This is a genomic window from Halospina denitrificans, from assembly GCF_004364635.1.
GTDB classification, from domain to species: Bacteria; Pseudomonadota; Gammaproteobacteria; order Pseudomonadales; family Oleiphilaceae; genus Halospina; species Halospina denitrificans.
This window is the reverse complement of record NZ_SOAX01000005.1, coordinates 57,672-115,342: the sequence shown is the minus strand read 5'-3', so window position 1 is coordinate 115,342 and position 57,671 is coordinate 57,672. Positions and strand designations below refer to the sequence as shown.

The following is a 57,671-nucleotide window of genomic DNA, read 5'->3' as shown; positions in this document are numbered from 1 at the left end:
GCGAAAGGATATAGTTTCATGGTCGTTCTGGAAACCAGTAAGGGCCGCATTGTGCTGGAAACCGACCCGGATAATGCCCCGATTACCACCGAGAATTTCAAGAGTTACGTGCGCGACGGTTTCTACGATGGACTGATCTTCCATCGGGTCATCAGCAACTTCATGATCCAGACCGGCGGATTCGGGCCGGATATGGAGCCGCACAGGCCCGGCGCCCCGATCCAGAACGAGGCGGACAACGGCCTCAGCAACAAGCGCGGAACCATTGCCATGGCACGCACCATGAACCCGCATACAGCCTCGTCCCAGTTCTTCATCAATGTGAACGATAACGGCTTCCTGGACCACACCGCCAAAACCCAGGACGGCTGGGGTTACTGCGTCTTCGGGCAGGTTGTTGAAGGCATGGACGTTGTGGACAGCATCCGCGAAGTCCCTACCACCGCCCGCGCGGGGCACCGCGACGTTCCGGTGGATGAGATCCTTATCCACGAGGCACGCCTTGTTGATGGCGAAGGTGAATCATGACCACCCGGTTCATCGCGGACCTGCACCTGGAGGAATCCCGACGGGATGTCACCGACGCCTTCCTTGGCTTCCTGGACGGATACGCCCGGAACATTGATGCGCTCTACATACTGGGCGATTTCTTCGAGAACTGGATCGGGGACGACGAGCGAACTCCCTTGCAGGAGGAAGTGGCCGGGGCCCTGAAGCAGGTCCATGCCACAGGTACGCGCCTCTATCTGATGCACGGCAACCGGGATTTTCTCATCGGACAGGATTTCTGCGACCGGATCGGGGCAACCCTGCTGGACGACCCGACCTGTATTGACCTCTACGGCGAGCCCACACTGCTGATGCACGGTGACAGCCTCTGCACGGCGGACACCGAATACATGGAGTTTCGGGCCAAAATGCGTAATCCGGAGTGGCAGCAGGCCTTCCTGAAGCGGTCCTTGGCGGAGCGCCAGATGGTTGCTCGCCAGCTGCGGGAGATCAGTCAGGCCAAGAATCAGGGCAAGGAACAGGCCATCATGGATGTCACGCCGGAGGAAGTGGTCTCGGCCATGGAATCACAGGGCGTTCAGCGACTCATCCATGGCCATACCCACAGGCCTGCAGTCCATCAACTGACGGCCAATGGCCGGCCCGCCACCCGCTATGTGACCGGAGACTGGCACGAGAAGGCCTGGTACATCGAAGCTGCACCTGGCCATGCCCCCGAACTGCTCTCAGTGTCATTCACCGAGTTGGGCGCCCAACCCTGAACCTGAACTCAGTGATCGGGGACGGCCTCACGGGAAGCTCTGGAGCCATGGATGGCGGAAGAGCAGCGTACAGGGACGTATTTACAGCGTTTCCCGTGTGGCCGTCCCCGATCACTGACCCCCTACCCCAACAGGCTAGGTAACAAAACCAGGCACACCGCTGTGAAACCGGAACACCTCATCCGGCCCCTCAATCTGCTCACGCTCAACCCCCAGCAATTCCGATACGCGTTCCTCGACGCGATGACCCGCAGCCTTCTCCGCCAGCCTCAGGTAATCCTCGTAGTGTCGGGCCTCAGACTTCAGCAGCGAGTTATAGAACTCGGCAAGCTCCTCGTCGAGATGGGGCGCAATGGCGGCAAACCGCTCGCAGGAACGCGCCTCGATAATGGCCCCGATGATGAGCGTGTCCACCAGCCGGCCAGGCTCCTCCTTGCGGGCATGGGCGTGCAGTGCCTGGGCGTAACGGGCCGGCGACAGGTAGCCGTAGTCGATGCCACGCTTCTGGAGAATCGACAGAACCTGCTCGAAATGCCGCAACTCCTCCCGCGCCAGGCGCGACATGCGATGCAGCAGATCCGGATCGTCCATATAGCGATACATCAGGCCCAACGCCGTTGAGGCGGCCTTCTTTTCACAATGCGCGTGATCGATCAGGAGTAGATCCTGATTCCGGAGGGCTGCCTCGACCCAGGCCGAGGGCGTGGGGCAAGGCAGGAATTCATGGATATGGGAAAGGTCGATCTGGGGCATCCCCGTGCTCCCTCAAAAAGCGCGAGAATACCCCCGGCTCAGGCGCCAGTGCAACCTAGCCGTTGACCTTCTCAAACTCATCGCTGATCTCTTTTTCCGGCTCGCCGGTCGCCAGCGACACACCCGCAATGGCGATAATGGCAAACAGGAAGCCTGGGACGATCTCGTACATATCGAACAGACCGCCCTCCAGCATATTCCAGACCACGACGGTAACGCCGCCCACGATTATCCCGGCAAGAGCACCTCCGCGGTTCATGCGGGGCCAGTACAGTGACATGAGAATCACTGGTCCGAACGCGGCGCCGAAGCCGGCCCAGGCATAGGACACAAGATCCAGGACCATGCTGTCGTCATCCAACGCAATCACACAGGCAAGCACGGCAATAACGATCACCCCTGCGCGGCCAATACGCACCAGCTCAACGGAATCCGCGTCCGGGCGGAAAAAGCCCTTATAGAAGTCCTCCGCCAGGGCCGAAGACGAGACCAGAAGCTGGGAGTCAGCCGTACTCATGACAGCCGCAAGGATTGCCGCCAGCAGAACGCCAGCAATAACCGGATGGAAAAGGGCATCCACCAGCATCATGAAGGCCCGCTCGCCGTCTTCGAGCCCCTCGCCCTCAAAAAAGGCAATGGAAGCGAAGCCAACGAAGAGCGCGCCCAGCAGGGTCAGCGCGGACCAGGACACGGCAACACGACGCGCGTAGGGCACCCGATCCTGGCTGCTGATCGCCATGAAGCGCGCCAGAACGTGAGGCTGGCCGAAATAACCCAGCCCCCACGCCAGCAGCGAGACAATGGCGATGAAGCCAAGCGCTTCACCCTCAGCGTTGGTGAAGAAGCCCAGCATGCCCGAACCTTCATCCAGCATTGACGCCTTCATGCCACTCCAGCCACCAACTTCACCACTATTGATGGCGAGCACTGGCACGAGCATCAACGCAAGCAGCATCATCAGCCCCTGGATAACATCCGTCCAGGATACGGCCAGAAAGCCGCCAAACAGTGTGTAGGAGACGATGGCAATAGTGCCGACAACAACCGCCCACTCGTACGGCATGGAAAAGACGGTCTCGAACAGCTTGCCGCCAGCTACAAGCCCGGAACTGGTATAGAACAGGAAGAAAAGCAGTATGAAGAACGCTGCGATGACACGGAGGATCCGCGTTTCGTCCCGGAATCGATTCTCCAGGAAAGACGGGATCGTCAGCGAATCCTTGGCCGCGGCGCTGTAATTCCGCAGACGCCGTGCAACCAGCAGCCAGTTGGCCCAGGTGCCGATCAGAAGACCAACGGCAATCCAGGTTGCCTGCAGACCCGCCGCATAGGCAAAACCCGGGAGGCCCATCAGCAGCCAACCGCTCATATCGGACGCACCGGCGCTCAGAGCCGAGGGGATCGGCCCCAGGTTACGCCCACCCAGAATATAGTCCGACAGATTCTGGGTGCGCAGATAGGCCACCAGGCCAAGGCCCAGCATGACCAGCAGATAGATAATAAAAGTGACGATAACGACACCTGTGTTTTCAACCATGGTTCGGCTCCATCGGGTTTCCCCGTTTGTTGTTGTTCAGCCTATTTCCTCGACACCCAGTGACAGGAGCGTGGCATTGCCTCCCGCCGCCGTAGTGTTATTGCTCCTGACGCGCTCCGTCGCGAAGCGCGGCAGGTAGTTCGGCCCACCAGCCTTGGGGCCGGTCCCGGACAGTCCGCGACCGCCGAAGGGCTGGACGCCCACAACGGCGCCGACCTGATTACGGTTGATATAGGTGTTGCCGACCTTGACGCGGCGTTCAATGTACGCCGCCGTGGACTCGCTTCGGCTGTGAATGCCCAGGGTCAGCCCATAGCCGGCGCCATTGATTTCATCAATCACTTTATCCAGATCCTGAGCGTCATACCGCACAACGTGCAGGATCGGCCCGAAATACTCCTGGTCCAGCGACTCGATGCTGGTGATCTCATAGGCGACCGGGGGCACAAAGAAGCCCCTCTCACAGCTATCCGCCAGCGGCGCCTCTCCCACAATGCGGTGAGACGCCCTGAGTTCCTCCACATGCCCCATCAGGACGCGGTAGGAGTCGCGGTCAATCACCGGCCCGACGTCCGTCTCAAGCTTTTCCGGATCACCCAGCCTGAGGTCCCGCATCGCTCCGGCGAGGGTTTCCTCAATGGCATCCGCAACATCGTCCTGGACATAGAGCACCCTCAGCGCGGAACAGCGCTGACCGGCACTGCCAAAGGCGGACATGATCACATCCTTGACCACCTGTTCCGGCAGCGCGCTGCTGTCGACGATCATCGCGTTCTGGCCCCCGGTTTCCGCGATCAACGGAATGATGGGACCTTTCCTCGCGGCCAAGGTCTGGCTGATGATGTGGGCAACGGTTGTGGAACCGGTGAAAGTAACCCCGGCGAGCCTCGGGTCCGAAAGCACCTGCTTGCCGATGCCCGCCCCCTCTCCTGGTATCAGCTGGATGACACCGGGCGGGAAACCGGCCTCCAGCATCAGCTCCGTCGCCCGATAGGCAATGAGTGATGCCTGCTCGGCGGGCTTGGCAAGCACCGTATTGCCGGCAGCCAATGCCGCCATGATCTGGCCGGTAAAAATCGCCAGCGGGAAGTTCCAGGGGCTGATGCACAGGAACACACCCCGCCCTTCCAGGTAATACTCGTTGGATTCCCCTGTTGGCCCCGGCATCTCCATGGGCTCGGCAAACTGGCGACGTGCCTGCATGGCGTAATAGCGACAGAAATCCACCGCTTCGCGCACCTCTGCGATACCATCAAGCAGCGATTTACCAGCTTCCCGGCTGCACAGGGCGATCAGTTCGTGCTCGTTCGCTTCCATGCGGTCGGCGTAGGCTTCCAGACAACGGGCCCGTTGTTCAGCCGGTGTCTGATTCCAGCCCTCGAATGACTCATGAGCCGTCTTCAACGCCTTTTCAACCAGATCCGGCCGGCTCCAGCTCATGATGCCCGCTTTGCGGGACTGGTCATGGGGGCAGGTCACGGTCGTACGGGCATCGGACTTGCACCGCTCACCATTAACGATGGGCGTGGCCTGCCATTCATGGGATGACCACTTGCGGAGACCTTCCATGAATGGATTGAGTTCGGAGAGAACCGCCAGGTTATGCCCCCGGGAGTTGCGCCGCTCCTCCCCGTAGATACCGGACGGGCGCGGAATGCGCAGATCCGGGAACTGCTCGTGTGAGCGCAGCGCATCGGCGGGATGACCTACAAGGTCCTCGATGGGCGTCTCCGCATCCACGAGTCGATGGACGAAGGAGGAGTTGGCGCCATTTTCCAGCAGCCGTCGAACCAGGTAAGGGAGCAGGTCCTTGTGAGCACCAACCGGTGCATAGATGCGGACCGGAATCTTGGGGACTTCCTGCATGACAACCGCATAGAGCGCGTCACCCATGCCATGAAGGCGCTGGAATTCGTAGTCGGCGCCGTTTTCCTCGGCCATGTTCAGGATGGAGGCGACCGTGTGCGCATTGTGGCTGGCGAACTGCGGGAAGATATGGCCCTGGGCGTACTCACTGAGCAGGAAACGCGCGCAGGCCAGAAAACAGACATCCGTCCCTTCCTTGCGCGTATAGACCGGGTAGCTTTCCACGCCCAGCACCTGCGCGTGCTTGACTTCGGTATCCCAATACGCGCCCTTGACCAGACGAACCGGGATGCGATCGCCCTGCTTGCGCGCCAGGGCCGCAATCCAGCACAGCACCGGCAACGCCGGCTTCGAGTAGGCCTGTACCGCCAGGCCGAATTCCCCCCAGCCCCGACAGGCATCCGATTCATAGACCGTCCGGAACACCTCCAGGGACAGTTCCAGGCGGTCCATCTCCTCGGCATCCACCGTCAAGGGAACGCCCTTTTCGCGGGCAAAACGGACCAGTCTGAGAAGCCGCGTGGTAAGTTCCTTGTGCACCCGGTCCTGCTGTGCACGCTCATACCGTGGGTGCAGCGCTGACAGCTTGATGGACACCGATGGCATGGACTGCTCGCCGCGGGGATAGCTGTCGCTGCCCACAGACTCGATGGCGCTCCAGTAATCATTGAAATAACGCGACGAATCGGAGTCATTCAGCGCCGCCTCACCCAGCATATCAAACGAATAGGTATAACCTTGGTTCCGGTACTGGCGCCCTTCGTGAAGCGCTTCATCAATATCCCGGCCAAGCACGAACTGACGACCCATGATGGCCATGGCCTGATACATGGCCTTTCGGATCACAGGCTCGCCGCAGCGATTCACCAGTTTGTGCCAGATCGACTTGGGATGGCCGTCAAGCCCCGGGTCCATGCGTACAACACGGCCGGTAAGGAGCATGCCCCAGGTTGAGGCGTTAACCATCACCGATTCGCTGCGACCAAGGTGCTTGTTCCAGTCCGCATCCCCCATCTTGTCCCGGATGAGGGCATCGGCGGTATGCGCGTCGGGGATGCGGATGAGCGCCTCGGCCAGACACATGAGCAGGATGCCCTCCTCGGTGTCCAGGCTGTACTCCTGGAGCAGCGCGTCCACCATGTGAACGGAGTCGTCCTGCTCGCGCACCTTGCGGATCAATCCAGTGGCCCGGTCCGCGATGGCCTGGCGTTCGCGATCACTGGGCTCCGAGATGGCGAGAAGGGACTCGAGATAGGCCGATTCATCTGTGTAGTGGTTCTCGACGATTCCCTGCCAGAGGTAATCCAGATCGTCGCGGGGGAACGACGGGTCGAGCACCCGACTGGCTTCATACATAAAGAAGGACCTCCACTCAATGACGGGCGTCACGGATTGAGATTTACTTACCCGATCAGGTCATTAAAGCAGAGGATTAACAGAAGTGCACGGGAATCAAACGTTATGTTACCAACGGTCAATCAATGAAGCCGTTTCCCGGTATAGGGCCTGCTCAACCACCTCCAGTGGCTGGGCGGCATCAATCCGGCGGTAGGCCTCCGGAAGGGTCTGTGCCCGCTCCCGGTAGACAGCGCGTACACGCTCAAAAAATCGTTCCCGCTCGGTCTCGAAGCGATCCTTACCGCCGGCGCGGTCAGATATCCGCTCCATGCCTTTTGCCACCGGCGCATCCAGCCAGAAGATTCGATCCGGCCTCAGATCCCCCTGAACCAATTGCTCCAGGGTTGCTACTAGCTCCGCGTCAAGGTTGCGTCCGCCGCCCTGGTAGGCGTAGGTGGCATCAGTGAAGCGGTCACACAGCACCCATTGCCCACCGTCGAGGCTGGGGCGGATCAGGCGGGCCAGGTGCTGGGCCCGGGCCGCGAACATCAGGAGCAATTCAGTGGTCGGGTCCACTGCCTCCTCGCGGGAAGCAAGAAGCAGGGCTCTGATTTCCTCCGCCAATGGGGTTCCACCGGGCTCTCGGGTAACCCGGTGGTCAATGCCACGATTCGTCAGATACTCCGACACAAGACGGATCGCGGTGGATTTGCCAACGCCCTCGGTGCCCTCAAAGGTGATAAAGAGTCCCCGACCACCGTCATTCATCCGTACCGTCCTCGCTTGCATCCGGAGCAGGGGCTGGGAAGGAGCGATAGTCCTCGCCACGATTAAGCTGAAAACGCCGGACCGCCTTGTTATGTTCTTCCAGGGTCCGCGAAAAATAATGGGACCCGTCACCACGGGCTACGAAATACAGGGCCTCCCCCTCCGCAGGATTAACCGCGGCCTGAATCGCGGCTTCACCCGGCATGCCGATGGGCGTCGGCGGTAGGCCATCAATCCTGTAGGTATTGTGCGAAGTGTTTTCACGCAGGTCGGAGCTGCCAATCCGCCCGTCATAGCTCTCGCCCATCCCATAGATGACGGTGGGATCCGTCTGCAGCCGCATTCCGCGCTCAAGCCGGCGCACGAAGACGCCGGCGACCCGGGGCTTCTCTTTCGACAATGGCGTCTCGAGCTCAATGATCGAGGCAAGAATGAGCGCCTCATAGGCCGAGTCGAAGGGGAGATCATCGGCCCGCGATGCCCAGGCGCGCGACAGCACGGACGTCATCCGCTCATGGGCCTGTCGCAGAACATCAAGGTCGGTGTCGCCCTTTTGATACTCATAGCTTGCCGGGAAGAACCAACCCTCGGGATGCATATCCTCTTTACCCAGTTTCTCCATGACCGCCCTGGGTGGCACCTCGTCCAGGACCTGGCCCAGATGCTCCTGCTCCTTCAGCCGTTCGCGGATACGGGAAAACGTCCACCCCTCCGGCAGGCGCACCGACCAGGTATGCGTCTCACCACGGACAATTCGGCGGACCAGGTCAAGCGCCGACATGCCGGGCTCGAGCTGGTAATAGCCGGACTGGATGCCGGTCAATTCCGGTTCAAGCCGCCCCCTGATTCGCATCCATAAAGCATCCTCAACGAAACCCCGCCGCTCGAGCTCCCTTGCCAGGCCAATAAAAGACGTACCGCGCTGAAGTTCGATGAACGCTGGTTCCGACAGAACTATCGGTTCTTCGAGAGCGGAGAGCTTCTCATAAAGGAAAACGCCGGCGGCCGTGACGCCAAGGATTAGCGCCACGAATGCAACCGCAACCAGGTATCTGAAACGCATCAGGCAAGCCCCAACCAATTGATAACACTCTCTTGTAGCCGCGCGGCGTCATCGGTGACCGGAAGTGGATGATCATCCAGCACTGTGGCGTTGACCAGGCCCATGACACTGTTGCCAAGCATAAGCCCATTCTTCTGGATTATAGCGCGCGTGAGATCCCCCTCCACCAACCGCAGGCCCAATTCAGGAAGGGGCACGCCCAGCCAGCGGCGCAGTGTTCCGTGCACAGCAACACGCTCAGCCGGTGGTGTCACCAGCGTGTCCCCCATCAGAACAAAGATATTGCTCCGGGTTCCCTCCAAAGGATAGCCATTGGAATCGTTCATGAGTCCTTCGAAGTCATCGCTGGCAAGCTCCATACTGGCGAGCACCTGATCCAGCCTGTCCAGCGTTTTCAGGCCCTGGCGTTCAACCCGGGGCTGAACGCACTGCCGGCAACCGCGAACCCGAATCGGTTCGCCCGGAAGGGGGGATTGTGGCAGAGGCGCTGTCGCCGTAATAACCCGGGCGCGGGGCGCCGGCGGCATACGGTACCCTCTACCGCCGGACCCTGCCGTAACCGTCAGCTTCAGGAACCGGCCCGCTCCCGGCGCATCAAGCAGGCCCCGCTGACTAGCAGCGGCCCGCCATTGCGCGAAGCCGTCACTATGGAAGGGAATTCCCAACGCATGGCAGCCATGGAGCAGACGCTCACGATGGTATTGTTCCAGCAACAGACCTTCCGGCTCCAGGCGCATGGTTTCAAAAACACCCTGACCATAGGCAAGCCCCCGATCGTCTGGCGGGACAGAATCACCGTTATCAGCCCAGACCCACTCAATACCCCGGGTCATTACGGCTCCGGGCGTCGCAGGATCAGGGTCCCGTTGGTTCCCCCGAAACCAAACGAATTCGAGAGCGCCACGTTGACAACCGAGTGCCTGGCTTTGTGCGGTACAAAATCCAGGTCACAGCCGTCATCGGGGTCATCAAGGTTGATCGTCGGAGGCAGCAGGCCATCCCGAATGGCCAGCGCACAGTAGATGGCCTCGACCGCGCCCGCGGCGCCGAGAAGGTGACCGGTCATTGACTTGGTACTGCTGACCGACAGGTTCCGGGCGTGGCTACCGAAGACACTCTTGACCGCGGCCACTTCCGCCACATCCCCCACCGTCGTGCTGGTGCCGTGGGCGTTGACGTAGTCCACCTGCTCCGGCTCCATCCCGGCATCACGCAGGGCATTACTCATGGCCTTGGCCGCGCCACGCCCGTCCTCCGGCGGGGAGGTTATATGATGGGCATCGTCACTCATCCCGAAACCCGCCACTTCCGCGAGGATTGTGGCACCCCGGGCCCGTGCATGCTCAAGCTCCTCAAGCACAACGGCGCCGGCACCGTCACTCAGCACAAAGCCATCCCGCCCCCGATCCCAGGGACGGCTGGCCTTTTCCGGCTCCTCATTGCGGGTTGAAAGGGCACGCGCCGAGGCGAACGCAGCCAGGCCTGTCGGCGTTGTCGCCATCTCGGCGCCGCCGGCGATCATCACATCCGCATCGCCATAGGCGATGGTGCGTGCCGCATACCCAATGTTATGGGTCCCGGTGGTACAGGCCGTGGTAATCGCGATATTGGGGCCGCAGAAGCCATACTGGATGGCGAGATTTCCGGCGACCATATTGATCACGGATCCGGGAACAAAAAACGGAGACACGCGACGAGGCCCGTGATCCCTAAGGGCATGGAAGTTCTTCTCGATATACTCCAGACCGCCGATGCCCGAGCCAATGGCGCAACCCACACGGTCGGGATCCGGTCCATCCCCGATCATGAGGCCACTCGTTTCAATGGCCTCGTAAGCGGCAATAAGTCCGTACTGGATAAAGGCATCCATCTTGCGGATGTCTTTGGGAGGGAGGTAATCACTGACCTCCAGGTTGCGTATCGCACCGCCAATCCGGGTTGAGTATCCCTCAGTATTGAACCGCTCGATCGGCCCGATACCGCTTTCTCCGGCGGCAATCGCCTTCCAGTTATCGGCGACCGTATTGCCAAGTGGCGACACGGCCCCGCATCCCGTCAAAACCACACGCCTTGCGGCCATAGAGGAACCTCTTCAACACAGTGCCCAGGGCGGGCTATCCATTAAAAAAGCCGCCCTGTTCCGGGGCGGCTTTTGGCCTGGTGTCTGAACAGGGCGCGTTTCAGGTGTGCGACTCAATATAGTCGACCGCGTCCTTCACCGTTGTGAGCTTTTCGGCCTCTTCGTCGGGAATCTCAGTTTCGAATTCCTCTTCCAACGCCATGACCAGCTCAACCGTATCCAGGGAATCGGCCCCAAGGTCTTCCACAAAGGAAGAGGTGCTCTGGACTTCGGATTCCTTCACACCAAGCTGCTCACAAACGATCTTCTTAACGCGCTCTTCAATTGTACTCATAATGTCCTCTTTTTTTCTTCACCAAGCTGTGCTGGCGTGCCAGTTTAGTTGAATCCCCCCCGGCAGACAAGCGAACCAGAGCGGGGGTATTCCGATGTTTATACCGCGCCTACAACACGCACTATAAACCGTTTAATTCATATACATGCCGCCATTGACATTAATGGTTTCACCATTGATGTAACCTGCTGCGCCGGAAGCCAGAAAGACCGCCAGTTCAGCAACTTCCGAAGCCTCTCCCAGCCGCCCGGCGGGGATCGCGGACAGCATGGCTTCACGCTGCTTGTCGTCAAGGGCCCGGGTCATATCCGTCTCGATGAACCCGGGAGCGATCGCATTGACGGTTATGCCGCGACTGGCCACTTCCCGGGCAAGTGAGCGTGTCAGACCTTCAACACCGGCCTTGCTCGCCGCATAGTTCACCTGTCCGGGGTTTCCCATGGAGGCAACCACGGAACTGATATTGATGATACGCCCCCAACGCGCCTTCATCATACCTTTCAATACGGCCTGACTCGTACGATAGGCCGCTGACAGATTCGTGCTGATCACATCCTCCCAGTCATCCGTCTTCATCCGCATGACCAGGCCATCACGGGTAATGCCCGCGTTGTTTACCAGCACGGAAGGCGCCCCATAGGCCTGGGTGACCTGGCTGATTCCCGCAGAGACACTCTCCGGGTCGCCAACGTTCATTACAATACCGTCACCATTCCAGCCTTCCTTGCCCAGTTCGTGGGAAATACCGGAGGCCCCCGATTCCGATGTGGCCGTGCCGATCACCGTGGCTCCAGCACGGCCAAAACCTTCCAGTATGGCCTTACCGATGCCACGGCTGGCACCCGTAACCAGTACCACCTGCCCCTGAAGCATCCTCATCTCCTGTTGTTGTTCGTGACCCTGCCGTTTAACGGCAGCCCTCCAGAGCTGATTCCATCTGAGCCGGTGTCTCGGTAGGGAAACAGCCAAGATTCCGATCGATACGGCGCGCCAATCCCGACAGAACCTTACCGGGGCCCGACTCTGCCATCGCCGTTACTCCCTGCTCCGCCATATAGCGTACGGAGTCAGTCCAGCGCACCGGGGAGATAAGCTGCCAATACAGGTTCTCCCGGATCATATTCGCATCGGTAACGGCCGCAGCAGACACATTCTGCACGACCGGGATTGCCGCGTCACTAACACTGCAACCCGCAAGCGCCCCGGCCATGCGATCCGCGGCTGGCTGCATCAGGGCACAGTGCGAGGGAACGCTGACATCCAGCGGCATCACCCGCTTGGCACCGGCCTCGCGGCAGGCATCAGCCACCTTATCAACCGCGGCACGTCCGCCGGCGATAACAACCTGTCCAGGGGCATTGAAGTTCACGGCCTCAACCACTCCGTCAGCAACATGATCCTGGCAGATTGCAATAATCCGCTCATCATCAAGCCCGAGAATCGCCGCCATGCGCCCGTCCCCGGAGGGCACCGCACCCAGCATTGCCTCGCCGCGCACACGCACGAGCTCGACGGCATCCGCAAAACCAATTGAACCCGCGGCCACAAGCGCACTGTATTCACCCAGGCTGTGCCCGGCGAGAAACCCTGGCTCCGGGCCTCCAAGCTCATTCCAGACCCGCCACAGCGCTACACTACTGGCGAGAAGCGCGGGCTGGGTTATGTCCGTGCGGTTAAGACTTTCCTGGGGTCCTTCCTGGCAGACCTTCCAGAGGTTATAACCAAGAACCTCTGAGGCCTCATCAAAGGTTTTACCCACAATTGACCACTGTTCCGCTGCCTCGGAAAGCATTCCAACGGACTGTGATCCCTGCCCCGGAAATACAACAGCTATTGGCATTGATGCACCCTGTCTGGTTAAAAGTCGATCTGTTCCAGTGACTCACTGAGTCGCTTCGGTATGCCCTGCTCCACTTCACTGCAGGCCTGATGGATGGCGGCATTCAGCCCCGTTGTATCCGCGTTACCGTGACTCTTGATGACCACGCCCCGCAGGCCAATAAAACTGGCCCCGTTGTGCAGGGCGGGATCCATACGGCGCCCGAGCCGCTTGAGTAACGGCGCGGCAAGAAGCCCGATAAGCCGTCCATACCAACCGCGTGTGAAGGATAGCCGGATCAGGTCGCGGAGCAACTCCGCAACACCCTCGCCGGTTTTCAGGGCAATGTTACCAACGAATCCATCGCACACGACCACATCCGCCACACCACGGAAAAGGTCATCTCCTTCAATATAGCCGATATAGTGAACAGTACTCTGTGAAGCGAGCATGTGCGATGCAAGACGCACCTGCTCATTGCCCTTCACGTCTTCTGCGCCCACATTCAGGAGGGCAACCCGGGGGTTCTCGATACCCTCAATGGCACGCGCCATCAGTGAACCCATCACCGCATACTGGAACAGGTTCTCCGCGCCAGCATCGACATTGGCACCAAGGTCGAGAACATAGGTCGGTGTGGTGAAGGAGGGGACCCGCTTGATGATCGCGGGCCTGTCTATACCGGGGTAGGTGCGCAGGATACTGCGCCCCATGGCCATGAGAGCCCCCGTGTTGCCAGCACTGACACAGCCATCCGCGCGGCCCTCCGCAACCATGCGAAGCGCCGCAGCCATTGACGAGGACTGTTTATGGCGCAGTGCGTGAGACGGCCTCTCATCCATGGTAACCACCTGAGACGCATCGATTACTTCGATGCGTTCATGGTCACGCATTAAAAAGGCCTCGAGAATTGCTTTGCTCCCCAGCAGCACAATCCTCAAGGCCCTGTTTTCGGATACTGCGGATTCCGCGGCCCTGACCACCGGCTCACAGCCCCGGTCGCCGCTCATGGCGTCAACCGCGATGATGATGTCAGGGCCCGGCAATGGAACCTCAGTCTTCCGGGGTTTCAATCACCTTCTTACCCCGGTAGAAACCATCCGGAGAGATATGGTGACGGCGATGAACTTCACCGGTTGTCGGATCCATGGAAAGCGCCGGCTTGCGCAGGCTATCGTGGGACCGACGCATGCCCCGACGGGAACGGGTTTTGCGATTCTTCTGAACAGCCATACTGGTTACTCCTGGAGTCTTGTCTGCTATCTGATTCTATTGATCCGGCTCCTGGCCCCTGGACCCCGAGCTCCCGAGTCCGGCCAGTGCCTCCTGAAAAGGATTTTCCCTTTTCTTGCGCGCCTGCTCAAAATCCGCATCCGCGCTCTTGTTTATCCGCTCGAGTGTTGCCGTGGCGGCGCACTGCTCCGACTCGTGGAGCGGGAATTCCGGAAGACTCATGATGAGTTCATCCTCGATGAGTCCGCGGACATCAATCTCCCGTTCCTGCGCTACCACCGGCTCAAGCTCCGCCGGCAACTGCTCGGCCAATGCCTCGGAGTCAACCACGCCCACCTGGAATTCCGACGCAACCGGCAGGGCCATCGACTCAAGGCAGCGTTGACACTCAACGTTGAGCGTCGCGGACAGCCGGCCTTCGATAACCCGCCGCTTGTCCTCATCAAACGAGAACACCAGACTGACGTCCACATCACCGCTGTCATCGACAAGCAGGGGAAGCAAACGCTTGAAACCGGCAACCGGTAACTGCCCGGTGCGTTCCGACCCCTGTTCGAACGGTTTTACCGAATCAACAAACAGGGGGAGCTCAGAATTCGACATAAGGCCGCGATTCTATTGCCGCACGGGCTTGATGTCAAAGCCCATTACCTGAGCCTCGGACCGGATTCAAGCAGGGTGTTGAACACCCCTTCTCCAACAGAGGTGCCCAGCTGGCGCATCAGGCGCTTGAGCGGCGACGGCTCGTAGCTGTAATCCACGATGTTCTCCTCGCCCACAACCTCTCTGGCAACCTGGCCTGCGGAGCCGAAGTCATCAATCAAACCGAGTTCGCGGGCCTGATCACCGGTCCAGATAAGGCCCGAGAACAGCTCGGCCTTATCCTCCTTGAGACGATCCCCGCGCCCTTCCCGAACCCGCTGGATAAACTGATCATGGGTCTCTGCGAGAACGTCCTCCCAGAAATCCACCTGTTGTTCGTCCTCCGGCAGGAATGGATCGAGGAATGCCTTGTTTTCTCCAGCCGTGTATAGACGCCGCTCGATACCGAGCTTTTCCATGGCACCGGTGAACCCGAATCCACCACCCCTGACGCCAATGGAGCCGACAAGGCTCGATGGGTTCGCGAAGATGCGATCGGCGGCAGCGGCAATGTAATAGGCTCCAGAAGCACCAATATCCGAAACCACTGCGTAGAGCTTCTTGTCGGGGTACTCGTCGCGCAACCGGTTGATGGATTGATACACATAATCGGCCTGCACCGGGCTGCCTCCCGGGCTGTTAATGCGCAGGATCACCGCCCTGGAGTCCTCGTTCCCGAAGGCCCGTTCCATTGCGGTAACCAGGTTATCGGCGCTCGCATCCTGGTCACTCGCTATTACCCCCTGCACGTCCACCAACGCTGTGTGTGCGCCGCCGGCATCCGGGGCTGGCACATCGCCGCTGAAAGGAGACTGAAAGAGAAACAGCAATGAGATCAGATACAGAAAACCAATGGATTTGAAGAAAATCCCCCAGCGACGGCTGCGACGCTGCTCGGCCTGCATGGAGAGCATGGTTTTCTCGATCAGGCGCCATTCCTTGGAGCTCTCATCCGGTGCGCCTCCCTGATCCCGCGCGGAACCACCCGCCCCGCCATCGCTCCCACGTGAAGCGGGTGCGCCCCACTCTGCGTCATCAGAATCCCACTCGGACATACGTACTCCTTAATTTGATACTTGGTGCCTGGTGTTACGAAAAAAGCACTCTTTCGAGCGCGTGACGGTCGGAGACAATTTCAACGGGCCCATGCGCCCCCAGCTGATCCTGTGAATGCACGCCCCAGGTCACGCCAATGGCAGGCATCCCCAGACGCCGCGCCATTTCCATGTCATAGATGGTATCACCCACCATAACTGCCCGGCTTGCGTTCACCCCGGTAACATCAAGGATCTGGCGGAGCATCAGCGGGTCAGGCTTGGAGGCCGTTTCATTGGCGCAGCGTGTCAACTCAAAGTAGGGACCCAGCCTGCTCGAAACAAGCCCCCGGTCCAGGCCCGGGCGACTCTTGCCGGTGGCAACGGCCATTCGCCGCTTCTCGCCCCTGAGGCGATCCAGCAAACTGTCAATACCGGAGAAAAGGTCTTCCGGTGTGGTATCGCGACTGAAGAAATACTGGGCGTAGGCCTCCCGCAGCTCCGTAATTTCCCGCTGGGAAATCCCCGGATACAGGTGTTCGAGCGCCTCCTGCATACCGAGTCCCACAATGTGGCGCAGCTCTTCACGGCTGCGCCGGGGATAGCCAAGGTCTCCGGCCGCCTGCTCGAGGCTTGCCGCAATGTGGTCGACTGAGTCCACGAGGGTTCCGTCCCAGTCGAATATAACAACATCAAAACTCATCCGCTCTCCCGCTGTCGAAGCTGCTCGAGACGTTTACGGAAACGTTCCTCGAGCGGGGCTTCAAAAGTCATTTTCTGTCCGTCCTCGCCGGGGGAGGCAAGGGTCAGCCTGTGCGCGTGAAGCATCAGGCGATCGCCGCCGATTTTTCGCCAGGCGGCCAGCGCTGCATCGTCCATATACTTGCTGTCCCCGGCCACCGGATGACCCTTGAGGGCAGCATGAACCCGGATCTGGTGCGTCCGCCCGGTAATGGGCATGGCTTCCAGTAGAGTATAACCCGCAAATCGCTCCAGGACCCGAAACCGGGTCTCCGCGCTTCGCCCCTCCCGGGAATCAGGCCGAACCATGCGCTCACCCGATGGAGTCTCCGTGCGCCGAAGAGGCTGATCCACGCGGTCGAGATCATCCGGCCAGTCGCCCATCACGAGCACCTGATAGGCCTTACGCGTGGTCTTCTCGCGGAACTGATCCTGAAGGGCCTTGAGCGCTGAGCGCCGCCGCGCGACCAGGATCACGCCGGAGGTATCCCGGTCCAGACGGTGAACCAGCTCCAGGTACCGGTCGTCGCGAGCCGCACGCAGTGTCTCGATCAACCCGAAGTCGATACCACTGCCCCCATGAACCGCGATGCCACAGGGTTTATTCACAACCAGGAAGTCCCGGTCCTCGTAGAGGATCGCGTCAGTCATACGACGCTGAACGCGTGCTCCGGGCTGGGCTTTCTCGGGTCCCGCCTCCGGTACATGCAACGGCGGCACCCGGATCTGGTCGGCCGCGACGATGCGGTAGTCCGGCCGCGCCCGCTTGCGATTGACCCGCACCCGACCCTTCCGGATAACCCGATAGATGACACTCTTTGGAATACCACGGAATCGCCCGAGCAGAAAGTTATCAAGACGCTGCCCGGCCCACTCCGGCGCCACTTCCAGCCACTGCACGCGGGGCCTGTTGTCTGCAGCGGCTGTATTGTCCTCGGGACGGAACTGGCCCGGCATGCACTGTTTCCTCGTTACCACTGGATTGCAGATCGTTGATGGGGCTATGGAATACTGCTATATTGCCAGCTGTTTTCCCGTTCTGCATGCGACGCGTGTGCAAGCAAGCCATCGAGCCCGGGATTATAGTGCTTACGGGTCCGGTTTGAAATGGCTTCCCGGTGACATAAGGTGTCCAGGGGTCCGGAAAACAGGCAAGACCAACAGCTTTGAACAAGACCGTCACCATGCCGGCCGACAAGTTGACGCCCATTGTAGAGGGTGGCTGGCAGCTGACCAGGTGAACACAGGTGTCCGGCCCGATATTGATTCCGATTCGGGCTGGATGATGTAAACCCGTACGGAAGCATCCGGCAGGTACATCGCAACGGTTTACGGAATCATGCAGGTCCGGGCTGTCCTGATCATGAATATGACATAAGACCTCGCGACCCACATGAACAGACAAATGAGAATGAACTGGATGCCAGAACGGAGCGGTATCCGGCACAACGCGTTCCAGTGCGCCTCGTAATGGACTGGAACACGCCACTTCAGAGCACCTTTGCGAAGGTGTCGGCCAGTGCCGGGCCGAGGCATTTCCGTGGGTACCCCAACACTCTCGCCCTTGCGTGCCCGCCGAGCTTCCGTCGAAGAACGATGGAAGTCTCTAATTCATGAAAAGAATGCTCATCAATGCAACTCACGAAGAAGAGTTGCGCGTTGCTCTGGTTGATGGCCAGCGGCTCATCGATCTGGATATCGAATCCAGCACCCGGGAACAGAAAAAGTCCAACATCTACAAGGGTCGTATCACCCGCGTCGAGCCCAGTCTCGAAGCGGCCTTTGTCGATTATGGCTCCGAACGCCATGGCTTCCTGCCCCTGAAGGAAATGGCCCGCGAATACTTCAGCAAGTCCCCTTCCGAGATCGAAGGCAAGATCAACATTCGCGACGTGGTCAAAGAAGGTCAGGAAATCATTGTCCAGGTCGACAAGGAGGAGCGCGGCAACAAGGGCGCTGCCCTGACCACCTTCATCACACTGGCAGGCCGCTACCTGGTCCTGATGCCCAACAACCCCCGCGCGGGCGGCATTTCGCGTCGCATTCAGGGGGATGAGCGAACCCAGCTCAAGGACGCCATGTCCGGGCTCAAGGTGCCCAAGGGCATGGGCGTAATCGTGCGCACCGCCGGCATTGGCCGTGAAAGCGAGGAGCTGCAGTGGGACCTCGACTACCTCCTCCAGTTCTGGGAAAAAATCACCGAGGCCGCTGGTGCGCGCAAGGCCCCTTTCCTGATCTACCAGGAGAGCAATGTCATTATCCGCGCAGTCCGGGATTACCTGCGCCAGGAAATCAGCGAGGTCATGATTGACTCGCCAGCCGTCTACGAGGATGTGCTGAACTTTGTCCGCGCGGTTATGCCGTCGTTCGAGAACCGGATCAAGCTGTACACGGACGAAATCCCCCTGCTCAGCCGGTACCAGATCGAGGCGCAGATCGAAACCGCCTTCCAGCGCGAGGTCTCACTGCCCTCCGGTGGCTCACTGGTCATCGACCCGACCGAAGCACTGGTTTCCATCGACATCAACTCCTCTCGGGCCACCCGTGGCGGTGATATTGAGGAAACGGCTCTGCAGACCAATCTCGAAGCTGCGGACGAGATCGCTCGCCAGCTGCGTCTGCGGGATATTGGCGGCCTGATCGTGATCGACTTCATCGACATGTCACCGAACCGCCATCAGCGCGAAGTTGAACAACGCATGCGGGAGGCCCTGGAGCTTGACCGCGCCCGGGTTCAACTCGGCCGCATCTCCCGCTTTGGTCTGCTGGAAATGTCACGGCAGCGCCTTCGGCCCTCCCTTGGAGAAACACGCAGCGAGGTCTGCCCCCGCTGTAACGGCCAGGGCTCGATCCGCAGCATCGAGTCGCTGTCGCTGAGCATCATGCGTTTGATGTATGAAGAAGCCTCCAAGGACATGACCGGGGAGGTCCGTGCACTCGTCCCCGTTACCGTGGCGGCCTTCCTGCTCAATGAGAAGCGTGACGAGATCAACGCGATCGAAGAACGCGAGAAAGTCCGGGTCATGGTAATCCCCTCCCAGAACCTGGAAACCCCGCACTTTGAGGTCCAGCGTCTGAGATCCGATGACAGCGATGCCCGTGAAGGTGAGCAGAGCTTCCGGATTGCCGCGCGCAGTGAAGAGAGTGAGACGGAAGTTTCCTGGGAAATGATGCAGCGGGAAAATGTCCGCGAGGAAGCGGCGGTCAAGGCGATCAGCCCTGCCGCTCGCACCCCGGCCCCCACGCCTTCCCGACAGACGGAAACCGCCGAACCCCTGGGCTTCTGGCAACGCGCCGCGCGCAAACTTCAGACCATGTTCGCGCCGCCGGCCACGGAAGATGAAGCTGGACAGAAGAATGACGCGGACACCAGCCGGCGCCCTTCTTCTGATGCCAATAAGGGAGCAGGCAGCCGGGACAGCGGCAAAGAGCAAACCGGACGCCAGAAGCAGGATTCCGGTCGCGGCCAGCAGGATCGCTCCCAGGGGGGCGGCCAGAACCGAAATCGTCGTGGCGGTCAGAACCAACGCGACGACGAGCGCAAGCGTAATCAGGGTGACACCCGCAAACAGGGCGGGAACAAGCAGTCAGGCGACAAGCCCAGCGGCGACAAGGGCAAGGGCGGCGGCTCCGAGTCGAAAAACCGCTCCGGTGACGAAAACCGGAATAGGCCGGGTAATAAGCCTAAGGAAGACGCCAGAAGCAAGGAAGACAACAAGAGCAAAGAAAACAATCAAGGCAAGGCAGACAACAAATCCGGTGACAAGCAGAACAAGCCGGATAACAAGCCCAAGGACAGCAAACCAAAGGACCCGGATAAGAATAAATCCGACGGCCAGTCTGGAGAGGACAGCCGCGAGGACGGGCGCCAGCGGAATCAGAAACGCCGGTCCGGCGGGGGCAACCGCAACCGATCCGGGTCAGGCAACCGCCAGAATCAGGAAAGTTCGGGCGATTACAAGCCGGACGAGCGCTTCGAGCGCCCGCGCCGCCCCCGTAATAAGGATGGCACACCCGCCGACGATACCCAGACGGGTCCCGGATCCGCTGCAAACGGAATGAACGAGCGCACGGAATCTGCACCGGAAAAACAGGACGGGGAGGCGTCTGCCGCCCAGGCTCAACCTGAGACCAAAGCGGAAAAATCGGCGGAAGCACCGGCTGGTCCGGAAAACTCCCAGACCAGTGCGCCGGAGTCCACACCGAAAACAGAGGCAGCGAAACCCGCGGACAAGGCAGCCGAGAAGAAGCCAGGCCCCAAGGAAGGCAAGAAGCCGGAATCTGCTCAGCAGGAGCCCACTAAGCAGGAGTCCGCCAAGCACGAGTCCGCCAAGCAGGAGCCCGCCAAGCAGGAGTCCGCCAAGCAGGAGTCCGCTAAGCAGGAGTCCGCTAAGCAGGACTCCAGCGAGCAGGATTCCAGTAAGCCCAGCGCCGGAGCTGGCGATGAAAAAGCTGTGGAGAAAACCGCGGAACCAGAGCATAAACCGGCTGCAGACGAGATCCACCTGCCGCCACTGAATGGGCGGGCCTATAACGACCCGAGGGAGATCCGCAGGCGTCGCGAGGCGTTCAAGAAACAGCAATCCGGGACAGCCCAAACGGACACCGAGAACTGAAGGCGGCGGCATGCTCACAGAAGACGAGGTTGAAGCGCTTGAGTCGATCCTTTTCGACCCAGAATACGGGGATCATGCGCTGGATGTGTTCGGGCTGCACGGGGCTGTAACAGCCGCCGTGGTCAGCCCGGAGGCGCTGGATATGCACCGGGTCTTTGCCGTGGCAACAGGCCAGGCGCCGGAGGCAGTTTCATCGATCCCTGAGATTTTCTCCCGGCTGGTAACCCGCATGGCGCAGGAGTTGCGCCAATTGCTGGAACAGGGCCATTCAGCGGAACTGCCCGAACCCGACGACGAAGAGTCAGAAGAGGAAGCCGTAGAGAACTGGTGCGCCGGCTTCACGGATATCTTCCTTCTTGAGGAGGACCAATGGCTGGCGTCGGATGAGGAGCAGATCGGTCAGCTCGTGACTCCCATACTGACGCTCTCCAATCTGTTTGACGACGAGGCGTTCCAGCAGGCAAGACAGGATCCGAAGCGTTATGCGGATTATTCAGAGGCCATACCGGATATCCTGACCGATCTCTACCTGCATTTTCACTCCCCCTAACCCGTTCTCAGGCCAGCGCCTCAAGTCTCTGCCGGGTATTGTCACTGAGGTGGTGCCATACGGGATCAACCTCTGGCGGTAATTGAGGCAGTTGCCCCAATTCGCACCAGGGACGACCGGGTCCATGGAAGTCACTGCCCCCGGAGGCAGTGCAACCCAACTCCCGGCACAATCTGGCCAGATAGTTCGTATCCTGGGGCGACTGGCCGGAACTCAGGACCTCGATACAGCTGCCACCAACCCCGGTGAAATCGCCAATTAACTTCCTGAGTTTGTTATTGGTGAGCCGGTACTTACGCGGATGCGCCAGCACTGCCTTACCACCAGCGTCGACAATCCATTGAACCACGTCACTGAGGTCGGGCCAGCAGGCCTTGATATCCCCCACCCTGCCGTTACCCAGATAACGGCGAAACGCCGCGTCAGGCTTCGCAACAACACCTCGCTCCACCAGCGCCTGGGCAAAATGCGGCCGCCCTGGAACACCGGCCGCCAGTGCCTGAGCTTCCGCCAATACCGAAGGCAGCCCCTTCTGACGGAGACGTTCATCAATCGTCCGTGCCCGCTCATGGCGAACCGTTTCCTGGCCCTCAACGGCCGCAACCAGATCTGAATCCTCACTGTTAAAATCCAACCCCACCACATGGATGGTCTGCCCCCGCCAAAGGCAGGAAAGCTCAATACCGGTGACCAGCACCATGCCTCTCGCATCCGCGGCGGCCCTCGCCTCGCCGACGCCCGAGACGGTGTCATGATCGGTCAGCGCAAGAACCCGAACACCCTGCTCGTGGCCTCGTGCAACCACGCCCGCCGGCGAGAGCGTTCCGTCGGAGGCAGTACTGTGGCAGTGAAGATCGACTGTGGGCGATCCGGGGAGGTTCTCGGCGATCATGGGAGTGCCTGTTTCGGAAGTCAGCCGGGCACTTTATCATTCCCCTGATGCCGGAACGAATCAAATCCAGACCAACACGGAGACAACTCATGTATTACGCGATCATATCGGAAGATGTTCCCAACAGCCTGGAACTTCGAAAAGGGGCAAGGGCAGACCACATCGCACGACTTGAAACGCTGCGGGATGAAGGCCGATTGCTGCTTGCCGGTCCGTTCCCGGCAGCGGATACAACCGAGCCCGGGGACGCCGGATTTTCCGGCAGCCTGGTGATTGCTGAGTTCGAGTCACTGGAAGATGCACAGTCCTGGGCCAATGCGGACCCTTATGTGGCAGCAGGTGTTTACAACTCGGTAATGGTTAAGCCCTACAAGCCGGTCCTGCCCTGAAGGGGTGGTATGGGCAAGATTACATAACTGTGTCAGAATTCGGCGCTCTATAAACAAGGAACTGAGAACCGTGGATCACGCAATGCATCGTATCAGCTTACTGGCGTTACTCCTGCTTCTGGCTGTCGGAAGCGTCCAGGCAGAGACCATGTACGTCAAGGATGTGCTCTACGTGCCCGTCAGAGCGGGCGAAGGCAACCAGTACCGGATTGTCCAACAGGGACTGCGCAGTGGTACGCCTCTCGAGGTGATTGAACAGAATGAGGAAACGGGTTATTCCTTCATCCGTTTCGGGGATGGACAGGAAGGCTACATCCAGACCCAGTACCTGACCGGCGAGCCAATCGCCGAGGACCGTCTGTCGCGCGCTAAATCCAACCTCGAGGAAGCCCGGAACTCGCTGAGCACTGCGCGCTCTGAACTTGAGGAAACGCGAACTGCCCTGGAACAGACGCGCGAAGAAAAACAGCAGCTCGAATCCAGGCTTTCAAGCGTTACTGAAGAGCTTGAGCGTATCAAATCCGTCTCTGAAAACGCCATCAACCTTGAGAAACGAAACACCGAGCTGAGAGAGGCAAGGCAGGAACTGCAGAAAGAAGTGGAGGTCCTGGCCACGGAAAACCAACGCCTGAAAGACAGCCGGGAATCCAGCTACCTCCTGACCGGGGGTGGACTGGTGATTGCCGGCATTTTCATCGCGGTTGTTTTCCCGCTGCTTAAGCCCAGCCGCAAATCAGAGAACTGGGCCTGAAGAAGAGGCCAGCACTTGACCTCTTCAACCCCGGGGCCGGGACGCCAGTGACTCCCCGGCGCAGCTGGTTGCTGCGCTGGGCACTGGCGTCGGTGTCATCACCACCACCTCTCATTGAGCTTCCGGAAGCGCCTTTTCCGAGACAATAATCCCGTTATTGTCGGCGTAGACATAATCGCCGGGACGGAAGGTTACCCCGCCAAAATGAAGAACCACGTTCAGGTCGCCAAGACCCCGCTTCTCGCTCTTGCGAGGATGGGTTGCCAGCGCCTGCACGCCCAGGTCGGTCTGCCCGACGATATCCACGTCGCGGATGCAGCCGTAGACAATAATTCCCTGCCAGCCATTGGCCGAAGCCTTCTCTGCCAGCATATCGCCAAGCAGTGCTATGCGGCGCGAGCCACCCCCATCAACGACCAGGACGCAGCCATTGCCCGGCTTACCGACCTGCTCCTTGACCACGGAGTTGTCCTCGTAACATTTCACAGTCACGATCTCACCGCCAAACGCACTCTTACCACCCAGGTTACGGAACATGGGTTCAACCACGTCCACCTCGGGATGTGCATCACACAGATCGGGGGTTACGATTTCAGACACAGCTTTCTCCTTCATCACTTATGAAAAAAAGGCAACCAGACAAGGCGCTCACAGTGCCCTGGAGAAGGGCTCGGGCTGTGAAATCCGGCATACCTCGTCCAGCCAGGCCCGCATATCGTTCTGGATCGCGGGCGCCAGGGTACAGCCTTCCTCGCCGGACCGGGCCGTTTCATACCGGGAGGCAACCAACGTCTGGCGTACCTGCCCACCAAGAAGTCCGGCGAAGGTGCGGGCCTCTTCATCGCTGGCAAGCGACACCGACAGCGTCGGACAACGGATAACCCTGAGGCTGTCGTAAATCGGGTGCGGCCTGCGCCGGCGATAACGCCGCTGGCTGCGGTGGATATCGCGCAGGAGGAAACTGGGCTCATCTTCCGGTCCCCAGCCACGACGTGGGCCGGACACACGCTCATGACGCCCGAGATTCAGCCGCTCAAAAAAGGACATCACGCGGGTTGTCCAGTGGGACCCGGGACTGCCGGGATCGATAAAGACTGCCGCGGGAATCAGCTGCAGAAGCTGGTGATTATGGATCATGACGTGGGCGAGCAGACGCGCACCTAGCCCCTGGCCAACCCAGGCGGGCTCATGGCCACTCTGCTCGGCAACGAATCGGTGAACGGGGGGCAGGTCCTCCTCGGCCAACAGCGCCTCATGCCCCTTTGCCCAATCCCTGTTTCCCGGGGAGAGGCCATGGCCCCGCATTTCCGGGAGCCAGACATCATAGCCATAGCTTGCCAGAAGCCCCGCAAAGCCCTCACCCATAGGCGTGAGCCACAGCCTGCGGTTATGGAACTCGGAATGGAGCAGGACGACTGGAAACCGCTCGCCCTGCCAGGCGGGGTCGCGGACACGGGTGACAGCAAGACGGACCGTGGGGTCAGTACTGACGCCCGGCTTCATATGATAGACATCCTCGTAAAGCTCTCCAGCCATTTCCGTGGCCGACAGCGCTACTGGAAACAGGCGGCTACTGCTCTGCATCCTCTGGGGTTCCTTGCTCCGTTGTTATGATCCACTGGTCACCGGCTGTTATTTCTGATCCTCGGCCAGGAAGAACCAGGTGTCGAGCACCGAATCCGGGTTCAGTGAGACACTGTCAATGCCCTGATCCATGAGCCACTTCGCCAGGTCGGGATGGTCCGAGGGGCCCTGGCCACAGATACCAACGTATTTGTCCGCTTCACGGCAGGCCTTGATGGCACTGGAGAGCAGCATCTTCACGGCCTCGTTACGCTCGTCGAAGAGGTGCGCGACGATGCCGGAGTCCCGATCGAGACCCAGTGTCAGCTGCGTCAGGTCGTTGGAGCCGATGGAGAAACCATCGAAACACTCGAGGAACTCTTCGGCCTGCAGCGCATTGGCCGGCAGTTCGCACATCATGATGACGCGCAGTCCCGCCTTGCCGCGTTCAAGCCCGTTGCTGGCCAGCAGGTCAACCACCTGTCGACCCTCGCCGGGCGTGCGCACGAAAGGCACCATGATTTCCACGTTGGTCAGCCCCATCTCATCCCGCACGCGGGTCAGCGCCCGGCATTCCAGCTCAAAACAGTCCCGGAAGGCGTCGGAGATATACCGGGATGCGCCCCGGAAACCAAGCATCGGGTTCTCTTCATCCGGTTCGTACAGCGTGCCCCCGATGAGGTTGGCGTATTCGTTGGACTTGAAGTCCGACAGGCGTACGATCACCTTCTTCGGATAGAACGCGGCGGCCAGCGTGGATATGCCCTCCACGAGTTTGTCGATGTAGAACTCAACCGGCGAACTGTAGCCCGCAATGCGTTTCTCAACCGTCTGGCGGATATCCCTGGGAAGCGAATCAAAATTGAGCAGAGCCTTGGGGTGAACACCGATCATACGATTGATGATGAACTCCAGCCGGGCCAGACCCACCCCTTCGTTGGGAAGCCCCTGAAAATCGAAGGCACGGTCCGGATTGCCCACGTTCATCATGATCTTGAACGGCAGTGCCGGCATGGACTCAACGGAATTCTCCCGAAGCTCAAAGTCCAGGCGTCCCTCATAGACCAGGCCAGTATCGCCCTCGGCGCAGGAAACCGTCACCTCCTGGCCTTCCTTGATAATCTCTGACGCATTGCCGCAACCGACCACCGCCGGGATACCAAGCTCCCGGGCAATAATGGCGGCATGGCAAGTGCGGCCGCCCCGGTCTGTAATGATCGCGGACGCGCGCTTCATCACCGGTTCCCAGTCAGGATCCGTCATGTCAGTGACCAGGACATCCCCTTTCTGGACCCGATCCATTTCGTGGATGCTGGTGACAATGCGTGCCGGGCCGCTACCGATCCGATGGCCGATGCTGCGTCCCTCGACAATGACCTGTCCGGTCTCCTTGAGAAGATACCGCTCCATGGTGTGGATGCCCTTGCTGCTGCGGACCGTCTCCGGGCGCGCCTGGACGATGTAGATCTTGCCGCTGTCACCATCACGCGCCCACTCAATATCCATGGGGCGCTGGTAATGCTTTTCGATGATCAGCGCCTGACGCGTCAGTTCAGTGACGTCCTCGTCATTGAGGCAGAATCGGTTGCGGTCTTCCGCGTCCACCTTGACGGTCTCAACCGACTTACCCGTATCGCCATCGCCGGCATAGATCATCTTGATCGCTTTACTGCCCAGATTACGCCGCAGAATAGCCGGCCGCCCCGCCTCGAACGTGGGCTTGTGCACGTAGAATTCATCGGGATTAACCGCGCCCTGCACGACCGTTTCACCCAGGCCGTAGGACGCCGTGATAAAGACCACATCCTGGAATCCGGACTCGGTATCCAGCGTAAACATCACGCCGCTGCTGCCGGTTTCACTGCGCACCATCTGCTGTATACCGGCGGAAAGTGCCACTTTCTTGTGGTCAAAGCCGTGATGTATCCGGTAGGAAATGGCCCGGTCATTGAACAGGGACGCAAAAACCTCCCTCACGGCCTGCTTGACGTTATCAATACCCACAATGTTCAGGAAGGTTTCCTGTTGCCCGGCAAAGGAAGCATCCGGAAGATCCTCGGCCGTGGCGGAGGAACGTACCGCCACGGCAAACGCGGGATCGCCCTGCTGGAGCTGTTCAAAGCGTTCGTCAATGGCCGCACCCAGCTTCGGCGGGAACGGCGTATCCATGATCCACTGGCGGATGTTCGCGCCAACCCTGGCAAGCTCGTTGACGTCATTGATATCGAGGTCGTTGAGCTCCTCGTCGATACGCTGGCGCAGACCATCCTTTTCCAGGAACTCCCAATAGGCGGCCGCGGTTGTCGCAAAGCCGCCCGGAACAGACACACCGGCATTGGCCAGATTGCTGATCATCTCTCCCAGGGAAGCGTTCTTGCCGCCAACCCGGTCAACATCGTCCATCCCCAGCTCTTCGAATCCGATGATGTAATCGTCCAAAGCCAGTCTCCCTAAATTATTGCCAGTCATCTCAAGCGGGTTGCCGCTTTTCCGGAAACCCCGACATCATACTTGAACCACCCGGGTTTTCACCAGAAAACCGGCAGACTCAAGGCTTCACAACCGCGACTACCGCCACTAGGATACCCAAAACCGTTGCAGAAGGGCCGAGACTCATGAAGCGCACCGCCTTTTTCATTTCCGATGGTACGGGCATCACCGCCGAAGCGCTTGGCAACAGCCTCCTTGCCCAGTTTGAAAACATCCAGTTCGAGAAAGTGACGCTGCCCTATATCGACTCCGTGGACAAAGCCCATGAGGCGGTACAGCAGATCAACAAGGCCGGATCGCTTGACGGGTCAAAACCGCTGACCTTCGACACCATTGTTGACAGCACGATCCGGGCGGAACTGTCACGGGCAGACGCCTTTATGGTTGATATTTTCGGTACCTTCCTGTCCCCACTGGAAGCCGAGCTGCATTCGAACTCCTCCTACACGGTCGGCAAGTCCCACTCGATCACCAATGACGGCAGCTACGAACAACGCATCAAGGCCGTTAACTATGCACTGGAGAACGACGATGGGGCACGGACGCGCTACTACGATGAGGCGGATGTCATCCTTGTAGGGCCGTCCCGCAGTGGCAAGACGCCCACCTGCCTCTACCTGGCACTGCAGTACGGAATCAAGGGCGCCAACTACCCTCTTACCGAGGACGACATGGGTGAGCAGCGGATCCCGACCGTACTCAAGCCCTACCGCGCGAAACTGTTCGGCCTCACGATCGACCCCAACCGCCTCTCCGCGATCCGTAATGAGCGCAGGCCCGATTCCACCTACGCCTCACTGCGCCAGTGCATGCTTGAGGTTAACGAGGCCGAGGCCATGTATCGTCGTGAACGCATCCCTTCGCTCAATACCACGGACTACTCGGTTGAGGAGATCTCCACCCGGATCCTCGTCCAGACCGGCATCGAGCGCAGGGCCCGTTGACTCAGATCTCCTCGATGCTCATTCCCAGTTCCTGGAGGCGCTCGCGGTTCCCGTAGCTCGTGACAACCGCTGTGCTCGCATGCTTCGGATCCAGCCAACGACGCGCCACCGCACGCATATCCGCCAGTGTCACTGAAAGTACCCGCTCGCGGAAACGCTGTTGCTGTTCACTGGTGCGCCCGAACAGACGGCTATGATAGGCGTGACGCGCCTCCCCGGCCGGGGAGCGGGGGCGGTCAAGCTGGGAAATCACGCCAAGTATCGCTTCCTCGACGCTCTCGGGGCTGTGGTCATGCTCCTGAACCCAGGCCAGCGATGCGTCAAAGTCCGCCAATGTCTCCTCCAGGCGGGGGTCGCGATAGGAGAAAAACCGGAAAACACCATTACTGCTGTCCTGGCCGGCACCGCTGCCATAGGCACCACCATGCTCACGGATATGGCGATGCAGGAATTCATTGCGCAGCAGCACCCCGAGAACCGTCAGTGCGGGGGCATCCTCGTGCTCTACCGGCACTGTCGGGAATGCCCGTGCGCAGAAGTTGACCTGGGTGGAGGTGAGCCAGGCCTGATTGACCTGTTCATGCACGGGTTCAAGCGCGAAGTCGCCGGCTCCGTCCTGCTCAACGTGACCCCAACGGGTGCGCAACGCTTCGCGGGACTGCTCCAGGCCGGACTGCTCCCCGACCAGCAGGAACCGTGGTGTCTGGGAGAGAATCCGTTCATGCAGGTCCGACAGCTTCTGGCAGAGATTGCTCGCCTGTTTGTCGTCGGCAAGGGCGTCATCCAGCGCGACCAGATGGCGGATACCGGCGAGCCCCCCCAGCTCATAGGACAGTTTCGCTCCGGGGCTCGCCCCCTGAGCCGCGGCCCCCATGGCCAGCATATGCCCATTGCCGGTAATCGCCTGTTCACGGCGCGCCCGCATCTGTGCCACCAGTTCACGGACGCGTTCCGGATCATCGAAAGACGGACGTGAATAGACATCGCTCAGCAGGGCCAGAAGATCCGCGCTGTTATTCGCCAGCGCTTTGCCACTGAGGGTGAAATACCCCTTTACCTGCTGCACGTCATCCACATTCCCCTTGATCGTTGCAGAGGCACTTATGCCGCCACTGCATGCGGAAATACGGTCCTGCATGCGCAGGTAATCAAGATCACCGGCACCCAGCTCGGTCAGAATACTGGTGTAAAGGGGAAGCAGCTGGCGTTGTTCAGGCTCCAGTGCCGGCAGTGGCACAACCACCTGCTGGTAGATCAGGCCGTTGGTGCCGGTCCTGTAGAGGGTTGCGGGAAGCTCCCCATCATCCTCCCCCTCGGGCATATTGAGGGACGCAGGCACGTCCTCGATCCCTACCCGCGGCAACTGCGAGTGATCGTCTTCCTGATCCTGACGGCCCTGCAGGGCAAGCGCCTGGTCAATAATGTCGCGGGTCTGCTGTTCATCAAGCGCCCGGCGTTTTTCCTCCAGCGCCTGCTTCACTGCTGCCTCCCGGCGCTCATGGAGCTGACTGTCAGGGGCCAGTGTCAGTGTTACCCGGTGGGGATTGTCCAGCAGCAGGCGCTTGACCAGCCCGGGGACGTAGCCCGGATCCTGGATCCGTTCACGCAGGCGCTCGAGTACGGGCTCCAGGTCCAGCAGGTCCACCGGATCACCGCCATGCACCATGGGCGAAAGGGAATGCATGATCAGCTGCAGACCATAGGGCGCCCCGTCTCCGGAAATCTCCCTCTGGTGGAGCTCCAGCTGGTGCACTATGGCGAGCAGGCGGTCCTCGGCAACGCCGTCCTCCATCACCCCTTCCAGGGTTTTGACAATAAGCTCCTCGATCGCCACGGCCTCCGAGGGTTCCGCGCCCTCGATACCACAGACAAAGGTCATCTCGCGATTGGAATCCTCGAGCCCACACAGCGGCGACGGGGCATGTCCGAGTTCGGTGGTTTCCAGCGCATGCATCAGCGGCGACGCGCTGTTGTCCAGAAGCACCGAGGTCAGCAGCTCGGCCTCCAGGTTCTTTTCCAGATCGAAGCTGTGGCCCAGCAGCCAGCCAACGACAACATGGGTCTTGCCCTCGGTCTTTTCGTCCGGATCACTGCCGTAATGTTCCTGCACCCGGAGGGGGGCGTAGTAACGCTTTTCATCGCGCACGGGCAGATCAATATCCGCCGCCGAAAAACGGCCCAATGCCAGCTCCTCAAACCGCTGCTGGTGCTCGTGGGCGGGGATGTTGCCGAAGGTGGCAAAAATGGCATTGCTCGGATGATAGTGCTGGCGGTAGAAGTCACACAGCTGCTCGTAGCTCAGATCCACGATATGATCCGGATCACCGCCACTGTTGTAATGATAGGTGGTTGTGGGAAACAGGTGTTTGGACAGGGTCTGCCAGAGCTGTGAGACCGGCGAGCTCATGGCTCCCTTCATCTCGTTGTAGACGACCCCCTTGTGGGTCAGCGGCGTGGCGGGATCGTCGGGTACCTCGAATTCCAGCCGATGGCCTTCCTGGGCAAAATCCAGGCGATCCAGGTTGGAAAAAAATACGGAATCCAGGTAGACGGACAGCAGGTTATCAAAATCCTTCCGGTTCCTGCTCGCAAAGGGGTACGCCGTCCAGTCGCTGCTGGTCAGGGCATTCATGAAGGTGTTCAGTGAACGCTGGATCATCATGAAAAACGGGTCGCGCAGCGGATAGTTCTCGCTCCCGCACAGCGCGGTGTGCTCCAGGATATGGGCAACCCCCGTGGAATCCATCGGGAAGGTGCGCAACGCAACGAGAAACACGTTCTCATCGTTGGCAGAGGCCAGGTGCAGATGGCGCGCGCCGGTGGCACGATGCCGGTACTCCTCAACATCCAGATGCAGAGTGCTGATGGGATGGACCCGGATACGCTCAAATGCGGGATGTACCTCTTTCGACCCAGTCTCGGTCATGTATGATTCCTGTCCGTTCAGTGAGTGTTGCGCCATTCTATCGATTGCATGGCGGGAATCCTACCGATCGTGGCGACTCCCGCAGCCGGCGCCAATAGTAGCGGCTTCTGGCATGTGCGCCCAACTGAATTATAGTAATACACACACCAGCAACCGAAAGAGTTGACCGTGACCGAACAGGCCAAAACTCCAGCAACAGGCTCCCGACCCCGCCTTGAGGCATACTGGGTGGAGCGCAAACGGTACCTTGAGGAGATCAGGGGGATCCCCGAGCTTCGTCGCCGTTACGCCAATGCGCTGGGCATTTACCTGCTGCGGCGGTTCCTGTGGTCCTTTGGCTTTTTTCCGGTATTCATCGCATTCTGGATTCCGCTGGTCTTTTCACGCTTCAACCCGGTGGCCATGGTGGACAAAGCCCTCCCCCACCTGGAGGCTTTCGTCAACGCCACAGCCCAGGTCCAGGCGACCACGATGGAGACCCTGTTTCTCTCATGGCTCTCCATCGGGTTCCTCTTCGCGGTTTTCGACCTGGTTCTCACGCCCTTCAAGTCCCCTTATGAGTATGAGGCGGATGTCCACATGCGTGCGTGGGAAGAGCTGCAGCAATCCTCAGGCCAGGAGAAAGCCTGAAAAGTGCGTCACTTCACGCAGCAGCAGCGCGATCTGGGGTAGTATTGTCGGTGACATTTTGAGGTCGGGGCTGAAAGCAGCCCGTCTCACGGAATCCTTACGGAGTGGTCACTGATGATCGATCCCAAACCGCTGCTTTTCGCCAACTTTCTGGCCGTGATGCTGCTTGTTACCGCTGGATTTGCGACTATCCAGCGATCTCCTGAGCTGGTTGGCACCAAAAAGCCCGATCCGGGTGCCGTTCCCACCGAGCAAGCGCCGATCGTGGAACGCTCGGCCCAGAAGGAGCCGGAGCCCACTTCCCCGGAACCGGCCAGCGCCGAACCGGCTGACCCCCTGTTCGACCCCAGTCCGGTCATTGTCCAGACACAACCCCCCGAGCCTGAACCCAGGGTCGCGAACCTTACGCTGCGTTCCAACGTCTATGGAGACAGGGTACTGATCAATGGCGAGCAACGTGGATCGACCGCCATGGACGTGGAACTTGAGCCGGGCACCTATGAGATTGAGGTACGCAAGCAGGGTCACTCGACCTGGCGCAGACAGGTCGCGGTGGACGCAGGCGATGACCACACCCTGATGGCACGCCTCGAGCGCTACACCACGGTGGAGTACCGCAACGGGACCTGGAAGCATGGTGTCAAGACCGGTGAGGGCACGTACCGCGACGAGGAAGGGCTGCGCTATGAGGGCGACTTCGAGGACGGCGAATTCCACGGCGAAGGTACCGCGCACTTTCCCGATGGTCGGGTCTATGAGGGTGAATGGAAGGACAGCAAGATGCATGGGGAGGGGGAACTCCAGCTCACCAACGGAGACGTCTATGAAGGCTATTTCCGTAACAATCAGTTCAGTGGGCGGGGAACGCTGACCGCCTCCAACGGCGATACCTTCACAGGCAACTGGGAGGACGGTGAACTCAACGGGCACGGAACCATGACCACGGCGGAAGGCATGATGTATGTGGGCGATTTCCGCGATGGCGAGCTTCACGGCAAGGGCACCCTGACCTATCCTGATGGGGGCACCTACAAGGGCGAATTCGCCAATAACCTCTACCATGGCCACGGGGAGCGCACTTACGCCAGCGGCCGGCGGTACGAAGGCGAGTTCGTGGAAGGTCGATTCCATGGCCAGGGTGAAATCCGCCATCCGAGTGGTGCCAGCATTGAAAGCACCTTCCGCGAGGGCGACCCCTACGGGGAGGTAACACTGACCACTCCCGAGGGGGAGATCTTCACGGCGCGCACTTCCGAGCCGGGCGTGTGCTACCGCAGGAACAGCTACCGTGCCACTCAATGCCCAGCCATGGAGGGATGGTGAAATGTCGGCAAACCCGGCGTCAACGCAGTTATTAAGAGGTTCTCAGATGGCCATCAAGAACGCACTTCTGGTGGATGATTCCAAGGTTGCCCGCTTTGCGCTGAGCAAACTGCTGGAAAATCGGGATATGGACGTCAGCATGGCTGGGTCCGCCGAAGAAGCCCTGGATTTTCTCAATGGCAGCCAAAGGCCGGATGTGATTTTCATGGACCATCTGATGCCCGGAATGAACGGTGTCGAAGCGACCAAGGCCATCAAGCGCAATCCGGCGACCGCCTCCATCCCGGTCGTGATGTGCACCTCCAAAAAGTCCGATGACTTTATGCAGGAGGCACGTGGCTATGGCGTGTACAACATCCTCACCAAGCCTCCCCAGAGCGATGGGCTGGACAGCATTCTCAGCGGGCTGAGCAAGGACCTGGAGGAAGGCACCCTCCCCGAGCCACCCGCAAACGAGGACGACACCCTGGCAGAGGACGACGAGGACAGCCTGGAAACGGATGCGGCCGTGCATCTCAATACTGAAATCGGCGGTAGTGAGCAATCGGGAACCACCGTCCCCCTGACCTCGGATCTGATCGAGCAGATTTCACGCTCTGCCGTGAAAACCCATATCAACAATCGACTCCATGAGCTGCTGTCCAGCCTGTTCGATGAACAGCACGACCACCTCAAGCGTCTGCTGGATGATACGGAACGCAAGCGCGAGAAACAGATCGAACAGCAGACCACCGAGTTCCGGGAGTTGGTCGAGGGGAAGCTTGACAACCTCAAGAACGAAGTGGCGGCCGAGGTGACTCTCAACCTGGGCAACGAACTCTCCGAACTCCGCAAGCAGCTCCAGCAACAGGCGGCGGGCGGCTTCAGTGACGATGACCTGAAAGCACTCAAGGATCATATTACGGCGGCCCAGACCATCGACACCGAGTTCTGGCAGACGCTGCAATCCGAGGCGGTCCAACAGGCCCACGACATTGCACGGGATACGTCCGAGGAAGTGGCGCAGCGCACGCTCGATCTCTATCTCAAGGAACAACGGGCAGCAAGCGCCAAAATGTACACCGTCGCGCTGGCCATCAGCCTGGGTGTCTTCAGTCTGGGCATTGCCTGGCTCGGCGGCCTCTTCGGTTAACCACCCCGCTCGCGATGCCGGGCGGCAAGCAGTTCCGCCCGCGTATCGATGTCCTGTGCGGCGGCTTCGCACTCCAAGCCTTTGGCTCCCAAGGCGTTGAGGATCCCGCCGGCGCCTCGATCACCCTCCAGCTGGAAAACCCGTGGCCACAGCCCGCGCGGCAGATAAGCCGGTGCCATGCAACGGTTACCGGCACAGGTTCCCACGGCCTCGTCAGGTACCTTTCCTGCCTGTGATACAAGTGCCTGCAGGTGGCTGGCGGGTATCAGGGGCTGATCCACCAGCATGACGAGCGCTCCGGACCAGAAGCCCTTCATGGACAGAGTGCGCAGACCCGCCTGCAGGGAACGGGACTGCCCCTCGTGCCAATCAGGCACGGGGCACCAGTACGTTGGCCTTTGACCCGTCCGAGAGCGCACCAGCGATTCACCCGCACCAACCGCCGCAACGAGGCAACCCGAAGCCTGCCTGCCACGGTAAAGCGCGTCGTCCAGCAATGTTCCTTCCTTCCAGGGCGCCAGCGCCTTGACGCGGCCAAGCCGGCGGCCCTGCCCCGCCGCCAGGATCAGTATCGGAACCACCGGGTCACCCCCTCTGAAGCATTGAATCTGTTACCATATCGCCATTTCCAGCCCCGGGCGACCGTCGACACCATGAACCGTCTTTTCGTTGATAACCTTACCGTCATAGATTTTGCCTTCCTGGACCCCGAGCGCGGGCTTGTCGGGGAAAGCTGGATTGTGGATATCGAGCTCGCCGGCGAGCTCAACGAGGCCGGCATGGTGTTCGATTTTGGTCACGTGAAACGCACCATCAAGGACGAGATTGACGCCCTCGTGGATCACCGCCTGCTGGTCCCCCGTGATCACCGGGGACTATCGTGGACAGAAACCGGCAATCTCGACTGGGTCACCAACGGCGGATGGCGTATCAGCCATGCGGGCCCCGAGGAATCGGTTATTGCCGTTCCCGGCAGCCATCTTCAACGCGAGCGCATCGAGACACTGCTGGTCACTCTGCTGCGCCAGAAACTGCCGGCCAACGTGCACGATATTGTCGTGCGCCTCAGGCCAGAGGTCATTGAAGGTGCCCTTTACCATTACACCCATGGGCTCAGGAAACATGAGGGCAATTGCCAGCGAATTGCCCACGGCCACCGTTCAAGACTGGAAATATACCGCAATGGTGCGCGGGCGCCCGACCTGGAAACCTACTGGGCAGAACGCTGGGAGGACATTTACATCGCAACCCGCGATGATGAGGTTGGCACTTTCGTTGAGGCGGGGGTTGAGTACACCCATTACCGATACACCGCCAACCAGGGCCAGTTCGAGCTGATCCTGCCGAGCCACCGCGTCGAAACCATGGATCAGGACACCACCGTGGAGTGGATTGCCTGCTACCTGCGGGATGAAACACAAAAACTGGAGCCAGACTCCAGAATCATCGTGAAAGCCTTCGAGGGCGTCAACAAAGGCGCATACGCCGGAGACTGACGATATTTCACCCAGGTTGTCGATTAGACATAAAAAAACCGGCCAATGCAGCCGGTTTTTTTAGCTTATGGCGTCCCGTAGGGGACTCGAACCCCTGTTACCGCCGTGAAAGGGCGGTGTCCTAGGCCTCTAGACGAACGGGACTGAAAAAGTGGTGGAGCCAGGGAGGCTCGAACTCCCGACCTCGGCGCTGCCAGCGCCGCGCTCTCCCAGCTGAGCTATGGCCCCACTGCCGTTAACGGGAGCGTATATTAGAGGCGGAACCGGGGCGCGTCAACCCCGGTTTTGCAGGATTATTCCTCTCCCGCCATCAGCGAAGCATATTCCTTCTCCACCTTCTTGGTCTGCTTCTTGGAGAAGCCGCCCAGCACATGGAGTGCGTGCCGCAACCTTGCCCTCGATACGTCCGGCCCCAACAGCGCCATGGAATCCACCACGGACCAGGAATTGGGCGTCCCGGCAATGGCAACAAAGATCGGGAACATGAAGTCGCCAATCTTGATGCCCATGGCGCCGGCCAACTCCTTGAGATCACTAAATACCGTGTCGCGGCTCCAATGACGCTCCGCCTCCAGCCGCCAGAGCCCGAACTGCAGAATCCGCTTAACATCCTCTTCCGCAAGCTTCTTGTGCTCGAAATCCGACGGATTCAGGTCAAGCAGGCCCGAGAACATGAAGGACGCCATGGGGGCGATGTCGGAAAAAGCCTCAATGCGGCTCTTGATGTGAGGAACCAACGGGGCCAGCATTTCCCGGTTCAACCACCAGTCACTGACCCGGTCCATGAACGCCTCGTCGCTGAGCGTTTCCCGGATCCAGAGGCCATTGAGCCAACGCAGCTTGGCGCGGTCAAAGACCGGTCCGCCCAATGATACCCGAGTGATATCAAAGGCCTCCTCCATCTCCGGCAGGGTGAACATCTCGCGTTCGTCCGGCATGGACCACCCCATGCGCCCAAGGAAGTTGATGACCGCCTCCGGCATAAAGCCCAGCCGCTCGTACAGATCGATACTGGTCGGGTTCTTGCGTTTGCTGAGCTTAGTGCCATCCTCATTACGCAATAGCGGCATGTGGCACAGCACCGGCATCTCCCAGCCGAAATACCGGTAAAGAAGCTGGTGCTTGGGGGCGGAATTGATCCACTCCTCCCCGCGGATCACGTGCGTGATGCCCATGCGATGATCATCCACCACATTGGCCAGGTGATAGGTGGGCATACCATCCGATTTCAGAAGGATCTGAGCATCCACCTGGGCCCAGTCAATGGTCACGGTTCCACGCAGCATGTCCTCAATCTCACAGACACCTTCATCCGGCACCTTCATCCGGATGACATAGGGCTCACCCGCGCCCAGCCGCCGCTTCACCTCCGCCTCAGGGAGCTCCAGGTCTCCCTTGATACCGGGGTTGAGGCCCCGGTTTTTGCGATCCTCCCGGATCGCATCCAGCTCTTCCGGTGTGCGGAAACAGTAGAACGCATGGCCGGACGCTACGAGCTGCTCCGCGTATTCGCTGTACTCGGACTGGCGCTCGGATTGACGGTAGGGCCCATAGGCACCGCCCACGTCCGGTCCCTCGTCCCATTCCAGACCCAGCCATTTCAACGCATCCAGAATGGCCTGCTCCGACTCGGGCGTACTGCGCAGCTGGTCGGTATCCTCAATGCGCAGTATGAACTGGCCACCGTGCTGGCGCGCAAAACACTGGTTGAAGAGGGCAATATAGGCGGTTCCGACATGGGGATCACCGGTAGGCGACGGTGCAATGCGGGTTCTGACTGTCATTCGGTGTTCCTGTTGCTGACGTTAAAGCGGGTCATTATAACGGCTCGTCTCCTGCAGGTCCCGTCGAAAGCCCTTCCGTGGCATCCCCTATAGTCCTTTCACGCCATTTTGCGTAGAATGCCATCGAGAACCCTAATGTTACGTTATAACAATCAAAGTGAGCCCCATGATCCGTTCCCTTGGCGCCCTGATCCTGCTGATGATGCTGAGCTTCCCGGCCCAGGCTGGTCAGCCAACAATTGTCACCAGCATCCATCCGCTTGCACTGGTGGTTAAGGAACTGGTGGGCGATGATGCCCGCGTATCAGCCCTGATTCCGGCCAACGTCAGTCCCCATCACTACAGCATGAAACCCTCGGAAAGGCGACGGTTGCAGAATGCACACCGTTTCATCTGGCTGGGGCCCGCCAAGGAGCCATTCCTGGAGGGCACCCTGGATGATCCGGACCTGGAACGCAGAAGCCTGGCGCTGGACCGGGGTGACGCCACCGCTGCTCACAACCATGATACCGCGCAGGAAGATCCCCACATCTGGCTCAACCCCGATGAGGTCCGCGCCATGCTGCCGCCCATCGTCGACTCCCTGGCGCAACTCGAGGGACTGCGTCGACCACAGCTGGAAGAGAACCGGCAACAGTTCCTCGAGCGCCTCGCGGCAGCCGAGGACAGGATCCGCAAGCGTTTGGACAAGCTTCCAGCCATGGATGTTTTCACCTATCACGGCGCCTTCCATCACTTCGCGGAACACTTCGACATCCGGATTGCAGGCACCCTCACCGCCAATCCCGAGCAGAACCCTGGTGCGCGTCACCTCGCCGAGCTGCAGGACAAGCTCAATAACGCCCGGTCGCCCTGTATCATGACGGAACCACAGTTCAGCAGGAACTGGTGGGAAGGCCTGAACATTGATCAGCCCATGAGTGTCAGTCACTGGGACCCTATGGGCACGGAGGTTGAGATTCGACAGGGCGGATATACCCGCTTCCTGGATCAGCTGGCCGATGCCCTGGTCAACTGCGGGCCCTGACCTCAGCCCGCAAACCTGTATAATACGGGCCATGCAACCGCCCGAACCCGACCGCCGTTTCAGCATCGCCCCGATGATGGACCACACCACGCGCGATTACCGCTATTTCGCGCGTGGACTGTCGCGTCACGCCCTGCTCTACACCGAGATGGTAACAACGGGCGCCCTCATCCACGGCGATGCCGCGCGATTCCTGGCCTACAGTGACCGTGAACACCCGCTGGCCCTGCAGCTGGGCGGCTCAGACCCGCAGGCGCTTGCCCAGTGCGCAGCAATGGCGGAGGCCTGGGGCTACGATGAAGTCAATCTCAACGTCGGCTGCCCCAGCGACCGGGTCCAGAACAACCAGATCGGGGCCTGCCTCATGGCGAACCCTGAACTTGTCGCAGCAGGCGTCGAAGCCATGCAGCGCCATTGCCGGATCCCGGTCACCGTTAAGCATCGCATCGGCATCAACGGTAACGACAGCTGGGAAGAACTGGTGCACTTTGTCGCGCGTGTGGCGGAAGCCGGCTGCCGAACCTTCATCGTCCACGCTCGCATCGCGATACTCGAAGGCCTCAGCCCCAAGGAAAACCGGGAGGTTCCGCCTCTGCGTTATGACTGGGTACATGCCCTGAAGCGCCAGTTCCCGGATCTGGAAATCATCATCAATGGCGGCTTTGACACCATCGGCGCCTGCCGGGAACAGCTGGAACACGTGGACGGGGTTATGGTCGGCCGCGCTGCCTACCACAGCCCCTGGCTCCTGGCCGACGTCGACCCGCTCATCTACGGCACGCCCGCGCCGGTACAAAGCCGCGATGCGGCCCTGGACGCTTTCCTGCCCTATGTACAACAGCGTCTTGCCGCGGGTGTTCCTCTCAAAACGATGACCCGCCACATCATGAACCTTTTCCACGGCTGTCATGGGGGTAGACGCTTCCGCCGTTACCTGAGCGAGAACGCCCATAAGCCGGATGCCGGAATTGAGGTCCTGCAGGACGCTATGGGGCAGGTTTCGGATAACGGGGCACTGTTGTGATCCCCCCGGCAGCGCGCTACGGTTCTTTGCGGTATGCTAGAGCGACAATCAGGATATAACCGAACCTCACAGGGATAACCATGACCTCCAAACTGGAACAGCTCCGCGCCATGACCACGGTTGTCGCCGACACCGGCGACCTCGACGCCATCCGCCAGTGGCAGCCACGGGATGCCACCACCAACCCGTCGCTGCTGCTCAAGGCCGTTACCTCACCGGCCTACCAGCACCTGGTGAATGAGGCCGTGCAATGGTCGGAGCGCCAGGGCGGCACCACGGCCGAGAAGCTGGCCAATGCCACGGACTATCTGGCGGTACTTGCCGGGGAGCAGATCCTCGGCATCATCCCCGGCATGGTCTCCACGGAAGTGGACGCGAGACTCTCCTTCGACGCCGAGGCCACCAAGGATAAGGCCCGCAAACTCAGTGAGCTTTACCGCCAGCGCGGCGTCGATACAAGCCGGGTCATGATCAAGATCGCAGCCACCTGGGAAGGCATCCAGGCGGCCAGGGAACTGGAGGCCGAGGGCATTGCGTGCAACCTGACCCTGCTGTTTTCCTTCACCCAGGCCCAGGCTTGTGCCGAGGCCGGCGTTACCCTGATTTCACCCTTCGTGGGTCGCATTCTGGACTGGCACCTTGCGAGCACCGGTAAGGATTCGATCCCGGCGGAAGAAGACCCAGGCGTAAACTCGGTAAGGCACATCTACGAGTACTACAAGGCTCATGGCTACAACACTGTGATCATGGGCGCCAGCTTCCGAAACCAGGGTGAGATCGAGATGCTTGCCGGCTGCGACCGTCTCACGATCAGCCCGGCATTGCTGGAAGCCCTGGATAACGACCAGAATGGGCTGGAGCGGTGCCTTTCACCGGACAACGTGCCGCAGTCCCAACCCTATCCGCCGCTGGACGAAAAGCGCTTCCGCTGGCACCTGAACCAGGACGCCATGGCCACGGAAAAGCTGGCCGACGGCATCCGGCGTTTCGCAGCGGATCAGGAAACACTGGAATCACACCTGTCCGGGGCGCTTCAGGCGGCCTGACAGCGTCCACCAAGGTAAGGAGGTCCCATGCTGCTGGTTCTGCATCCGGATACAACCAGGGACAGCGAGGCTTACCGGGAAACCATGAACTTCCTGGACAACCTCGACAACGTCGAGGTCCGGATTCACGACGTTCAGGGCAGCCGGCAGACCCTGACCGAAATCTACCTGATCGGCGACACCAAGGCCCTGGATCAGGACGCCATCGGTGCCCTGCCCGCCGTTGAACGGGTTATCCGGATTTCAGACGACTTCCGCATCCTGGGTCGCCACAAGGCGGCGGAACGACAGACTGGTTTCGACTACAACGGCGTCCATTTCGATCAGGACAACCTCAACGTCTTCGCGGGGCTCTGCGCCGTCGACAACCGCCAGCACGTCGAGGAAACCCTGCGGGCACTGAGCGACAATGGCCAGTACTGCACGCGCATGGGCGCCTACAAGCCACGCACCAACCCCTATTCCTTCCAGGGTCATGGTGCGGAATGCCTGCCCTGGGTTTTTGAGCTGGCCGGCAAGTACGGCATCCGGGTTGTAGCCATGGAAGTGACCCATGAGAACCATGTTCGTGAGATTGAGGACGCGCTGGCACAAAGTGGGCATCCCACCGGGGTCATGCTTCAGGTCGGGACCCGCAACACCCAGAATTTTGAGCTGCTCAAGGCCCTGGGGCGCCAGACCCAGTATCCCGTGCTGCTCAAGCGCGGCTTCGGCATCACGCTCAATGAATCGCTGAATGCCGCCGAGTACCTCGCGACGGAAGGCAATACCCGGGTCATTTTCTGCCTGCGGGGCATGAAAACGGAAGCGGGAAACCCCCACCGGAACCTCGTGGATTTCGCCCATATTCCCGTGGTCAAACGCCTCACCCGGATGCCGGTCTGCATCGACCCTTCCCATTCGGTGGGCATCCGCGACAAGGCGCCGGACGGCATCTCGGATATCATCCATGCCACAGCGCAGGGTGTGATCGCCGGAGCCAACATGGTCCTTGCCGACTTCCACCCGAACCCTGAAAAAGCGCTGGTGGACGGCCCACAGGCGCTGATGCCCAAGGACCTGCCCCGATTCCTTGAAGATATCGATCTCTGCCACCATACCTATCAGAGACGGCGGGAGATCTACGCACGGGACGATTGAGGAGTCAGCTACCAGTAATGCAACTATATGGCCACCGCGGCGCCAAGGGTGAAGCACCAGAGAACACGCTGGCCGGATTCAGGCATGCCTACCGTCACGGCATCCGCCGATTTGAGATGGACATTCTATTGTCGTCCGATGGCGTTCCAATGGTAATCCATGACCTGTCCCTGGAGCGCACTACCGGAAACAGCCGGGCCGTATCCAAGGCCTCCGCCTCGGAAATGGGAGGCATGGATGCACGACAGAACACCACCGGCTGGCACCACACGACTGGCGTTCCCACCCTCGATCAAGTGGTTGCCGCCTGCCCGGATTTTGAACATCTGCAACTGGAAGTTAAAAACGACGACCGCAGACGCCTTAACAGACTCTGCAACCGGCTTGTTGAGTGGATACAGAAGGAAAACCTGTATCAGCGAATCACGCTGACTTCCAGTAACGGCTGGTTCCTGAGAGCAGCCCGTCGGCTGGACCGTCGCATCAGTCTGGGGTATGTCGCTGAACGCCGGTATCCCCCGCCGCTACGTCAGGCGCGGCGCCTCGACTGCAGCTATCTGTGCTGTAACAGTCACCTCTGCCAGCCAGCCCTCATCAACAGGGCGCATCAGTACGGACTCCACGTCTCTGCATGGACCGTCAACCGCATTCATGACATGCTGGTGCTGGAAAAAGCGGGCGTGGATTCCATCATTACGGATTACCCCACAAGCGCCCTCATCTACTTTGAAAACCGGCGCAGGGTTGGCGATTTTTGCCGACCGGAATGGAATCAGTCAGAGGCCGACCGAGACACGGGGTCGTCGATCGGCCGGGAGGCCTAGAAAAGCCGGTTAAGGCCATTCAGGGCAGCGACACGATAGGCCTCCGCCATGGTGGGGTAATTGAAGGTGGTGTTGATAAAGTAATCCAGTGTGTTGGCATCACCAGGCTGATTCATGATGGCCTGGCCGATATGCACGATCTCCGCGGCCTGGTCGCCAAAACAGTGAATGCCAAGAAGCTGCTTCGTTTCGCGATGGAACAGCAGCTTGAGCATGCCTACAGGATCCCCGGAAATCTGCGCGCGGGCCAGATCCTTGAAAAACGCCTGCCCCACCTCATACGGCACCTTGGCTTCCGTAAGCTCCCGTTCTGTCGGCCCCACTGAGCTGATTTCAGGAATGGTGTAGATCCCGGTCGGAACATCGTCCACATACCGGAAATACTTGTCAGACAGTATATCCGACGAAGCCGAGCGCCCCTGGTCATAGGCCGCGCTGGCGAGCCCCGGCCACCCGATTACATCACCAACGGCGTAGATATTCGGAACCTGGGTCCGGTAATGATCATCAACGCTGAGCTGGCCACGGTAATTCACTTCGAGACCCACGTTATCCAGGCCCAACGAGCCTGTATTACCGCTGCGCCCGTTACACCACATGAAGGCGTCAGACCGGACCTTCTTGCCGGACTCGAGGTTCAGAACAACCCCATGGTTGTCGCCCTCAACTGACGCATACTTTTCATTATGCCGAACCAGTACCCCATGGTTACGGAGGTGGTAACTCAACGCGTCCGAGATCTCATCATCCAGGAATGACAGCAACCGGTTACCCGGATTGATCAGGTCAACCTTGACACCCAGACCACAGAAAATCGATGCATACTCACACCCGATCACCCCAGCGCCATAGATCGTCAGGGTTCGCGGTGTATGGGAGAGCGTCAGAATGGAGTCGCTGTTATAGATTCGATCATGGGAAAAATCGACGTCCGGCGGCAGATACGGGGAAGAGCCGGTAGCAATAATGAAACTGTCCGCCGTGAGAAGCTGGTCCCCCATCTCCTCGGAGTAGACTTCAAGCTGATTCTGGTCCTGGAAGCGGGCCTTCCCGTGAAAGCGCTCGACCCGGTTACGCGCGTAGAACCCGGTGCGAAGTTTGACCTGTTTGTCACGCACCCGCTCAGCATTCTGAAGGACCCGCGGAAAGGAAAACCAGCGCGGCTCTCCAATATCCCGGAACATCGAATTGGTGTTGAAGTTGATGATCTGTTTGACGGAATACCGCAACGCCTTGGAAGGTATCGTTGCCCAATGGGTGCAGTTCCCACCGACGGTCTGCTTGTCATCCACAATGGCAACACGGCTGCCATGCTTGGCCGCGTTCATTGCGGCGCCCTCACCGGCGGGACCGGCACCAATCACAACAACATCAAAATGCTGATCCGACATCAGATCACAAACTCCTATAACCAGTGTAAGTCCCCGGGAATCCGGGTTTCGTCCAGCTTGCGGTCGCCAGGCCCGGGGTCAGGTGTTATCCCGGCTGACGCCGCCCGCCTTGTAGGCCAGATGAGCAGCCGTGCCGGAACGGTCAGGTAATTCACCGTCTTCGGCGTCATCGTCGCAGGTTCCGGATTCACGACCACAGACTGAGCATCCGCCCCCACCGCCGCCGATCTGGCTTCCGACACCGCCACAGGAACCACTGATCGGCTTACGGCCGAAAATTACCCCAATGGACATGCCCGCGATCAACAGAAGCACCAGACCAAGGGCCAACAAAAACGTATTCAACATAGCAACCTCCTCACGGCCGCCGGGATTCTTCAACATCCAGTGTGACGCCGATCAACCTCTGTCCGCAACCAAAAACACCCGGCCGGAGCCGGGTGTCTCTGAGTAACGGTCAGCCGCCAAAGTCATCAAGCATGATGTTTTCATCCTCGACGCCAAGGTCCTTGAGCATCTTGATGCTGACCGCATTCATGATTGGCGGCCCACACATATAGTACTCGACGTCCTCGGGAGCCTCATGGTCCTTGAGATAGCGATCATAGAGCACATTGTGGATAAAGCCGGTATCCCCTTCCCATTCGTCCTCGGGCAGCGGGTCCGACAGGGCGACGTGCCACTCAAAGTTATCGTAGTCTTCCTGCAGCTGGTTGAAGTCCTCAACATAGAACATTTCCCGCCTGCTGCGCGCACCATACCAGAAGCTGATCTTACGCTTGGAATTAAGGCGCTTGAGCTGGTCAAAAATGTGCGCCCGCATGGGAGCCATACCCGCACCACCACCGATAAAGATCATTTCCGCATCGGTATCCTTGGCGAAGAACTCGCCGAATGGCCCCATGACCGTCATCTTGTCGCCCGGCTTCAGGCTGAACATATAGGACGACATCTGACCTGGCGGATGGTTCGTACCGGGCGGTGGCGTGGCAATCCGGATATTGAAGCGCAGTTCGCCCTTCTCACCCGGATAGTTGGCCATGGAGTAGGCCCGCACGATATCTTCCTTCACTACGGATTTGAGGTCCCAAAGCCCGTGCTTGTCCCAATCCTCGTGATACTCTTCGTCTACATCGAAGTCCTTGAAGTAAACTTCATGGGGCGGGGCCTCAAACTGCACATAACCGCCGGCCCGGAAGTCCACCTCTTCGCCCTCGGGAAGATCCAGAATGGTTTCCTTGATGAAGGTGGCAACGTTGTGATTGGAGCGCACGGTGCACTCCCACTTCTGCACACCGAAGAATTCCTCCGGAACCTCGACCTTCATATCCTGCTTGACCGGCACCTGGCAGGACAGCCGCCAGCCATCCCGTTGCTCACGGGGTGTAAAGTGGTTCTTTTCGGTGGCCAATACGGCCCCACCACCTTCATGAACCTTGCACACGCACTGGCCGCAACTGCCACCGCCGCCACAGGCTGACGACAGGAAAATCCCCTGTTCGGCCAGTTTCCCCAGCAGCTTGCCGCCTGCCTGGGTCTCAAAGCTGTGCTCGGGGTCTCCATTGACCTCGATGTTGATATCACCGGAGCTGACCAGTCTGGCTCTCGCCCCGAGGATCACTGCGACCAGCGACAGGACGATAACGGTGAACATCACCACGCCCAGTATGATTTCTGTAGCCATGATTACGCCTTCTGGTTAGATCCTGATTCCGTCGTCTTTACAGGGAGATACCGGAAAAGGACATAAAGCCCAGCGACATCAGCCCCACGGTGATAAAGGTGATGCCCAGCCCACGCAAACCTGCCGGTACGTCACTGTATTTAAGTTTCTCGCGGATGCCGGCCAGGGCAATGATCGCCAGTGCCCAACCAATGCCGGCTCCGAACCCATACGCCACACTCTCGGAAAAGTTGTAATTCCGTTCCACCATGAAGAGCGATGCACCCAGGATCGCGCAATTCACCGTGATCAGTGGCAGGAAAACACCAAGAGCGTTATAGAGCGCCGGTACATAGCGGTCGAGGAACATCTCAAGAATCTGAACCAGCGCCGCGATGACACCGATGTAAGTCAGCAGGCCCAGGAAATTCAGGTTAACGTTCGGAAGCCCCGCCCAGCTGAGCGCGCCATCCTGCAGCACATAGCTGTAGATCAGGTTATTGACGGGAACCGAGATCGACAGCACCACGATAACCGCAATGCCGAGGCCAACGGCCGCCTCAACCTTCTTGGAAATGGCAATGAACGTACACATCCCCAGAAAGAAGGCCAACGCCAGGTTCTCAACAAAAACGGCCTGCAGTATCAGGCTGATATAATGTTCCATTAGAAGGCCTCCCTAACTCTGTGAGGCTGCATCTCGTATTCCTCTTCCTCAACCTGCTCCGGATCCCAGGTCCGCACGGCCCAGATGAACAGGCCAATCAGGAAGAAGGCACTCGGCGGCAGCAGCATCAGGCCATTAGGCACATACCACTCAGGCATGACCGCGTAACCGAGCAGCGTGCCGGCACCCAATGCCTCCCGGGCTATCGCTACCACTACCAGGATCAGGCTGTAACCGAGCCCATTACCAAGCCCATCCACGAAACTGAGCCAGGGGCCATTCTGCATGGCAAAGCCTTCAGCGCGACCGAGGATGATGCAGTTGGTGATGATCAACCCCACAAACACAGAGAGCTGCTTACTGATCTGGTACGCAAAGGCCTGAAGGAACTGATCGACGACGATAACCAGTGAGGCAATGATCGTCATCTGCACAATGATGCGGATGCTGCTGGGTATCTGACTACGTATAAGTGAGACCGCGACGTTGGACGCACAGGTCACCGCGATAACCGCTGCGCACATAACCAGGCTCACTTTCAGGCTGCTGGTGACGGCCAGCGCCGAGCAGATCCCCAGAACCTGTAGCGCAATAGGATTGTTATAGAGTATGGGACCGAAAAGGACATCTTTGGTCTTGAGTTCCGCCATGGTTCAGATCTCCCCCTGCCGAACTTTCTTGAGAAACGGGCCGTAACCCCGATCACCCAACCAGAAATTAACCGTGCTACCAACACCGCGCGAGGTCAGCGTCGCCCCGGACAATGCATCCACCTTGTACTCCTTGTTGTCCGTATTCTCGCCAACGCCACCCTTGACGAGGGCAAACTTCGGATCCGTCCATTCACCGTCTTCATAGATCTTTTTGCCCTTCCACTTGGCGGTCCACTCGGGGTTCTCAATCTCGCCGCCCAGTCCGGGCGTTTCGGCATGTTCGTAAAAGCGGATCCCTTCAACCGTGTTGGCATCCCCTTGAAGCGCGAGAAAGCCATACATTGTTGACCAGAGGCCATATCCATGGATCGGGAGGACGATTTTGGTGACTTCCTCCCCGTCACGGAGAACGTAGACTTTCCGGTACTTCGCCAGCCGATTGATCCCGGCCGGGTCCTCTTCCAGGCTCCGGGACAGCTCCATATCCCTGGACGCCGCCCGCTGGTCATAGGCTTCCGCCGATTTGGCATTAACAGCCTCAGGAGTGACTATCTCGCCCGTCCCCATCTCAACGAGGAGCACTTCAAACTGCTCAAAGGCTTCTGACACTTTCTCATTGGATGCGCCTGAGGACAACACACCAGCTGCCGCAATCATGTTCGAGCGGGTACTCAGTGCCTTGTTCTTCTCCTGCAATGGCCGCAGCATCACAGCAGATCCGGATACCACGACCGAGAAGACGATACTGAGCGAGACCGCTACGATCAGCGTTTTGCGGATTGTATCGTTAGACTGCGACACGAGCTTGCCTCCGCTTAATGTTGGCCTGTATGACGAGATGGTCAATGAAGGGGGCGAAGAGGTTCGCGAACAGAATCGCGAGCATCACGCCTTCCGGAAAGGCCGGGTTCACGACCCGGATCAGAACTGTCATGACCCCGATGAAGATACCGAAAATCCAGCGTCCGATATTGGTCATGGACGCCGAGACCGGATCCGTGGCCATGAACATCATGGCGAAGGCAAAACCTCCCAGCACAAAATGCCAGTGTGGCGGTATCCCGAACATCGGATTCGATTCAGACCCCACGGCATTGAAGAGCAGTGAGGTCGCAATCATCCCGATCAGCACACCGGCGACGATGCGATAGCTCGCAATCTTCATGATCAGCAGCACTGCGCCGCCAATCAGGATCATCGCGGTCGATGTTTCTCCCATGGAACCCTGCATGAATCCCCAGAACGCATCAAACCAGGTCAGGTGATCCTTGAGCGCCTCCATGCCGCCAGACGCCGCCACACTCAGTGATGTCGCGCCACTGAAGCCATCGACAGCCGTCCATACCTGGGCGCCCGACAACTGCGCCGGATAGGCGAAATACAGAAAGGCGCGCCCCGTCAGGGCCGGGTTCAGGAAGTTCTTGCCGGTACCGCCAAAGATCTCTTTTGCGATCACGACACCAAAACTGATGCCCAGCGCCACCTGCCAGAGTGGCGTGGTGGGGGGAAGGATCAGCGCAAACAGGATTGAGGTGACGAAAAAGCCCTCGTTCACCTCGTGCTTACGCGTCATCGCGAAAAGCACTTCCCAGAAGCCGCCAACCACAAAGGTGACGAAATAGATCGGTACGAAGTAGGCCGCACCGAAAATAATATTGTCCCAGATACTGCTCGGGTCATTGCCGGCGAGCGCGGAGATGAATGCTGCCCGGAGCCCCTCGTCCATCGCGAGGCCCTGCTCGGCCAGATAGGTATTGGCCTGGTAGCCAATGTTCCACATACCGAAGAACATGGCGGGGAACACACAGAACCAGACTGTGATCATGATCCGCTTGAGGTCGATACCATCACGCACATGCGCGTTGCTGCGGGTCACTGTCGGTGGTGTGTAAAAGATGGTGTCCGCTGCCTCGTACAGCGGATACCAGCGCTCGAAACGGCCACCCTTCTCAAAGTGCGGCTCAATCCGGTCAAAAAACTGTCTTAGCGCCATGAATCAGCCCTCGATCTCGATACGCGTCAGATTCTGCCTGAGAATCGGCCCATATTCGTATTTACCCGGACACACAAAGGTGCACAGAGCCAGATCCTCTTCATCCAGCTCCAGTGCTCCCAGAAGCTGTGCCTGCTCTGTATCCTGGACAATCAGCGTCCGCAGAAGCTGTGTGGGCAGGATGTCGAGTGGCATCACCTCCTCGTAGGTACCGATCGGTACCATGGCGCGCTCCGACCCGTTGGTCGTGGTTGTAAAGTTGAATCTCTTGCCCGGCATCAGCTTGGACAGATAGATGTTGAGCCGGGAGAAACGGTTGGTCCCCGGGGACAACCACCCCATGAAGTATCGGCGATAGCCTTCCTCGAGCAGCGTCACCTGACTCACGCTGCGGGCCAGATAGGACACTGGCCCCCGAGCGGCTCGCCCGCCCAGCACGGAGCCGTTGACGACACGGACATCCATATCACCCTGCTCGATTTCGCCCTCAAGAAGCTCATCCAGGCTGGCCCCGATCTGGGTACGCACCAGGCGTGGCTTGCGGGCGCAGGGGCCGGTGATGGCAACGATCTGTTCCTTCGGAAGCTCACCCGTGGTGAAAAAGCGCCCTATATCCATCACCTTCTGATAGGCGACGGTCCAGACGGTCTTATCGCCCCCCACGGGGTCCAGATAGTGGATATGCGTTCCCACATTACCGGCGGGGTGCGGCCCGTCAAAGGCATGCTTTTCAAAGCGGCTGTCGTTCGGGACAGGCACCTGTGTATCGGGACGGCCCGTGACGAACACCTTGCCTTCGGTCAGACGCCCTAGGACACGCAGGCCATTCTCAAACGCTTCCGGATCGTCATTGATAATAAGCTGGGGATCCGGTGCCACAGGGTTGGTGTCCATAACCGACACAAAAATCGAGTGTGGCGGTTCGCTGTCAATTGCGGGCACTTTGCTGTAAGGGCGTGTTCTCAATACCGGCCAGAGCCCGCTGTTAACAAGATTATCAACTACTTGCTGGTATTCGAGACTGTCCAGTGATGACACACTGTATTTCTCGAAGGTCTCCGCCTCGTCACCCTCAGTTTCAATAACCAGGGACTGGAAAACCCGCCGCTCACCGCGGTTGATCTCACGGACGACGCCGGACGCCGGCGCTGTATAGCGTACGCCTGGATTCTTCTTGTCGGTAAACAACAGCGAGCCACGCTTGACGCGATCACCTTCGCGAACTTCGAGGGTCGGCTTCATGCCGACATAGTCAAAACCGGTCAGGCCAACGTGCCTGACTGGCCGACCTTCCTCGATAGTGGACTCGGGCTTGCCATTCATCGGAAGATCGAGGCCTTTCTTGATCTTGATCATTCGCTTTGCCCAATCAGAACAGGATGGAGTGAAAAATCGGCCCAATTATAATGATGTAATGCCGTATTATCCACACATAAAAAGGGCCGGACCCCATGCGAGCCGGTTACGGCTGCATCGGTATCCGGCCCTGAGAAACGCATGATACGCGCATCAGTGGTCAGCAGCCGTACCCCTTTCGGGGAATATCGGAAAAGACATGCCGGCCATCTCGCTGACAACCCTGATGACCTGGGCGCTGTAGCCCGCCTCGTTGTCATACCACACATAGAGCACGGCACGATGGCCATTGGCGATGGTGGCCTGGCCGTCGACCACACCCGCGTGACGCGAGCCGACGAAGTCTGAAGACACCACTTCCGGTGAACTCACGTAATCAATCTGCTTCTGCAGATCGGAGTGCAGGGCCACTTCCCGGAGGAACTCATTCAGCTCATCCCGGTTTGCAGCCTTCTCGAGATTCAGGTTGAGGATGGCCATGGAGACGTTTGGCGTGGGCACGCGTATCGCGTTGCCGGTCAGCTTGCCCTCAAGCTCCGGAAGCGCCTTGGCAACCGCCTTGGCCGCACCGGTTTCGGTAAGGACCATATTGAGTGGGGCACTGCGACCACGACGCTCACCCTTATGATAGTTATCAATCAGGTTCTGGTCGTTGGTGTAGGCATGAACGGTCTCCATGTGCCCGTCCAGAATACCGAAGCGATCGTTCACGGCTTTCAGCACCGGGGTGATCGCATTGGTCGTGCAGGAGGCCGCCGAGAGGATCTTGTCGTCCTTCTCGATCAGATGGTTGTTGATGCCCGGCACGATATTCTTCACATTGCCCTTGCCTGGCGCGGTCAGCATGACCCGACTGACCCCCTTGGATTCAAGGTGCAGCCCCAGCTCCTTGTCGTCACGCCATATGCCGGTGTTGTCGATCACTATGGCGTTGTCGATGCCATAGCGGGTGTAGTCGACCTTATCCGGGCCATCGGAATAGATCACCTGGATGTAATTGCCGTTGGCGATGATCGCCTCGTTTTCCTCATCCACGGTGATAGTGCCGCGGAAGGAGCCGTGCACCGAATCCCGCCGCAGCAGGCTTGCGCGCTTCTCAAGATCATTGGGCGCCCCGCCCTTGCGGACAACAATGGCGCGCAGGCGCAGGTTGTTGCCGCCGCCGGCCTTCTCGACCAGGATCCGGGCCAGGTAACGCCCGATACGGCCAAAACCGTAGAGCACGATGTCCTTGGTTTCCCTTTCCTGGGCCGCTTTCTTTTCGTCCTCGAAACAATCGACCACGGGCGCAACCGCTTCACGCAGAAACTCCTCAACGCTCTGCTCGTTGCGCACCTCCGCATACTGACTGGCAAGTTTGCCGACATCAATATGGGCCTGCCCGAGATTCAGGCGGTCCAGCGTCTCCAGTATCGGATAGGTATCGTGAACATTGAGCTCTTCCGCCTCGATCTGGCGCACAAATCGATGGGCCTTGATGATGTTGATGACGGACTGATTGATCAGTGCCCGGCCGTAAATGGAAGTGACCACATTGTTCTTGCGGTACAGACGGCCAATGATCGGAATCATTGCTTCGGCCACCGCCTCACGTTCTGTCCACTCGGAGAAATAGCGGTTGAGTTGATCCTGGCTCACGATCAGGGTCCTCTGAAGCAGGTTGTCTACATGTGCAGGCGCCTTTACGCCCCTGCGGGGGTGCGTATTATCCAGCTTAAGGGCCAGTGGCGCAATCCGGCTTTACGCCGGGGTGGCAGCCCCCGGGTCAGGCCCTTAGAATGGCGTCTTTCCCCCAAAGGCAGTCCGATTCGATGAGCGCAGCAGCACAGTCACCCCACCGCAAGGTTCTGGCTACCGATCCGCCAACCAGGGCCGGCGACCACAGGCACTGGGGCGAACTCCGGGGCAGCAGCCGGTCCCTGGCAATTGTCGACGCCGCCGAACGATTCAACGGGCTTACGCTGATCATTACCAGCAGCACAGACGAGGCGCTGGCGATCGAGCAGGAGCTTCACTTCTACCAGTCCGACCGCGCGGGTCGCGAACTGCTGTCGCTGCCTGACTGGGAAACACTGCCCTATGACATGTTCTCGCCCCACGAGGACATCATCTCGCAGCGCATCCAGACCCTTCACCGCCTGCCTAGGGTGGAGCACGGAATACTCGTTCTTCCCGCCAGAACATTGATGCACCGGTTGCCTCCGCTGACGTTTACCGAGGGGAACACCCTGTTGCTCGGCGTGGGCGACCATCTGTCCATCGAGCCCTGGCGTGAACGGCTGGAGGCGGCCGGTTACCGTCATGCCGAAAATGTGCACGAACACGGTGAGTACGCGGTTCGTGGGGCAATTCTCGATATCTACCCCATGGGCGCGGATTACCCCTATCGGATCGAGCTCTTTGACGACGAGGTGGAAACACTCCGGACCTTTGATCCGGAAACCCAGCGCTCCATCCAGCAGGTGGAGCGCATCGAACTTCTGCCGGCCCACGAGTTCCCCTGGCACAAGCAGGCGCGCATGGCGTTCCGCAACCAGTGGAACGAGGCATTTCCCGATGCCCCCAGGGAAGCGCCGGTCTACCAGGACGTGGTCGCGGGAATACGGCCACCGGGTATTGAGTATTTTCTGCCGCTGTTCTTCGAACAGACAGCCACGCTCTTCGATTACCTGCCCAGAGAATGCCTGATCCTGACAGACCCGGCGCTGGAGGACGCCCTGAACCATTTCCAGGGCGAAGTGGACGAGCGTTACGAAGAGCGCCGTTATGATCGTTTCCGCCCGATACTCCCGCCGGGAGAGCTGTTTCTGCGAACCGACGAATGCTTTGGTCAGCTCAAGCGCCACCCACGTGTAACCTGGCACTCAGACCCGGTTCCGGATAAGGCGGGTGCCATCAATATGGGCTGCCCCAGCCCCCCGGACCTGTCCCTCGACGCCCGGAACCAGGACCCCGCCTGGCGATTGAAGCAATTCCAGCAGGAACACGGCCCCGCCCTGCTCTTCGCGGCGGATTCCGCCGGCCGCCGGGAAGCGCTCCAGGATCACCTGTCCGACCAGGGCATTGAAACCGCCAGCGTCGCGGACTGGGCGGATTTCCTGAACCGGGAACTCAACACGGCCATCACAACCGGCCCCCTGGAGCACGGAGCCTGGATTCCCGCAGCGAACCTCTGCGTGATCGCGGAGGCGGAGCTCTATGGCCAGCGCGTCATGCAGCGCCGGCGTCGCAAGCGCAGCTCGGAATCCGAGAACGAGGCCACCATGCGGGACCTCTCGGAGCTCAGGGTGGGGGCCCCTGTTGTGCACATCGACCATGGGGTTGGTCGCTACCAGGGGCTGCAGACCATTGATGTCGGGGGCCAACCGACAGAATTCCTTACGCTTGAATACGCCGATGGCGCCAACCTGTACGTCCCCGTCTCCGACCTGCATCTGATCTCACGCTACAGTGGAACGGATGACGCAACAGCGCCCCTGCACAAGCTGGGCTCGGAGCGCTGGACCCAGGCGAAACAGAAAGCACTGGAAAAAGTGCGCGATACGGCCGCTGAGCTGCTTGATGTGTACGCACGACGCGAGGCCAGCAAGGGGTTCGCTTTCGCGGACCCCGACGAGTCCTATCACAGTTTCTGCGCCGAATTCCCCTTCGAGGAGACACCGGACCAGCAGGCGGCCATCGAGGCCGTAGAACGGGATATGGTGAGCGAACGCCCCATGGACCGGCTGATATGCGGCGATGTTGGCTTCGGCAAGACGGAAGTCGCCATGCGCGCGGCCTTCCTGGCCACCCATTCCGGCAAACAGGTGGTTGTGCTGGTGCCCACGACACTTCTGGCCCAGCAGCACTACGACTCCTTCCGCGACCGGTTTGCCGAGACCGGCGTGCGCGTGGAAATGCTCAGCCGATTCCGCAGCAGCAATGAACAGAAGGCAACCCTGGAACGCGCCAGCAAGGGTCAGGCCGATATCATTATTGGCACCCACAAGCTTCTGCAGAGCAACCTGGATTTCCCGAACCTGGGCCTGACCATCATCGACGAAGAGCACCGCTTCGGTGTCTCCCAAAAAGAAAAACTGAAACAGCTGAGGGCTCAGGTGGATGTGCTGACGCTGACCGCAACGCCGATCCCGCGCACCCTCAACATGGCCATGGGCAGCCTCCGTGACCTGTCCATCATTGCAACGCCCCCGGCGCGGCGGCTCTCCGTGAAAACCTTTGTCAGACGCCGCGAAACCGCCCTGATCAAGGAAGCCGTACTGCGGGAGATACTGCGGGGCGGGCAGGTCTATTACCTGCACAACGACGTGGAATCCATCGAGCGGCTCGCCGAAGAGCTCCGGGAACTGGTCCCGGAGGCCCGTGTTGCGGTCGCCCACGGGCAGATGCGCGAGCGCGAGCTTGAGCAGATCATGTCGGACTTCTACCACAAGCGTTTCAATGTGCTGGTGTGCACCACCATCATTGAAACCGGTATCGATATTCCCAGCGCCAATACCATCGTCATTGAGCGGGCTGACCGTTTCGGGCTCGCACAGCTGCATCAACTGCGGGGGCGCGTCGGGCGCTCACACCATCAGGCCTACGCCTACCTGCTGACCCCGGAAGGCAAGAAAGTCACGAAGGATGCCGAGAAACGCCTGGATGCCATCGCCGCGGCCCAGGACCTGGGAGCCGGCTTCATGCTGGCCACCCACGACCTCGAGATCCGCGGCGCTGGCGAGTTGCTGGGCGATGACCAGAGCGGCCAGATCCAGGGGATTGGCCTCTCACTCTATATGGAACTGCTGGATGAGGCGGTTAAGGCCATCCGTGAGGGCCGAACCCCCAATGCGGAACTCCCCATGCACCATGGCACCGAAATCAACCTGCGTATCCCCGCGCTTATCCCGGATGATTACCTTCCCGATATCCATAACCGCCTGGTCCTCTATAAGCGCCTTGCCAGTGTCCACTCAAAAGAGGCGCTCAAAGAACTCCAGGTGGAGATCATCGACCGTTTCGGCCTCCTCCCCGAGCCCCTGAAGAACCTGATCCGTCAGACCGAATTACGTATCCGCGCGGAACAGCTCGGCATTGCCAAGGTGGACGCGGGAGGCGACTCGGCGCGCCTTGAGTTCAGCGCAAATACACAGGTGGATCCACTGGTTCTCGTGGATCTGGTGCAGAAACAGCCAGACCAGTACGCGCTCGAGAGCGGCAATCGGATGAAGTTCAAGCTGAAGGGCGAAAGCGCCGATGATAGACTCTCCAGTCTGGACCGTTTCCTGACGCTGCTTGAAGAGCGCTCATCGACGACGGAATCACCGCAATAAGGAGCACCGGACCTTGTATTTGGGCATGATGCGAACACTGCTTTTGATAGCGCTTCTGGCTGCCGGGGCCACCCAGGCACAGGCAAGCGATCTGTACCGTGTCGAGCTTCTGCTGTTTGAGCGGATCCACGGCGAGCCTGAGCTTGTCTCGGCGGATGAACCACCCGAGCGTCCGGACCACGGACTGCCCCTGTGGGTCAACACCGGCTGGACGCCCGATCTTGGCGCCGAGGCGGCGCTGGACAACGAATCACGGGCCATACTCAAGACACCCGATATAGTGGCACTTCCGCAGGATGCGTTAAGGCTTGGCGCCATTGCCCGCACACTGAGGAATGACAGCGATTACCGCTTGCTGGCACTGACAGGCTGGCACAATGAACTTCCGCCGGGCTACCGCTCAGTCCCGCTTGTGATCGATCTCACTGCCGGCGAGGATGGCGATCACAGGATCCGTGGTAGCCTGGATCTGGAGCGTCGCCGCTACCTGCACGTCGACGCCAACCTGGCGCGGATGAAAGCCGTGGAGCCACGATTCCGGGTTGCACCCATCCCGCTTCCGCAGATCACCTATCCCGGCGTGGGAATCATGCAACAGCCGCGGTTCCCAAAGGACTTCCTGTATCCGGAAACGAAGAAACAATGGGTAACAGAAACCTGGCTCAAAGAGCTTCGTCGGATGCGCAGTGAAGAGATCCATTACCTGGATGCGCCGACATTCGGTCTGATCGTGTATTTGCACCCCATCAGAAGCGATGAATCCGACTAGCCCAGGCAGGTCTCGAGCAGGGCATGCACACGGCCAATACCGGCTTCAAGATTGGCGTGGATCTCATCGAGCGTGATCTCGTTTTCGGTTTTGCCGGCAGCCCAGTTCACCACAAGGCATAGCGACACATAATCAACGCCCAGCTCCCTTGCAAGGACCGCTTCCGGCATGCCGGTCATCCCCACCAGATCACAACCGTCGCGTTCCAGCCGATGGATCTCGGCCGCAGTCTCCAGCCTCGGGCCCTGGGTGCAGGCGTACACGCCGCCATCCGTCAGCCCAATCGCCGCCTCGCTGGCCCCTTCCAGGAGGCGGCGGCGCAGCGAGGCACTGTAGGGCCAGGTGAAATCGATATGGGTCGTCGCTTCGAGATTCCCTTCGAAGAAAGTCTGGGGCCGCCCCCAGGTGTAATCCACCAGCTGGTCGGGCAGCACGAGCGAGGCCGGTGACATGGCGTCGTTGATTGAGCCCACGGCATTCACCGCAATGATGCGTGAGACACCGGCGTCCCGCATCGCTCTGAGATTGGCTCGATAATTGATTTCATGGGGCGGAATCCGATGGGGGTTGCCGTGGCGGGCCATGAAAACCACTGGCTTTCCGGCGTAACGGCCATGCTGGAGAGGGCCGGACGGCGCCCCCCAGGGTGTGTCCACCTCCTCCGCTGCCCCAATCTCCAGGCCATCCAGCGCCGTCAGACCTGTGCCGCCGATGATTCCCCAGATCCCGGATTCCTGATTCATTCCTCCCCCTGGGCACCCTGGTTGGTGCCTGATTCTGTCCCCGCCGGAACCAGACCCGCATGCGCGGGTTCCTGGCTGGTGTTCTGTTGCAGATG

The 57,671-nt window shown here is 59.6% G+C and carries 52 protein-coding genes and 2 tRNA genes (1 of these 54 only partly in view); 18 read left to right on the top strand and 36 right to left on the bottom strand.

Annotated elements, in window-relative coordinates; translation table 11 throughout:
• Positions 1-18 precede the first annotated feature (18 nt).
• Both DES49_RS11365 and DES49_RS11360 read left to right on the top strand, forming a co-directional pair.
• The gene (locus DES49_RS11365) at positions 19-528 is read left to right on the top strand and encodes a peptidylprolyl isomerase (protein ID WP_133736548.1); all 510 of its coding nucleotides are present in this window, start codon (positions 19-21) and stop codon (positions 526-528) included.
• Positions 525-1,271 carry a UDP-2,3-diacylglucosamine diphosphatase gene (locus tag DES49_RS11360; protein ID WP_133736547.1) on the top strand — a complete coding sequence of 249 codons (747 nt, stop codon included), beginning with the start codon at positions 525-527 and terminating at the stop codon, positions 1,269-1,271. Before DES49_RS11365 ends, DES49_RS11360 begins: the two co-directional genes overlap by 4 nt.
• Positions 1,272-1,406: 135 nt before the next feature.
• Here DES49_RS11360 and DES49_RS11355 read toward each other — a convergent pair whose 3' ends face one another.
• The 16 genes from DES49_RS11355 to DES49_RS11280 all read right to left on the bottom strand — a co-directional run bounded on the left by DES49_RS11355 (position 1,407) and on the right by DES49_RS11280 (position 17,436).
• Positions 1,407-2,024, bottom strand: coding sequence for a MiaE family protein (locus DES49_RS11355; protein ID WP_133736546.1), 618 nt, complete (start codon positions 2,022-2,024; stop codon positions 1,407-1,409).
• Positions 2,025-2,079: 55 nt separating this feature from the next.
• Positions 2,080-3,561, bottom strand: coding sequence for a sodium/proline symporter PutP (putP, locus tag DES49_RS11350; RefSeq protein ID WP_133736545.1), 1,482 nt, complete (start codon positions 3,559-3,561; stop codon positions 2,080-2,082).
• A 36-nt stretch (positions 3,562-3,597) separates the two neighbouring features.
• On the bottom strand, positions 3,598-6,783 hold the full coding sequence (putA, locus tag DES49_RS11345) for a bifunctional proline dehydrogenase/L-glutamate gamma-semialdehyde dehydrogenase PutA (protein WP_133736544.1): 3,186 nt from the start codon (positions 6,781-6,783) through the stop codon (positions 3,598-3,600).
• 108 nt (positions 6,784-6,891) lie between these two features.
• Positions 6,892-7,533, bottom strand: coding sequence for a dTMP kinase (gene tmk, locus DES49_RS11340; protein WP_133736543.1), 642 nt, complete (start codon positions 7,531-7,533; stop codon positions 6,892-6,894).
• On the bottom strand, positions 7,526-8,596 hold the full coding sequence (gene mltG, locus DES49_RS11335; protein WP_133736542.1) for an endolytic transglycosylase MltG: 1,071 nt from the start codon (positions 8,594-8,596) through the stop codon (positions 7,526-7,528). Before mltG ends, tmk begins: the two co-directional genes overlap by 8 nt.
• Positions 8,596-9,429: an aminotransferase class IV gene (locus DES49_RS11330; protein WP_133736541.1), complete on the bottom strand. Its 834-nt coding sequence runs from the start codon at positions 9,427-9,429 to the stop codon at positions 8,596-8,598. The genes mltG and DES49_RS11330 overlap by 1 nt, the downstream gene beginning before the upstream one ends.
• On the bottom strand, positions 9,429-10,676 hold the full coding sequence (gene fabF / locus DES49_RS11325) for a beta-ketoacyl-ACP synthase II (protein ID WP_133736540.1): 1,248 nt from the start codon (positions 10,674-10,676) through the stop codon (positions 9,429-9,431). The genes DES49_RS11330 and fabF overlap by 1 nt, the downstream gene beginning before the upstream one ends.
• Positions 10,677-10,776: 100 nt before the next feature.
• A complete protein-coding gene (gene acpP, locus DES49_RS11320; protein WP_133736539.1) occupies positions 10,777-11,010 on the bottom strand; it encodes an acyl carrier protein in 234 nt (77 codons plus the stop codon).
• Positions 11,011-11,142: 132 nt separating this feature from the next.
• Positions 11,143-11,889, bottom strand: a complete 747-nt coding sequence (gene fabG, locus DES49_RS11315) for a 3-oxoacyl-ACP reductase FabG (RefSeq protein WP_133736538.1) — start codon at positions 11,887-11,889, stop codon at positions 11,143-11,145.
• Between the two features lie 28 nt (positions 11,890-11,917).
• Complete coding sequence (gene fabD, locus DES49_RS11310) at positions 11,918-12,850, bottom strand: ACP S-malonyltransferase (protein WP_133736537.1); 933 nt, start codon at positions 12,848-12,850, stop codon at positions 11,918-11,920.
• 17 nt (positions 12,851-12,867) lie between these two features.
• Positions 12,868-13,875 carry a phosphate acyltransferase PlsX gene (gene plsX / locus DES49_RS11305; RefSeq protein WP_279591381.1) on the bottom strand — a complete coding sequence of 336 codons (1,008 nt, stop codon included), beginning with the start codon at positions 13,873-13,875 and terminating at the stop codon, positions 12,868-12,870.
• Between the two features lie 7 nt (positions 13,876-13,882).
• On the bottom strand, positions 13,883-14,062 hold the full coding sequence (gene rpmF, locus DES49_RS11300) for a 50S ribosomal protein L32 (protein ID WP_133736536.1): 180 nt from the start codon (positions 14,060-14,062) through the stop codon (positions 13,883-13,885).
• Positions 14,063-14,098: 36 nt separating this feature from the next.
• Complete coding sequence (locus DES49_RS11295) at positions 14,099-14,665, bottom strand: YceD family protein (protein WP_133736535.1); 567 nt, start codon at positions 14,663-14,665, stop codon at positions 14,099-14,101.
• 44 nt (positions 14,666-14,709) lie between these two features.
• Entirely contained in the window at positions 14,710-15,759 is a 1,050-nt protein-coding gene (locus DES49_RS11290; protein WP_133736534.1) for a S49 family peptidase, read from the bottom strand.
• A 34-nt stretch (positions 15,760-15,793) separates the two neighbouring features.
• Positions 15,794-16,441, bottom strand: coding sequence for an HAD family hydrolase (locus DES49_RS11285; protein ID WP_133736533.1), 648 nt, complete (start codon positions 16,439-16,441; stop codon positions 15,794-15,796).
• Complete coding sequence (locus tag DES49_RS11280) at positions 16,438-17,436, bottom strand: RluA family pseudouridine synthase (protein ID WP_133736532.1); 999 nt, start codon at positions 17,434-17,436, stop codon at positions 16,438-16,440. Before DES49_RS11280 ends, DES49_RS11285 begins: the two co-directional genes overlap by 4 nt.
• Positions 17,437-18,092: 656 nt before the next feature.
• Here DES49_RS11280 and rne point away from each other — a divergent pair.
• The gene (rne, locus tag DES49_RS11275; protein WP_133736531.1) at positions 18,093-21,095 is read left to right on the top strand and encodes a ribonuclease E; all 3,003 of its coding nucleotides are present in this window, start codon (positions 18,093-18,095) and stop codon (positions 21,093-21,095) included.
• Positions 21,096-21,105: 10 nt separating this feature from the next.
• Positions 21,106-21,645, top strand: coding sequence for a YecA/YgfB family protein (locus tag DES49_RS11270; RefSeq protein ID WP_133736530.1), 540 nt, complete (start codon positions 21,106-21,108; stop codon positions 21,643-21,645).
• 7 nt (positions 21,646-21,652) lie between these two features.
• Here the strand turns inward: DES49_RS11270 and DES49_RS11265 are convergent, their stop codons facing one another.
• Positions 21,653-22,537 carry a PHP domain-containing protein gene (locus tag DES49_RS11265; protein WP_133736529.1) on the bottom strand — a complete coding sequence of 295 codons (885 nt, stop codon included), beginning with the start codon at positions 22,535-22,537 and terminating at the stop codon, positions 21,653-21,655.
• An 89-nt stretch (positions 22,538-22,626) separates the two neighbouring features.
• On the opposite strand from DES49_RS11265, the gene DES49_RS11260 reads away from it, so the two are divergent.
• Together DES49_RS11260 and DES49_RS11255 are read left to right on the top strand one after the other, a co-directional pair.
• Complete coding sequence (locus tag DES49_RS11260) at positions 22,627-22,926, top strand: YciI family protein (RefSeq protein WP_133736528.1); 300 nt, start codon at positions 22,627-22,629, stop codon at positions 22,924-22,926.
• A gap of 82 nt (positions 22,927-23,008) precedes the next feature.
• Positions 23,009-23,677: a TIGR04211 family SH3 domain-containing protein gene (locus tag DES49_RS11255; protein WP_133736527.1), complete on the top strand. Its 669-nt coding sequence runs from the start codon at positions 23,009-23,011 to the stop codon at positions 23,675-23,677.
• A 111-nt stretch (positions 23,678-23,788) separates the two neighbouring features.
• On the opposite strand, the gene rraA is transcribed toward DES49_RS11255, so the two are convergent.
• From rraA to ppsA, 3 genes are read right to left on the bottom strand one after another with little or no spacing between them, the layout of a single operon-like run.
• Entirely contained in the window at positions 23,789-24,292 is a 504-nt protein-coding gene (gene rraA, locus DES49_RS11250) for a ribonuclease E activity regulator RraA (protein WP_133736526.1), read from the bottom strand.
• A gap of 33 nt (positions 24,293-24,325) precedes the next feature.
• Positions 24,326-25,261: an alpha/beta hydrolase gene (locus tag DES49_RS11245; RefSeq protein WP_133736525.1), complete on the bottom strand. Its 936-nt coding sequence runs from the start codon at positions 25,259-25,261 to the stop codon at positions 24,326-24,328.
• 48 nt (positions 25,262-25,309) lie between these two features.
• A complete protein-coding gene (gene ppsA, locus DES49_RS11240; RefSeq protein WP_133736524.1) occupies positions 25,310-27,679 on the bottom strand; it encodes a phosphoenolpyruvate synthase in 2,370 nt (789 codons plus the stop codon).
• Between the two features lie 176 nt (positions 27,680-27,855).
• Here ppsA and ppsR point away from each other — a divergent pair, with 176 nt between their 5' ends.
• Positions 27,856-28,674, top strand: coding sequence for a posphoenolpyruvate synthetase regulatory kinase/phosphorylase PpsR (gene ppsR, locus DES49_RS11235; RefSeq protein WP_133736523.1), 819 nt, complete (start codon positions 27,856-27,858; stop codon positions 28,672-28,674).
• Position 28,675: 1 nt separating this feature from the next.
• On the opposite strand, the gene DES49_RS11230 is transcribed toward ppsR, so the two are convergent.
• The gene (locus tag DES49_RS11230; protein ID WP_133736522.1) at positions 28,676-31,600 is read right to left on the bottom strand and encodes an insulinase family protein; all 2,925 of its coding nucleotides are present in this window, start codon (positions 31,598-31,600) and stop codon (positions 28,676-28,678) included.
• 168 nt (positions 31,601-31,768) lie between these two features.
• Here DES49_RS11230 and DES49_RS11225 point away from each other — a divergent pair, with 168 nt between their 5' ends.
• The 3 genes from DES49_RS11225 (at position 31,769) to DES49_RS11215 (ending at position 34,685) form a co-directional block, all read left to right on the top strand.
• On the top strand, positions 31,769-32,230 hold the full coding sequence (locus DES49_RS11225) for a hypothetical protein (protein ID WP_133736521.1): 462 nt from the start codon (positions 31,769-31,771) through the stop codon (positions 32,228-32,230).
• A gap of 114 nt (positions 32,231-32,344) precedes the next feature.
• Complete coding sequence (locus DES49_RS11220; RefSeq protein ID WP_133736520.1) at positions 32,345-33,553, top strand: PEGA domain-containing protein; 1,209 nt, start codon at positions 32,345-32,347, stop codon at positions 33,551-33,553.
• A gap of 46 nt (positions 33,554-33,599) precedes the next feature.
• Complete coding sequence (locus tag DES49_RS11215) at positions 33,600-34,685, top strand: response regulator (protein ID WP_133736519.1); 1,086 nt, start codon at positions 33,600-33,602, stop codon at positions 34,683-34,685.
• On the opposite strand, the gene DES49_RS11210 is transcribed toward DES49_RS11215, so the two are convergent.
• The gene (locus DES49_RS11210) at positions 34,682-35,266 is read right to left on the bottom strand and encodes a nucleotidyltransferase family protein (protein ID WP_166646066.1); all 585 of its coding nucleotides are present in this window, start codon (positions 35,264-35,266) and stop codon (positions 34,682-34,684) included. The two genes, DES49_RS11215 and DES49_RS11210, sit on opposite strands and share 4 nt — an antisense overlap.
• 72 nt (positions 35,267-35,338) lie before the next feature.
• Here DES49_RS11210 and DES49_RS11205 point away from each other — a divergent pair, with 72 nt between their 5' ends.
• Positions 35,339-36,181 (top strand): 6-pyruvoyl trahydropterin synthase family protein, encoded by an 843-nt coding sequence (locus DES49_RS11205; RefSeq protein ID WP_133736517.1) that lies wholly within the window; start codon positions 35,339-35,341, stop codon positions 36,179-36,181.
• Positions 36,182-36,249: 68 nt separating this feature from the next.
• Here the strand turns inward: DES49_RS11205 and DES49_RS11200 are convergent.
• The 3 genes from DES49_RS11200 to gltX form a co-directional block, all read right to left on the bottom strand.
• A tRNA-Glu gene (locus tag DES49_RS11200) sits at positions 36,250-36,325 on the bottom strand.
• Positions 36,326-36,333: 8 nt separating this feature from the next.
• A tRNA-Ala gene (locus DES49_RS11195) sits at positions 36,334-36,409 on the bottom strand.
• Positions 36,410-36,474: 65 nt separating this feature from the next.
• Positions 36,475-37,965 (bottom strand): glutamate--tRNA ligase, encoded by a 1,491-nt coding sequence (gltX, locus tag DES49_RS11190; protein ID WP_133736516.1) that lies wholly within the window; start codon positions 37,963-37,965, stop codon positions 36,475-36,477.
• A gap of 166 nt (positions 37,966-38,131) precedes the next feature.
• Between gltX and DES49_RS11185 the strand changes: the two genes are divergently transcribed.
• The 5 genes from DES49_RS11185 (at position 38,132) to DES49_RS11165 (ending at position 43,026) form a co-directional block, all read left to right on the top strand.
• On the top strand, positions 38,132-38,992 hold the full coding sequence (locus tag DES49_RS11185) for a metal ABC transporter solute-binding protein, Zn/Mn family (protein WP_133736515.1): 861 nt from the start codon (positions 38,132-38,134) through the stop codon (positions 38,990-38,992).
• 31 nt (positions 38,993-39,023) lie between these two features.
• The gene (gene dusA, locus DES49_RS11180) at positions 39,024-40,016 is read left to right on the top strand and encodes a tRNA dihydrouridine(20/20a) synthase DusA (RefSeq protein WP_243865032.1); all 993 of its coding nucleotides are present in this window, start codon (positions 39,024-39,026) and stop codon (positions 40,014-40,016) included.
• An 80-nt stretch (positions 40,017-40,096) separates the two neighbouring features.
• A complete protein-coding gene (gene tal, locus DES49_RS11175) occupies positions 40,097-41,062 on the top strand; it encodes a transaldolase (RefSeq protein ID WP_133736513.1) in 966 nt (321 codons plus the stop codon).
• Positions 41,063-41,089: 27 nt separating this feature from the next.
• The gene (locus tag DES49_RS11170; RefSeq protein ID WP_133736512.1) at positions 41,090-42,202 is read left to right on the top strand and encodes a 3-deoxy-7-phosphoheptulonate synthase; all 1,113 of its coding nucleotides are present in this window, start codon (positions 41,090-41,092) and stop codon (positions 42,200-42,202) included.
• 17 nt (positions 42,203-42,219) lie between these two features.
• Entirely contained in the window at positions 42,220-43,026 is an 807-nt protein-coding gene (locus DES49_RS11165) for a glycerophosphodiester phosphodiesterase (protein WP_133736511.1), read from the top strand.
• Here the strand turns inward: DES49_RS11165 and sthA are convergent.
• From sthA to DES49_RS11120, 9 genes are all read right to left on the bottom strand, one after another.
• Complete coding sequence (gene sthA / locus DES49_RS11160) at positions 43,023-44,417, bottom strand: Si-specific NAD(P)(+) transhydrogenase (RefSeq protein WP_133736510.1); 1,395 nt, start codon at positions 44,415-44,417, stop codon at positions 43,023-43,025. The two genes, DES49_RS11165 and sthA, sit on opposite strands and share 4 nt — an antisense overlap.
• 78 nt (positions 44,418-44,495) lie before the next feature.
• Positions 44,496-44,765, bottom strand: coding sequence for an ApbE family protein (locus tag DES49_RS11155; protein WP_341776805.1), 270 nt, complete (start codon positions 44,763-44,765; stop codon positions 44,496-44,498).
• Between the two features lie 109 nt (positions 44,766-44,874).
• Positions 44,875-46,101, bottom strand: coding sequence for an NADH:ubiquinone reductase (Na(+)-transporting) subunit F (gene nqrF / locus DES49_RS11150; RefSeq protein ID WP_133736509.1), 1,227 nt, complete (start codon positions 46,099-46,101; stop codon positions 44,875-44,877).
• A 37-nt stretch (positions 46,102-46,138) separates the two neighbouring features.
• On the bottom strand, positions 46,139-46,747 hold the full coding sequence (gene nqrE / locus DES49_RS11145; protein WP_133736508.1) for an NADH:ubiquinone reductase (Na(+)-transporting) subunit E: 609 nt from the start codon (positions 46,745-46,747) through the stop codon (positions 46,139-46,141).
• Complete coding sequence (locus tag DES49_RS11140) at positions 46,747-47,397, bottom strand: NADH:ubiquinone reductase (Na(+)-transporting) subunit D (protein ID WP_133736507.1); 651 nt, start codon at positions 47,395-47,397, stop codon at positions 46,747-46,749. The genes nqrE and DES49_RS11140 overlap by 1 nt, the downstream gene beginning before the upstream one ends.
• 3 nt (positions 47,398-47,400) lie before the next feature.
• On the bottom strand, positions 47,401-48,201 hold the full coding sequence (locus tag DES49_RS11135) for a Na(+)-translocating NADH-quinone reductase subunit C (protein WP_133736506.1): 801 nt from the start codon (positions 48,199-48,201) through the stop codon (positions 47,401-47,403).
• Positions 48,188-49,393, bottom strand: a complete 1,206-nt coding sequence (locus DES49_RS11130) for an NADH:ubiquinone reductase (Na(+)-transporting) subunit B (protein WP_133736505.1) — start codon at positions 49,391-49,393, stop codon at positions 48,188-48,190. Before DES49_RS11130 ends, DES49_RS11135 begins: the two co-directional genes overlap by 14 nt.
• A gap of 3 nt (positions 49,394-49,396) precedes the next feature.
• Complete coding sequence (locus tag DES49_RS11125; protein ID WP_133736504.1) at positions 49,397-50,749, bottom strand: Na(+)-translocating NADH-quinone reductase subunit A; 1,353 nt, start codon at positions 50,747-50,749, stop codon at positions 49,397-49,399.
• A 153-nt stretch (positions 50,750-50,902) separates the two neighbouring features.
• Positions 50,903-52,321: a glyceraldehyde-3-phosphate dehydrogenase gene (locus DES49_RS11120; protein ID WP_424955235.1), complete on the bottom strand. Its 1,419-nt coding sequence runs from the start codon at positions 52,319-52,321 to the stop codon at positions 50,903-50,905.
• 239 nt (positions 52,322-52,560) lie between these two features.
• On the opposite strand from DES49_RS11120, the gene mfd reads away from it, so the two are divergent.
• Entirely contained in the window at positions 52,561-56,064 is a 3,504-nt protein-coding gene (gene mfd, locus DES49_RS11115) for a transcription-repair coupling factor (protein WP_133736502.1), read from the top strand.
• 25 nt (positions 56,065-56,089) lie between these two features.
• On the top strand, positions 56,090-56,833 hold the full coding sequence (locus DES49_RS11110) for a CsiV family protein (protein WP_133736501.1): 744 nt from the start codon (positions 56,090-56,092) through the stop codon (positions 56,831-56,833).
• Here the strand turns inward: DES49_RS11110 and DES49_RS11105 are convergent.
• Together DES49_RS11105 and DES49_RS11100 are read right to left on the bottom strand one after the other, a co-directional pair.
• Positions 56,830-57,576: an S-methyl-5'-thioinosine phosphorylase gene (locus tag DES49_RS11105; RefSeq protein ID WP_133736500.1), complete on the bottom strand. Its 747-nt coding sequence runs from the start codon at positions 57,574-57,576 to the stop codon at positions 56,830-56,832. The genes DES49_RS11110 and DES49_RS11105 overlap by 4 nt on opposite strands.
• Positions 57,573-57,671 carry the 3' end of a mechanosensitive ion channel family protein gene (locus DES49_RS11100; protein ID WP_133736499.1) on the bottom strand. It continues 1,062 nt past the right edge of the window, so 99 of the gene's 1,161 nt are visible here — the last part of the coding sequence; its start codon lies beyond the right edge, outside the window — the gene reads right to left on this strand; the stop codon is at positions 57,573-57,575. Before DES49_RS11100 ends, DES49_RS11105 begins: the two co-directional genes overlap by 4 nt.

Coding starts and splice junctions, on each gene's coding strand:
- DES49_RS11365 (WP_133736548.1), top strand. CDS start 19: ATGGTCGTTCTGGAAACCAGTAAGGGCCGCATTGTGCTGGAAACCGAC.
- DES49_RS11360 (WP_133736547.1), top strand. CDS start 525: ATGACCACCCGGTTCATCGCGGACCTGCACCTGGAGGAATCCCGACGG.
- DES49_RS11355 (WP_133736546.1), bottom strand. CDS start 2,024: ATGCCCCAGATCGACCTTTCCCATATCCATGAATTCCTGCCTTGCCCC.
- putP (WP_133736545.1), bottom strand. CDS start 3,561: ATGGTTGAAAACACAGGTGTCGTTATCGTCACTTTTATTATCTATCTG.
- putA (WP_133736544.1), bottom strand. CDS start 6,783: ATGTATGAAGCCAGTCGGGTGCTCGACCCGTCGTTCCCCCGCGACGAT.
- tmk (WP_133736543.1), bottom strand. CDS start 7,533: ATGAATGACGGTGGTCGGGGACTCTTTATCACCTTTGAGGGCACCGAG.
- mltG (WP_133736542.1), bottom strand. CDS start 8,596: ATGCGTTTCAGATACCTGGTTGCGGTTGCATTCGTGGCGCTAATCCTT.
- DES49_RS11330 (WP_133736541.1), bottom strand. CDS start 9,429: ATGACCCGGGGTATTGAGTGGGTCTGGGCTGATAACGGTGATTCTGTC.
- fabF (WP_133736540.1), bottom strand. CDS start 10,676: ATGGCCGCAAGGCGTGTGGTTTTGACGGGATGCGGGGCCGTGTCGCCA.
- acpP (WP_133736539.1), bottom strand. CDS start 11,010: ATGAGTACAATTGAAGAGCGCGTTAAGAAGATCGTTTGTGAGCAGCTT.
- fabG (WP_133736538.1), bottom strand. CDS start 11,889: ATGAGGATGCTTCAGGGGCAGGTGGTACTGGTTACGGGTGCCAGCCGT.
- fabD (WP_133736537.1), bottom strand. CDS start 12,850: ATGCCAATAGCTGTTGTATTTCCGGGGCAGGGATCACAGTCCGTTGGA.
- rpmF (WP_133736536.1), bottom strand. CDS start 14,062: ATGGCTGTTCAGAAGAATCGCAAAACCCGTTCCCGTCGGGGCATGCGT.
- DES49_RS11295 (WP_133736535.1), bottom strand. CDS start 14,665: ATGTCGAATTCTGAGCTCCCCCTGTTTGTTGATTCGGTAAAACCGTTC.
- DES49_RS11290 (WP_133736534.1), bottom strand. CDS start 15,759: ATGTCCGAGTGGGATTCTGATGACGCAGAGTGGGGCGCACCCGCTTCA.
- DES49_RS11285 (WP_133736533.1), bottom strand. CDS start 16,441: ATGAGTTTTGATGTTGTTATATTCGACTGGGACGGAACCCTCGTGGAC.
- DES49_RS11280 (WP_133736532.1), bottom strand. CDS start 17,436: ATGCCGGGCCAGTTCCGTCCCGAGGACAATACAGCCGCTGCAGACAAC.
- rne (WP_133736531.1), top strand. CDS start 18,093: ATGAAAAGAATGCTCATCAATGCAACTCACGAAGAAGAGTTGCGCGTT.
- DES49_RS11270 (WP_133736530.1), top strand. CDS start 21,106: ATGCTCACAGAAGACGAGGTTGAAGCGCTTGAGTCGATCCTTTTCGAC.
- DES49_RS11265 (WP_133736529.1), bottom strand. CDS start 22,537: ATGATCGCCGAGAACCTCCCCGGATCGCCCACAGTCGATCTTCACTGC.
- DES49_RS11260 (WP_133736528.1), top strand. CDS start 22,627: ATGTATTACGCGATCATATCGGAAGATGTTCCCAACAGCCTGGAACTT.
- DES49_RS11255 (WP_133736527.1), top strand. CDS start 23,009: ATGCATCGTATCAGCTTACTGGCGTTACTCCTGCTTCTGGCTGTCGGA.
- rraA (WP_133736526.1), bottom strand. CDS start 24,292: ATGAAGGAGAAAGCTGTGTCTGAAATCGTAACCCCCGATCTGTGTGAT.
- DES49_RS11245 (WP_133736525.1), bottom strand. CDS start 25,261: ATGCAGAGCAGTAGCCGCCTGTTTCCAGTAGCGCTGTCGGCCACGGAA.
- ppsR (WP_133736523.1), top strand. CDS start 27,856: ATGAAGCGCACCGCCTTTTTCATTTCCGATGGTACGGGCATCACCGCC.
- DES49_RS11230 (WP_133736522.1), bottom strand. CDS start 31,600: ATGACCGAGACTGGGTCGAAAGAGGTACATCCCGCATTTGAGCGTATC.
- DES49_RS11220 (WP_133736520.1), top strand. CDS start 32,345: ATGATCGATCCCAAACCGCTGCTTTTCGCCAACTTTCTGGCCGTGATG.
- DES49_RS11215 (WP_133736519.1), top strand. CDS start 33,600: ATGGCCATCAAGAACGCACTTCTGGTGGATGATTCCAAGGTTGCCCGC.
- DES49_RS11205 (WP_133736517.1), top strand. CDS start 35,339: ATGAACCGTCTTTTCGTTGATAACCTTACCGTCATAGATTTTGCCTTC.
- gltX (WP_133736516.1), bottom strand. CDS start 37,965: ATGACAGTCAGAACCCGCATTGCACCGTCGCCTACCGGTGATCCCCAT.
- DES49_RS11185 (WP_133736515.1), top strand. CDS start 38,132: ATGATCCGTTCCCTTGGCGCCCTGATCCTGCTGATGATGCTGAGCTTC.
- dusA (WP_243865032.1), top strand. CDS start 39,024: ATGCAACCGCCCGAACCCGACCGCCGTTTCAGCATCGCCCCGATGATG.
- tal (WP_133736513.1), top strand. CDS start 40,097: ATGACCTCCAAACTGGAACAGCTCCGCGCCATGACCACGGTTGTCGCC.
- DES49_RS11170 (WP_133736512.1), top strand. CDS start 41,090: ATGCTGCTGGTTCTGCATCCGGATACAACCAGGGACAGCGAGGCTTAC.
- DES49_RS11165 (WP_133736511.1), top strand. CDS start 42,220: ATGCAACTATATGGCCACCGCGGCGCCAAGGGTGAAGCACCAGAGAAC.
- sthA (WP_133736510.1), bottom strand. CDS start 44,417: ATGTCGGATCAGCATTTTGATGTTGTTGTGATTGGTGCCGGTCCCGCC.
- DES49_RS11155 (WP_341776805.1), bottom strand. CDS start 44,765: ATGTTGAATACGTTTTTGTTGGCCCTTGGTCTGGTGCTTCTGTTGATC.
- nqrF (WP_133736509.1), bottom strand. CDS start 46,101: ATGGCTACAGAAATCATACTGGGCGTGGTGATGTTCACCGTTATCGTC.
- nqrE (WP_133736508.1), bottom strand. CDS start 46,747: ATGGAACATTATATCAGCCTGATACTGCAGGCCGTTTTTGTTGAGAAC.
- DES49_RS11140 (WP_133736507.1), bottom strand. CDS start 47,397: ATGGCGGAACTCAAGACCAAAGATGTCCTTTTCGGTCCCATACTCTAT.
- DES49_RS11130 (WP_133736505.1), bottom strand. CDS start 49,393: ATGGCGCTAAGACAGTTTTTTGACCGGATTGAGCCGCACTTTGAGAAG.
- DES49_RS11125 (WP_133736504.1), bottom strand. CDS start 50,749: ATGATCAAGATCAAGAAAGGCCTCGATCTTCCGATGAATGGCAAGCCC.
- DES49_RS11120 (WP_424955235.1), bottom strand. CDS start 52,321: ATGATTCCGATCATTGGCCGTCTGTACCGCAAGAACAATGTGGTCACT.
- mfd (WP_133736502.1), top strand. CDS start 52,561: ATGAGCGCAGCAGCACAGTCACCCCACCGCAAGGTTCTGGCTACCGAT.
- DES49_RS11110 (WP_133736501.1), top strand. CDS start 56,090: ATGATGCGAACACTGCTTTTGATAGCGCTTCTGGCTGCCGGGGCCACC.
- DES49_RS11105 (WP_133736500.1), bottom strand. CDS start 57,576: ATGAATCAGGAATCCGGGATCTGGGGAATCATCGGCGGCACAGGTCTG.